Here is a 57671-nt window from a genome sequence, read left to right as displayed (position 1 = left end):
TCTGTAACAAGCCTTCGTACATGTCACCAAAGTCGTCGCGGCCTTTGCCTGTGCCGTCGTTGTCGTACCAATCCAACTTGTCCATGTTGGTGATCAATTCGGTCAATTGCGCAGGTTGTGTAATGGTTGTAGTGGCGTTCAAAAAGATGGCTTGCACGATGGCATGATGATCGCCATCTAGCTTGTTTAATAAGGTTTTGTAAAAGCTGTGTTGTTCTATGCCAATTTTGCTGGTCAGATCTTTCCAGCGGTAGCCTTCAGGCAAGAGATCTTCGTCTTGGCCGGTTTGTTCGCACATTTTTAGAAACAGCAAAGACGCCAGTTCGTTGACGTAGTTTTGGTAGGACACACCGCCGTCGCGAAGGTTGTCGCACAGCTTCCAGAGTTTGGCGACCAGCTCGTTGTTGTTCATAAAACTTCTCTATGTTGTAACACTAGTAAATAAGAGCGCTTTAGCCATGTTGGGCTAAGGCGCATCAAGGTAATAGTTGGTGCGTATGATACCGAGCTAAGCCAGCTCGTCCCAGATATACTCGTTAAATTTTTGCAGAATCTCGTCCAGTTCATTGTCGAAGGCGTCTTGCAGTTTGCGTTTGCCGCCATCGCGTTTGTAATTGCCGATTTTATAGACATCATCGTCCAATACGACCTTGTCTTTTATCGAGCTGGCGAGACGATCCAGCCATTTGATTTGCACTGGGTTCCAGTCGTTTTCGCTTTTTATGCGCTCAAGGGCATGATCGACACGCACGTCAAAGGGCAAGAGTTGTGGGTTTCTCATGCTGGCACGGCGAATGTGCCCGACCAGCTTGGCGGCAATGTCTTGGTTGGTTTTCTGTTTCCACGCGGTTTGCAAAGCGGATTCGTCAAAGTGCTTGGCATCGAACCATTCTTGCAATTCCACCAGCCCCTTGCGGGTGAGATCTCGCGGCCGATTAACCACCGCATCGAGCGCCGCCAGTTGGTTGATGTTGTCTTTTACCAGCCGATCAAAAGCATCGAGGAAGTCGTCGGGCTGGTTGTAATCGCCATACAGGGTTTCCACGCCAATCACCTTGTCTTCGATATCGGTAAAAATCGGGCGATCTCGCAAGCTGTTTATCGTGCGTTTTAAACCTTCGATTTGCTCGATCACAGTGGGTAACTTGGCAAAATACTCGGCGGATTGCTTCGCGCCTTGGCTTTTTAGGGTGTTGGCAAACTGGGCAAAATCACAGCCAACCACGTTGGTTAGGCGTTCATCCAATTGCTGCACTTGCTGTTCGACCTCGCGGCTGCGATCTTTTTGGTAATTCGCTTGGGTGATCACTCGCTGTAATTTGGACACCAGCTGTTCATGGCTGTTGTCGGCAAAAGATTTGTCGTTACTTTCGATCACTGTGTAGGCTTTTTCGTCGCGGATTTCGGCCACCAAGGTCGATAAGCTGACGTTAGGTCGCACCACAACGGCTTGCATGGTGTCGACGGATTCCAGCGTAGCAAACACGTCTACGGCATCAAAAATACGGAAACTTGTTTTGCCGACTTCGGGACACAAACGTGTGGCGCGGCCTTTCATTTGCTCGTATAAGATGCGACTGCGCACTTTGCGCAAAAACACCAGATTGCAAATGCTGCGAATGTCGATGCCCGTGGTTAATAAATCGACGGTGACGACGATGTTCGGCAGGCGTTCTTTTTCAAAGCGGGTGATCAGGCTTTGTACCTTGTTAGCGTCTTTGTCGGCGTTGCCCGTGATCTTAATAATGGCGTCGTGTTCTAAGTTGGCGTATGTCGGGTTGCCTGATTGTCGAAAGGCGTCTCGTAACGTTTCAACCACCATGTCGGCGTGTTCGTTATTGACACAAAAAATGAGGGTTTTCTGCTGGCTGTTTGGGTCAAGCCAGTTGGTCAGTTCTTGGCAAATGGCCTTGGTAAAATTCGGCGCGATGATTTGCTTGTTGAAATGATCGACCTCGAAGTTCTGCTCGTCTTCTAGTTCATCCAGTTGTAAATCGCCAGTGACAGCAAGACGTTGAACTTGCTCGCCTTTGGCAAAAGCAATGCCTTTGGTGTTGAGCTCGGTATTAATTTTAATCGGCGGCTGATAGTCGTTTAAGTAGCCATCAATCACGGCGGTGCGGTAAGAATAATTAAAAATCGGGCGGCCAAATATCTCGGTAGTATGCAAGACTGGCGTGGCGGTCAGCGCCAGTTTGAATGCATCAAATTGGTCGATCACGCGGCGATAGGCCGAGATATAATCTCGCTGATCACGAAATGCCAATTCCCCTTCGGTTTGCTCTTTGTCGAGAATATAGCCTCGGTGGGCTTCGTCTATGATAATGGCGTCGTACAAGCCAACAGGGATAAATTCGTCATTTTGCAAAACGCGCTTCACCAAGGATTGCACGGTGGCAACGTGAATTTTGGTGCTGTCTTCTGGGAAACGATCAGTCAGCCCTTTGATGTTAAAAATGCTATTAAAGGTTTGCCCTTGAATGCGGGTGTCGTCGAACGAACCAACCGCTTGATTGCCCAAGGAGCGGCGATCCACCAAGAACAACACACGTTTAAACCGCTGGGATTGGATCATGCGATACATGATGGCGATGGCGGTGCGGGTTTTGCCTGTACCCGTTGCCATGGCCAGTAAGGCACTACGATTTCCTGCGACGACGGCTTTTTCCACGGCACGCACCGCGTCTTCTTGATAGTAACGCAAGCCCAATTCGCTCATGTCGGCATGGGTGGCAAACCAGTTGTTTAATTGACCGATGTTTTGATTAAGCTTGCTTAGCAACTCGTCTGGGGTAAACCATTGAGGCAAGGCATCCGGCTGGTTGGTTGCTAATCGCGTGTCCCGATACCAAATGCCGCTTTTGCTTTTTACCGCGGCGCTGTAACCACGCCCATTAGCAGAGAAGCAAAAAGGAATATTATAGCCAGTGGCATTATATTGGTTAATTCTTAGCTCGCTGACCTGCGCCATCATCTCATCATCATTGGCAGCGCGTTTAGCCAATTCGTTTTGGTACGCCAGGACATCAAAGGTTTGGCTGTAGCGGTAGGCTTCGTTGAGTTTGCTAGCAACATCTATGTTGTAACGCTTGGCTTCCACCACACCAACGGGCGTAAGACCAATAAACAAGACGTAATCGGCAAAACCTACCTTGTTTGTTTCGTCGATTCCCGTTGGCCATTCGGCAATCGCCATGTTACGGCCGATTTGTGGACGCGTGCCATTACTGTGTTTGAGATTCTGAGTGTCCGCATCCCAACCCGCAAGGCGCAATTGCTCGTCGATCAAATAGCGGGTTTCTTGTTCATCTAAATTGAGCTTGTTTTGGCTCGCTTGAGTCTTGGCTTGGCTGTGGAAAGTTTTACGGTCTTCTTCGGTTAAACTGGTTAATTCATCGTCTTTGGCTTTCAGTTGAGCTTCTAAGGCGGCAATGCGTGCGTCGCTTTGGGCTTGGGTTTCTTGCTTGGTACTTTCAAAAACCGACAAACGGCCTTTTAGCTCGGCTAATTCGGTTTGCTGTGCTTCAATCTCAGCTTGGCTTTTATGTTCATTTTGCAAAGCGGCTTGCTCGGCTTTCATTAAGGCCTGTTTAAGTGAGCCTATTTCTTGTTGAAACGCCTGTTGAGTTGCTTGCTGATCTTGCTTACTGGGTAATTGAAATAACGGCGAGGGGAAATCTTTGTCTTGGCTAATCAAGCGGTAATACCAAACCGCTAAACGAAACGACAACCTCAGGCACATTTCGGCGTCGTTTAAATCATTATGGTATTTATGAACCGCTTGGTTGCCAATGCTACGAAGTTTATGAAACACATCCAGAATGGTTTCATCTATTTTCGTTTTACGTTGAATTTCTTCGAGCAATTTAAACTGGGTTTCTTGTGGGTCAATATTGAGCAAGGTGCCAAGATGATTCGCCACGTATTCGCCAAAAATTCGCAACTTAACGAGTGTAGTATTCGGATCATCTGGGTAATTATTCTCAGCCGCTTGAGCAATGGATAGCAAAAGGTCATTGTGACCTTTGAGAAAAGCAAAGTTGGATTGGAGTTTTGTCATGTTATTTTCGAAATCCCTTCACCGATACACACCAAAGTAGTATTAGTCTACCCCTTTTTTTCTACCAAATCTTAGAACATCCAAAGCATAACCAAGCTTAAAACACATGTATATTATTGAATTGCTTCATTTTGTAGCAAGTATATACACTCACCAAGGGTGTTGCTGAAAATACTGAGCGAGAAAGTCAATCAGCGCTCTGACTTTGGGTGACAGGTGTTTTCGTGATGAATAGAGCGCATAAATGGTTAAGTCTTTGGGTCGCCATTGCGGCAATACTTGACACAATTCGCCACGCTGTAGATAGGGATTGACCAGATAAGTTGGCTGCATGGCAATGCCCATGCCTAATAGACAAGCGTGTAACAAGGCGGAGGTTTCGTTGCAGGTTAAACGGCAATGAGTCTCAACCGACACCATGGTTTTATCCAATGACGATGTGTCTAAAGAAGCCACTTTGTCATTCAATTTATTGCTCGAAAGATGCCAAATGGTTTGTTCAAAGTTCTTGTAACCTAAACAATCATGGTGCTTTAGGTCTTCTGGCTGGAGAATGAGCGCCTTATCGGCTTGCGCAAGGTATTGCGGTGATGCAACCAAGACAGACTCACATTGAGCAATGGGTTTACCTATCAGCGAAGGGTCGGGATTTGAGGCAATGCGTAAGGTCAAATCGATACGTCGTTCTACCAAATCTGCTGTAGAATCCGCTAAATCCACATCCACTTCCACTTGCGGATGCAAAGCCATAAATTCTTTTAACGCCGGCATCAGCTGAGCATAGCCAAATGACATACTGGTCGCCACACGAATCGAGCCAGACAGTTCATCACTCTGCTCGGCAAGACTGGATAATCGCTCAGCCTGTTGATACCAAGAAGTGATCTCAGCCAAGTAAGCTTCTCCGTCGCTAGTGAGCGACACCTGTCGTGTGGTGCGATGCAGTAATCGTCGCTGCAACCAAGTCTCTATGGTATCAACGTAACGGGTCACCATGGGGCGAGACATGGCTAGGCGTTCCGCGGTTTTGGTAAAACTGCGAGTTTCCGTCACATCAATAAAAACTTTTGCCGCTAGCACTCTGTCCATTGTTTTGTCTCTGACGGTAAATTTAGGGCGATTCCATTTGAACAATATAAGAAACAACCTGGATCATTTTTGACTATTTTTCAGCACTAATCAAGAGAGTAAGCTTAGTAGAATGATTTTCTATAAGGACTCACAATGCACCGTATTCATTATTTCTTTGACCCTATGTGTGGCTGGTGCTATGCAGCTTCACCTCTATTACAAACGCTGGCTGAATCAGCGCAATTCGATATTCACTACTACCCTGGTGGTATGATTCCGAAACGTGCTATCGACCTAGGTTTTCGCCAACATATTGTGCAAGCGGATCAGCATATAGCCAGAATGGCTAAGGTAACATTTGGCCAAAAATACCAACAAAGAGTCACCTCCGGTGCCGAATTTATTCTGGATTCGTATTTACCAACGCAAGCATTTTGGGCTGGGCAAACACTGGGCTTCAAGGCACAGACTATGCTTGGACATTTACAACACGCGCACTACATTGAAGGCATGGCGCTTCATCAAGAAGACCAATTACAAGCTCTCGCACAACAATTAGGCATAGAAGAATCCGCTTGGCAAGCTGCCATGCACGAAGTAAAAGAGCATTCTCTAAAGAATATTCAGTACAACCAGAAAATGATGAATACTTGGCAAGTATCTGGGTTTCCGACTTTATTTTTACAAAACAAAGATCAACTAATTCGTCTTCAACACAGCCAATATTATGGCCAACCCGATGCCTTTTTAGAGTATGTCACAGACTTGCTTAAATAATAACAGCGGCTCAAAAAGAACGGCTTCACAAAAAAAGCCTTTCGCTAAACGAAAGGCTTTCACACTTTGTATGACAGGTAACTAGTAGAGTTACAGAGACCAAGCAAAGGTTAACGTGCCATATCGTAAGTATTTATCTAATTCTCTGTCACGAGAGTCACCATTGATGGAAAAGGGTGTATTGATAGCAAAGGCCAAAGAAGCGTCACCCCAGGAATAACTTAACCCTGTAGAGAAAATATTATTCTCATGGTCATAATCAATCGAACGGCTGTCTCTGAAAGTATTACCGTCCATGAAGATTTGATTGAAGTCATAACTGAATAATGCACCGGCAAACACAAACCAGCCGTGATCAATGGCGATTGGGTTCGAAATACGATTGCTAGACAATAAAATACTGGCAAAAGAGTTCTCCATTCGGTTGCCATAGCGCCACACTACGCCACTATTGACACCACTCCTAATGGTTCCGACGTTCACCCCGCCCCCCACTAGCAAATCCATATTGCCACTTTCCGATACCCAAGCACGCCAAGTTCGACTTCTTGAAATCATGAAAACAGGTTCGTTTTTTAACTGAGTATCCCAGCCTTTCGGGTCTTGTGCGCCAATCATTTTATGAATGGTTTTCTGCGTCTGCTTCCCTAAAGCCAAGGGGCCAACTACACCCAATGTCGTGCTGATTTTATCCGCATAATCGGCACTCACTGAGATATAGGTATTGGTATAACTCAATAATCCAGCATAGGGGAACGAACCTTCAGGCGGATTAGTCAAAGTTAAGTCACTAGGCGTCATCAAGGTTTGACTAAGGCTGTGCGCCTTGACGGTCGTTAAAGCAGGGCCGCTTGGCATGCTCCACATAAAAGGTTTTACCCATATATCTGGATTTGGCACAAAGCTTGGTGCTTCATCAATTTCGTAAGAAGACAAATAAAGACCGTTGGTGTAGCCATTGTCTTCGTTGACAAAAAAGTCATTATCTAACGTAACAGACATCCAGTCGGCTTTCGCATACCCGTTCATAGAAGTCAGCATTGTTGCCCCTATCAGTAGGCAATTCATTACGACAGGAACAGCCCTCTTCTTAGCAACATCATGTAAGGCAATATGTCTTACTGCGTTTAGTCTGGTCATTATTCATTCAAACCTGTTTGAAATTCGAGTCAATCTATATTGCCTTATAGTATAAATGAGCGTCTTCCAGACTAGAGTAAGCAAGAGGTATAAGAATAAGAAAGTAAATCGCGGTTTTGTGCATAGTATTCAAAATATTGAGAAGACGTGTAATAAAAGTGGCTTAAAAAAGTATTTTAACTATGTCTTTCCAGTAAAAAGCCGCACCTTGGAACGAGCAAGATGCGGCTTGATTAAACATCAATAATGGATAAGGATTGATTTAAAGTAATGGCTCTTTAGAAGATTAAAAAACCTAAAGAAATAATAACGCCAGAACCAATCAGTGCCATCAGACAGTAACCCATGACATCTTTCGCTCCCAACCCAGCAATCGCCAAGGCAGGCAACGCCCAAAAAGGCTGAATCATGTTAGTCCAAGCATCTCCCCATGCTATCGCCATGGCCGTTTTCGCAGCATCAACACCCAGCGCGGCACCAGCGGGCATCATAATTGGCGCTTGCACTGCCCATTGACCACCACCAGATGGCACAAAGAAATTCACAATGCCAGCACTTAAGAAAGTAAACAGAGGGAAAGTTGTCTCATTGGAGATAGACACGAATGCCTGTGAAATTACACCAGCCAGTGATACACCAGAATCTCCCGTTGCCGTCATCATCCCCATGATGCCTGCATAGAAAGGGAACTGCAGCAAAATACCAGAGCAGTTACGCGCGCCTTGAGAAATTGAATTAAGTAAACTCTTAGGTGTGCCATGCAACAAGATAGCGGAAAACAGGAAGGTGAAATTCACAATGTTCAAATTAAGCGCGAAGCCGTTCGTAACAAAGTAATAAATGATATAGGCAAAGCCCATTACACCCAGAATCCATGACAAAGTACGGCTATTTTCTAGGCGCTCTGCCGGTGTCATTTTACTTTTTTCTGTCACCTCAGCTTCTGTCTCTGCCAACAGTTCAGCATCTATGGTGATGGTGTCTTGAGGCGCGGGATGCATTAAACGGTTTAATAATGGAATAGAGACAAACATAACAGCAAGAATCGCCAAGTTCATCGTGGAAAAAATGGTTTCTGATGTTGGAATCGCTGCTGTTACGGCACCATTTGTCACCGTCTCAATATTTTTTCCACCAGCAATAGACAACGGAACAGAACCCGATAATCCACCATGCCAGAATAAGAAACCACTGTATGCCGAAGCAATCAGCAAACGATAATCAACGCCTTTCACTCGTGCAGCAATTTCACGAGCAAAAATCGCCCCAACAACCAAACCAAAACCCCAGTTCACCCAACAAGCCATTGCACTGATTACGGTGACTAAGATAATCGCCTGTCCCGGCGTTTTTGCAGCCCCAGCTAACATGGCTAATTTACGCTTAAAAGCTGGCGCACTGGCCATAGCATGACCTGTCACAACGACCATGGCCATCTGCATAGAGAAACTCAGTAAGTTCCAAAAACCGCCAGCCCAAGCATTGACCACCTGCATTGGTCCTTGTCCCGTACTTGGCATAACAAACAAGAACACCACAATCGTTAAGACTATAGCGAAAATAAAAGGGTCAGGCAGATAGCGCTGTAGAAGTGTGACAAAGAACTGACTGACTTTTTGTAGGCCTGTCTTTTTTTGTTCTAATGTATTCATCGGTATATCCTATTTTTATATTTTTTGGACAGCAAAAAAGTAAGGAAGACGACTAAACGCCTTCCTTACTGGAATTTCGCTTTAATTAGATTCCATTATTTGATGATTTTATCGTTATCGAGAGATCAACATAGCGACGCCCATACCGCCTCCGATACACAGGGTCGCCAACCCTTTATGGGCATCTCGACGAGGCATTTCATGAACCAAGCTGACCAAAACTCGACAGCCTGAAGCACCTATTGGGTGGCCAAGAGCGATAGCGCCACCATTTACATTGACTTTTTCTGGGTCTAAGCCCAATTCTTTATTGACACATAAGGCTTGTACAGCAAAGGCCTCATTGGCTTCGATTAAATCCAGATCGGCAACTTGCCAATGCGCCTTTTCAAGTACTTTTTGAGTCGCAACGATTGGACCCGTTCCCATGATTTCAGGTTCGACACCTGCACCACTGGCTGCTTCAATCACCGCCAAAATAGGCAAGCCTAAACGCTCCGCTTCTTCATCAGAGGTCACCACCACCATGGCAGCACCATCGTTCAAAGTCGATGCATTGCCCGCAGTCACAGTGCCATCTTTAACAAAGGCTGGACGAAGTTTTGCTAATGAATCTAAGCTGGTATTAGGGCGGATTTGCTCATCTGCTTCGACAATGACAGGATCACCTTTACGCTGAGGGATCGTAATAGGGAGAATTTCTTCGGCAAAACGTCCCGACGTTTGAGCTTGGGCCGCTTTTTGTTGAGAGTGCACAGCAAATGCGTCCTGCTCGTCGCGATTAATATGCCAACGATCGGCGATATTTTCGGCGGTTTGTCCCATATGATAATCGTTGAAAGCATCCCAAAGTCCATCAACTACCATGGTATCCAGCAATTCCCAAGAGCCCATTTTTTTACCATTGCGACTACTTGGCAGAACATGAGCCGCTTGACTCATGCTTTCTTGACCACCAGCGACCACCATAGCAGAGTCACCACTCAACACAGATTGCGCCGCTAACTGCACCGCTTTTAAACCTGAGCCACACACCTTATTAATGGTCATCGCGCCAACGTGTTTAGGCAGCCCAGCGTTCAACGCCGTCTGTCTGGCAGGATTTTGGCCACACCCTGCCGCCAAAACTTGGCCTAAAATGACCTCTTCTATGTGATCTTTTAAAACAGGTTGTTTGGCTAACATACCAGACAATAACTGAGTGCCTAATTGCACGGCACTCAGAGAAGACAAAGCACCGTTAAACGCACCAATTGGGGTTCTTGCAGCAGCAACGATTACAGCTTTCATAGCAGCTCCTATAATTATTATTTGTGGTTCTCTCTAGGAAAAAGTCATTTCCGGTACATCATCCGGTACGATCAATTTACCTTGAGTTTTTTCAACAATCTCTTCAACTGAAACACCTGGCGCCCTCTCTTTTAAGATAAAGGCACCGTTTTCAATTTCTAGCCAAGCCAAATCGGTCAGCACTTTCTTAATACAACCTTTTCCCGTTAATGGCAAAGAGCAATTAGAAAGCAGCTTTGAATCGCCATTTTTCGACGCATGAGTCATAGTAACAATAATATTCTCTGCACCGGCCACCAAATCCATGGCACCCCCCATACCTTTGATCAGTTTATTTGGGATCATCCAAGACGCGATGTTTCCCTGCACGTCCACTTCAAATGCACCTAATACGGTTAAATCCACATGACCACCACGGATCATGGCAAAGGACTCAGCAGAGGAAAAAATAGAAGCACCTTTCACTGTGGTGACAGTTTGTTTACCGGCATTAATCATATCGGCATCAATGGTGTCTTCCGTTGGGAACTCGCCCATACCAAGCAAACCATTTTCAGATTGCAGCATAACGCTCATATTATTTGGGACGAAGTTGGCAACCAAGGTAGGAATACCAATCCCAAGATTAACGTAAAAGCCATCTTGTAACTCTTGGGCAACACGTTGCGCCATTTGCTCTCTTGTAAGTGACATAGGAAACCTCTTCTTATTCTGTTGGCGTAACGGTTCTTTTTTCGATGCGTTTTTCAAAGGTGCCGAGCACGACACGATCGACATAAATACCAGGAGTGTGAATGTGCGCAGGATCCAATTCACCGACTTCGACAATTTCTTCGACTTCGACAACGGTGATCTTGCCAGCAGTGGCAGCCAGAGGATTAAAGTTTTGAGCGGTATGACGATAAACAACATTACCGTATCGGTCGGCTTTCCAGCCTTTTACAATCGCAAAGTCACCTGTAATGGCTTCTTCTAATAAATATTCGCGACCATGGAATTGTTTTGTTTCTTTGCCTTCGGCTACGGGTGTGCCTACACCGGTTGCTGTATAAAACGCAGGGATTCCCGCACCACCAGCACGCATTTTCTCAGCCAAAGTACCTTGAGGTGTCAGCTCTACTTCAAGCTCACCGTCTAATAGCTGTTTTTCAAACAGAGCGTTTTCGCCAACATAAGACGAAACCATTTTGCGGATTTGCTTGTCTTCGAGCAGAATGCCTAAGCCAAAACCATCGACACCACAATTGTTCGATACAACCGTTAAACCTTTACTGCCTTTTCGTTTAATCTCAGCAATTAAGTTCTCAGGAATACCGCACAGACCAAAGCCGCCTGCTAGAATGGTCATATTGTCTTGCAGACCTGCCATCGCTTCTTCATAAGAAGCCACAACTTTATCAAAACCGGCCATTAAGAATCTCCTATTTTATTATTTTTGAATTCCGTCCAGTTTGACCTAATGGAATAAATTAATTAAATTTGTTTTTTCTTTTTATTAATAAGAATATCAAATAAATAAAACCGCACATTCAGTGCCATAGCCTTCGTTCAGAGACCCAACATGAATATCAAACAAGTTCGAGCTTTTTTAGCCGTGGCACAATCGATGAGCTTTGCCAGTGCCGCGACTCAGCTACATCTATCACAACCAGCATTAAGTTTATCCATTAAAAGCTTAGAAGAGGATTTAGGTGGAAAATTACTCACTCGAACCACGCGTCATATTTCATTAACGCCAGAGGGTCAGGCGTTGCTGCCAATTGCGAGACGATTATTAGCGCAATGGGAAAATGCGGAAGATGAAATGAAGCAACGCTTCGCTTTACAGCTAGGGAAAATCACCATTGCATCCATGCCATCTTTTGCGGCCTCGTTATTACCTAAAGCTATTCAAAATTATCATGCTAGCTACCCTAATGTTCAGGTTGCCATTAATGATGTGTTATCGGATGTGGTGGTAGAAATGGTCCGTAATAACCAAGTTGAATTGGGTATCTCTTTTGAACCAAGCAACCTAGTGGATTTATCTTTCTACCCATTATACGAAGACAGATTCATCGCCATAGTTCCGCAAAACCACCCATTGGAAAAGCACGACACCATCTCTTGGCGAGCACTTTTAGAATACGACTTTATTACCCTACAGCGTCCTTCGAGTGTCAGGGCAAAAATCGAAAATTCCCTTAATAAGGTCGGCATTGAGCTCAATGTCGCATTCGATGCACATCAATTAACCACAGTCGGACGCATGGTCAGCGAAGGCATGGGAGTAGCTGTGGTGCCGGAACTGTGTCGACAACAAGCCATCGAACAAGGCTCTCTCTGTCGTAACATTACCGAGCCCAGCATCCAATGGCGAGTGGGTGTCATTTGCCAACCGAGATCAAGCCTCTCCGTTGCAGCCGCTTCCATGCTGGATACGCTTATCCATACTTATTCATAATAAACGAGAATAGATACGCATAAATTTACGGTGTAGTAAAGAAATATAGCTCACTTTGCTCGCTGAATTATTTTAGTTGTTGCAACACATTTGGTAAGGCATCGGTAAGATCCTCAGCAATTAACCCCACACCAAATTCATTTGCCACTTCGCCATGCAGCCATACTGCAGCGGCGGTAGCATAAAATGGTGTCATGCCTTGTGCGACCAAGCCGGCAATAAACCCCGCCAGCACATCCCCCGCACCACCAGTGGCCAGTTCAGCTGGTGCATTTGTGTTAATAATGGCGTGTCCATCTGGCGAAGCGATGACAGTATCCGCGCCTTTTAGCAAGACAATGGCTCCACTCTCACGCGCTGCTTGTTTGGCTCTGCTCAGTTTATCCTTTCCTGATTGCTCAGAAAGATGAGGAAACAAGCGCGCAAACTCTCCTTCATGAGGTGTCAGGATGCAAGCATCATGAATGGCCTCAAACAATGCTTTTGGCCGTTCAGAAAAGGCCGTCAATGCATCCGCATCCAACACACAAGCTCGACCACATTTAAGCGTCTCTAGCACGGCGTGTTTAACACGATGCTTGTCGTTTCCTTCTAACCCAGCACCAGGACCAATCACCACCACATTAAAACGAGAGTCGTTCAACATCTGCTGAAACGCGTGTTCTGATTGATGTGCAGCCAAAGGTTTTACCATCACTGACAACATAGCAGCCGCATAAATTGGCCAACTGCTTTCCGGTACGGCTAATGACACCAACCCAGCCCCGATTCGTTGCGCCGCTCGCGCACTTAAACGACTGGCCCCTGTCATCCATTGACCACCATAAATCAGCACATGACCACGGTGAAATTTATGACCATCTTGTTTCATTAGAGGGTAATCAGACAGCCAAAGATCTGGATGATTTTCCGCTGTCTGTATGCGTAAATCCGTCAGTACCTTAGCGGGGATACCAATCCCCCTTACCAGCAAATCACCGCAAAAAGTACGCCCAGGAAACAGCAAATGCCCGGGCTTTTTACGGAAAAAAGTCACCGTCAAATCGGCTTTAGCCACTACTCCGAGCGCTTGGCCTGTCGCGCCGTCTAGACCACTTGGGACATCAACAGCGCATACCGGCAAGCCTGACTGAGCAACGGCCTCCAACATATGCTGAACCTGACCTTCAATTGGCCGCGACAAGCCCGCGCCGAACAAGGCATCAACCACCAACTTAGCGTCATTTAACAGAGTTTGTGACAGAGGATGCCACTCACCTTTCCATGCCTTTGCGTGCGCCTGAGCTTCAGCGGACATATTGTCTAAATGCCCCATAAAGGCCAGAGTCACAGGCCAATTATGCTGGCGCAATTGCTCTGCAATCACAAAACCATCGCCACCATTATTGCCAGGACCTGCCATCACTAGAACAGGACGTTTTGTCCATTTCGCCATAATGGCTTCCGCTACGGCTTGACCAGCCGCAGCCATTAAATCAAATGCAGGAACCCCTAAATAAACGGCCTCTTGATCTGCCAAAGCCATCTGTTTAGGTGTCAGTAAGACGTGTTGATCGCATCTCATATCAATGAGCCCCTTAGAATTGGTTACTAAACCCATCCTACCCCCATTAAAATAGATAACAAATAGCGAACATCTATGTGTCACGTAAAAATAAAAAAAGCCAATCCCCCTTAATGAAAGATTGGCTGAAGGCACAACTGGATAACACTCTGTTTAACGTTGCGGCATGTCCGCAACACTGTAACCAAGACTGACAACAGCATCCTCAGGAATAGCGGGCATGGTTGCATTCCAATCCAACCATTGCTGTCTCATTTCCGCCAATTTATCTGGGTAACGTTTGCCTAGATTGGCACGCTCTCTAGCATCATTTGTAATATTAAAAAGATATTCATGCTCATCGACTTTTAAATATTTCCAATCCGCTAAACGTAATGCTCTTTGACTGCGATGCTTCATACGCCAATACAAAGGACGTTCAAAACGCTCAACCTCTCCTTTTAAAATAGGCATAAGAGAAACACCATCTACGGGATAATCAGGGTCAAATGGCCCTTCCCCTACTTCCAGTAAAGTGCGCGACCAATCCATTGTCATACAGTGCTGATCACTCACTTTTCCAGCCTCTATTTTTTTCGGCCAACGAGCAATCCAAGGCACTCGAATTCCGCCCTCGGTTAGATCCATTTTACCGCCAACCAAAGGCCAATTATCAGAGAAGCGTTCACCACCATTATCACTGGTAAAAACGATCAAAGTATCCTCGGTCAAACCATGTTCATCTAATGCCGCCATAATTTTACCTATGCCTTCATCCATGTGATGAATCATTTTTCGGTAGGTATGAATGTTGCCACCTTCAAGGTGAAATAAAGTCGACATTTTTCCAGAGAGATGTTCATCATCACGGGTTTCCCACGGCCAATGGGGCGCGGTGTAATGAATACTTAAGAAAAATGGCTGCTCTGGTGCGTCCTTTGCGCGACGATGAATAAATTCTAAAGAATGCTCAGAAATCAGATCCGTAAGGTAACCAATTTCTTTGTGTTCCTCTTCATTAATCCAAAGGTCGTGATCACCATGACCACTTTTATGGGAAAAATAATCAACACCGCCAGCCATAATGCCGAAAAATTCATCATAACCTGACGACCTTGGTCCAAAATGAGGAGGATACCCAAGATGCCACTTCCCCATTAGTCCAGTGTAGTAACCAGACTTCTTTAACTGACCCGGTAAAGTGGGAATATGGGGAGGCAACCCCAATGTATCGCTGCCAATGCTTTTACTGTTAATGGGTTCTTCTAACGCCCCACGAAGACGATACTGGTAAGCCATTGTCATTAAGGCAAATCGTGTGGGTGAGCAAACAGGAGAGTTTGCATAACCATCGACAAACATCATGCCTTCTTCAGCCAGCTTATCGATATTTGGCGACACCTTACCAAATTGAGCATCACGACCACCATAACAACCTAAATCTGCGTAACCTAAATCGTCTGCCACAATGTAAATAATATTGGTCATTACTCTACTCCTTTAAAACGCTGAATAATTTTCATGTCGTGACGCAAATGCCATAGCCAAAGTATCAAAGCAGAAACGGCGCCTATTTGATCCCAAACCACACCAGGAGCGAATAGCATCCCAGCCGCCATTAAACGACCAACCACTTCAGGCCAAGACAATTTATGTGTATGAAAACCACTTAAGGCTGTCGCCAACAACAAAATCCCTACCATTAGCTTGATCACCAACCAAAGCCAAGACAACAGTTCAAATGGCACACCAGATTGAGCAACGCTAAGTAACATGGGGTTAAAAGCAAAGGTGAACGGAATCACAAAAATCATAATGCCGACTTTCGACGCTTGCACAGAGGTGCCTATTGGGCCACCACCAGAGATACTTGCTGCGGCAAAGGCAGCGATCGCCACAGGTGGCGTAATTGCAGAGCCAACGGCAATAAAGAATACGAACATATGAGCCGTCAATGGCGCCAAACCAAGTTGCTCCATTGCTGGAATCGCGATGGTCGCTACCGTGACGTAGGCTGGCAAAGTAGGCATACCCATTCCCAAAACGATGCAACACAAGGCTGCGAGCAATAAGGAAATCAGTAAGGAATCCGAGACAATACTAGATAATAAGACGCTGAATTTAACCGGCACACCGGTGGCTGACAATGCAGAAATAACAATACTGACGGCGGCAATGGCCATTAACAACCCAGCAAACGTGCGTCCACCAACTTGTAAACTCTGTATTAGTTTTATCGGTTTAGAGCGAATCTCAGGATTAATGAGACTCAATGGAAACAGTACAGCCAACGCGGTAATCGAAGCCCCTGAAGGCGATAACCCATACAACAGCAAACAAACAATGATGGCTAATGGCACAAAGATTAGCATTAAATTTAAATAATCTTGTTTCACCGGCGCATCTACGCCTTCTACTGTCTCACTGGCTTGTATCCCCAAACGGCGAGACTCAAACACAATCATGGCAAACAAACTGGCGTAATAAGCAATAGATGGCACCAATACGGCAATAATCACCGTCATATAGTTGACGCCAACAAAGTCTGCCATGACTAACGCTGCCGCGCCCATAATCGGTGGCATAATCTGCCCTCCAGTTGAAGCAGACGCCTCTACTGCACCGGCAAAGTTTGCAGAGAAACCACGGCGTTTGATCATAGGAATGGTAATGACGCCTGTGCCGACCACGTTACCAACCGCGCTACCCGAGACCGTACCAAATAAAGCCGACGACAGTACCGCCGCATGTGCTGGCCCACCAGCCGTTCTCCTCATCCAGTGAAAGGCAATTCGAATCATAGAATCACCAGCACCGACGCCCTCTAACAAGGCCCCCAAAATGATAAAAGGAAACACCGTCGTAATCACAATGGCAAACGTGCTGCCTAATATACCGGTATCCAAACTGTACAAAAGGTTTTGAGCCAAGGTTTCATTTACATCATGACTCACCGTCTGCAATGGACCTGGCCAGTATTGACCAGTTGCCATATACAAGATCCCAACCACACCCAGTAAGGCAACCGGCACTCCCCAAATACGCCAACAAAAATACAAAGCGCCAAATGCTGCCAAGACAGAAATCCACATATCTTTGGCACCAAACAAAAACATACCGTCATCTAATTCACTGCTGACCTGATAGAAAGACCAACTGCAATACAACAATACAAATAACAACCCAACGCTGATAATGGCATTCACAACAGACGTTTCGCCTTGTAAATATCTAAGACAAATGCCCAAAGCGATGGTAATAACACATAAAGCAAAAAAGGATGCTCGGAACTCCACTAAAGGGAAAGGTCCTAAACGAAAGTCGCCGATTGCGGGCATAACATTCGCTAAGCCATAAAATGCAATCACCAAACTAAAGCCCGCCACCATCCATGAAAGCAGTTTCGAACACATTTGAGACGAGAAAAACATAGTCACTCCATAAGTGAGGCGACGCCTCACTTAATCAATCGTCATTGGAGAAAGTAGATGGTTAACCGCTTAAGGCATTAACTTTTTCGGTATTGGAATCCCAGCTTCCTGGTAGTAACGAACTGCACCAGGATGCAACGGCGCATTCACACCAACAAAAAAGTCTGTGGTAAGAATGTCATTAAACAAAGCATTTGAGTCCGCCAGAGCACCGCGATGTTCGATAAACTCTTTCGTCAATGTATAAGCGATATCGTCTGACAGGTCTTTATTCACCGCCATCATCATAATGGTTTGCCATGTTAAAACCGGCAATTCATTAACTTGGCCAGGGTAAGTATTGACTGGAATTTCCGCAGGTTGCATACCCAAGCCTTCTGGCGGCATCATTTTTTCCCCAGGAATGCCTAAAATACGAATCGGGTTGGTTAAGCTGAGTTCTGCGACTGATTGTGAACCAAGTGAAAAGGTCCCCACAAACACGTCAAATTGACCGTCTTGGAAACTTTGAACGGCAGCTCCCCAAGGCGCTTTAACTGGATCGTATTCACCAACAGGCAAACCACCCGCTGCGGCTAAACGACTTATTTGAGAATTGGCAACGCCAGCTGGAGGACCGATGAAAACACGCTTACCTTTTGCTTCGGGCCAAGATCCAATACCAGAGTCGGCACGCGTAATAGCATGATAATAACTACCTGGGATGGTAAAGAGGCCACGAACATTGTGAGACATTTGCTGCGCCTTTTCGGCCATTTTTGCATAAGGGCCAACGCCTTTTTTCATGGCGGTAAAGGCGGGAGGCGGAATGACGGCAGAATCTAAACTTCCTTTCGCCAATTTTAGCAACGATTTAGTCAGTGTTTGATTGAGAGACAGTTGAACATCAACCCCCTGCTCAGACCAATAAGGTGCCATTGCCTGGGGCAACATACCTAAAACGCTATTTGGTGTGGCAGATTCCATACCAATTTTTTCAGCGATAGCAGCACTACTGACCAAGCTACCCGCGCACATTAAGCCGACTATGTTCAATCCTTGACGCAACTGTCTTTTCAAATTCTGCATTTTGAATTCCACCTTGCTTATTATTTTTAATAGGTGTGATCAATCTAACCTGAGAATTGATATCCGTAAAATACTTATTTAAGACACTAATCAATCAAAAATGAATACATTATGAGCCTCACACATTCATTTTTGTCGATTAAGAGCTTTCTTTTATCATTTTACGAATACAAGTTGATTGTTTACTATCTTCAGCCAACTTGGGTCGGTCTTGTTTCCTCCATTTCGCCAATCAATTGGAAAACACATGTTAAAATCTCTACTTCTCACCTTGTTCCCTTTTATCTCTTGGGGCAAACAACTTACCGCCGGAGATCTCAAAAAAGACTTCATGGCAGGCATAACCGGTGCCGTGTTAGTCCTTCCACAAGGTGTGGCCTATGCCTACATTGCTGGATTACCTCCTGAGTTTGGCCTGTATACCGCCATAGTATCTGCTGCCGTTGCCTCATTATTCGGCAGTTCCTTCCATATGATATCCGGCCCAACGGCTGCCCTTTCCATCGTTGTCGCCTCTGTTGTGAACCAAATGACATACAATGGTCTCAGCGAGCAATTAACCATAGTCGTCACGTTGAGCTTTTTAGTTGGCATGATTCAATTCTCTCTTGGCACTTTGAGACTAGGGGCTTTGGTAAATTTCATTTCGCACACTGTCATCATTGGTTTTACAACAGGCGCTGCCATCCTCATCGCCACCAGCCAAATCAAACATTTATTAGGAGTATCACTGCCGTCTGATTTAAACTTTATCGCCGAAATCAATGCTTTATTTCATACCCTAAGCAACACCAATCTCTACGCTCTCGCCATCGGTGTAACAACCTTTATCTCTTCAATACTGGTGAAAGCCATTAACCGCAGACTCCCCTATTTGCTGATTGGAATGCTAACAGGAAGCCTACTGTGTCTTTTGTTAAACGCACAGCATCATAATGTTGCCATGGTAGAAAGCATGTCTGGCAGTTTACCCCCAGTGTCAATTCCAGACCTGTCTTTAACAACTATACAATCTCTGTTTTCAGGCGCTTTTGCTGTCGCACTACTGGGTCTGATCGAAGCAGTCTCAATTGCTCGTGCCATTTCGGTACGCTCTAAGCAAGTCATTGATGGCAATCAAGAGTTTATTGGCCAAGGCATGTCAAATATGATCGGAGGGTTCTTTTCCTGCTATACCAGTTCAGGTTCTTTCACTCGCTCAGGTGCCAACTACGATGCTGGAGCAGCAAGCCCTTTAGCCGCGGTATTTGCTGCCATTATTGTTGCATTGGTTATTTGCTTTATTCCATCTAGTACCGCTTATTTGCCTTTACCTGCGATGGCTGGAAGTGTCCTACTGATCGCTTGGAATTTGATCGACAGCAAACACATTATCGATACGATAAAACTGAATCATGCTGAAGCTTGTATTTTAATAGGGACATTTTTATCGACCCTATTTATCCCATTAGAATACGCCATCTACTTAGGCATCATTTTATCCCTCGGCTTTTATCTACGTAGAACCTCACGTCCACGCCTCATTAAAGTCGCTCCCTTGCAAACCGCAAAACATCGAATGATTCGCAACATTGATCGATACAATTTAAACACATGCCCACAATTCCAAATGATCCGCATCGATGGTTCATTGTATTTTGGCTCTGTTGATTATGTTCAAAAGGAAATCGCTAAGCACACACAGCAAGGCCCTAGTAACCTAATACTGGTTGCTAAAGGCATTAATTTCATGGATGCATCAGGGGTGCTTTTGCTGGAATCAGAAATAGAGCGCATCAATAAACTCGGCGGGGATTTACTTATGTGTTCCTTAAAAGGTACGGTATCCGATGAAATTGACTCGATGCCAACCTTTCAGAACCTGTTAAAGCATCATATATTCGATAATTCAAACCAAGCCATCAGCATGATGCTGGATAAGATAGACAAACAAAAATGCGCCGTTTGCGAATCGAGAATATTCAACGAGTGTCGCCAATTTCCAAATAATAAACGCAATAAGATAAACAATTGACGAATAAGAGAATGCCCTTATGGAGTCCAAACACCTTATATACTTAGCCACCATTCTTGATAAAGGCTCCATTACCGCGGCGGCAGAATACCTTAATCTTGCTCAGCCCACTCTGACCCGAGCAATGGCGACCTTAGAGATGCAAGCCGGCACCCAGCTTTTTACTCGCAGCCGCTTTGGCGTAACCAGTACCCAAGTAGGAGAATCCCTTGCTAGAGAAGGCCGAGCCATTACCCGTCGTCTAGGTGCCGCACAGGAACAAGTTTCTCGATATAAATTAGGCATTAAACAAAATTTGCGCATTGCTTCTGGCTCCCTTTTAGCAATGGGAGTATTGCCCAAAGTGATTGATCGCATGATTGAAGAACACCCAGACGTGTCTTTGACCATAACCTGCTTAAACCCCTCTGTTGCATTGGAAGGGTTACTCGATGATCAATTTGATATCGTCATTGCACCGCAATCATCAGACAGAAACACCACCAGCCTTTATAGCGAACGACTAAAAGAAGACAAAATAGGCATCTTCTGCGGCCAACAACACCCACTGGCCAATAGAAGTGATATTCAGATTGATGACTTTATGTCTCTTGACTGGTTAAGCTTAGGAATCGCTTCTTACTTTGAACAACAAACTACTGAAATGCTCTCATCCTATGGCATCCACGGCGCAAGAACCAAAGCCGTATTCCGCAATGATGCTTATATGCTCATGAAAATGTTAGCGTCTGGCCGCTATCTCGCCGCACTACCTCACTTCCCTGTTACCGTGATCAAAGAAGAATTTTCGATCTGTGAACTTAAGCTCGAACACATTCTACCTGTCTCCCGCGATTTGTACCTATGGTGTGTCAGTCCTTTACAGGAGCAATTCGCCTTTCAGTCTTTTCAAAAAATCGCCAAAGAGGTATTTGAAGAACAGAGCAATGGATGAGTAACCTTCCCCTAAAAAGCTGCCTAATTGCTTAGATAACAAAGTAGCCGATGCAAGCGAGACATTGAGCATTCAAATACCTTTCCTATACATAGTGACAAAAGAAAACGTTGATCAATTTGATACGAATGTTTGTTTGAGCAATTAAATTTTGCCTTTGCTTGACCTTGGACCTAACTCCAAGGTTTATAATTCCTTCTAACACTTCGTGACCAGACGGATCTAAACACCATGTATCGAATTGGCGAACTCGCGACACTCTACAAGATCAATAAAGACACCTTACGCTTTTATGAAAAAAGCGGATTATTGCATGCATCAGCTCGCTCAGACTCAGGCTATCGACTGTATTCGGAACAAGACAAAGACATTTTACATTTCATATTACGAGCCAAAGGAGTGGGATTTACCCTAGCTGAAACCCAAGAATTGCTGTCCATTGAAATCAACAAAGAGAGCAATTCTTGCTCAGATGTAAAGCAGCTGGTAGACGATAAATTGACTGAAATCGAAGCTAAAATAGCCGAATTAAAATGCTTTCAGAGCTCGTTAAAAAAACTCTCCGATGCCTGCTGTGGTGGCCATGAAAGTGCCGTTCATTGCACCATTCTAGAAGCATTAGAACAAGACACAAACGAAGTCCAATATGAATCTTCCGTTCATCAAGGAGATCAATGACATGTTGTTTTTATCTCACTTTTATCAATTGTTTTTAGAATCCGCTCCATGGTTCATTTTTGGCCTTGCTTTGGCTGGCATAATGAAAACCTGTATTCCAATAAATTGGATGAACCAACAGCTGGGTGGTCATGACATCAAAACCACAGTAAAAGCCGCCTTCATCGGCGCTCCCTTGCCTCTCTGTTCATGTGGTGTGATTCCAGCGGCCATGGGTTTACGCCGAGCCGGAGCCTCAAAAGCCGCCACCAGCTCTTTTCTCGTTTCAACACCGGAAACAGGCATCGATTCTATCTCCGTATCCTACGTTATGCTTGGACCTTTCATGGCCCTTGTTCGACCAATTGCAGCCATTTTCAGCGCCATTCTTGCGGGCTTATTCGTAAACTCATTAGATAATCAAAGCAAATCCTCTTATTCCGTTGACGACAAGCCAACAGACAATACGTCATCCTGTTGTGCCTCATCTAACTCAATAATGCCAAAATCCGCTCACAACACGGCGGCAAATTCGTCCAAAGACAAAAACACCTCAAACTCTTGTTGTTCAATCAACAAGAAACAGCAAAACAACGTCGCACCTAATTCCTGCTGCAGCACCCAAAAATCCAACCGTATGAACAACGCGGCCCAAAAAATACAAAAAGGATTACGCTTTTCAGCCACTAACTTGGTGGATGACATCAGTATGTGGTTAATAATCGGCATCGGTTTTGCCGCATTAGTACAAGCTTATTTACCCAGTGGCTTTTTAGCCCAATGGGGAGACGGCATTCTCGCGATGCTCATCATGGTCATCATTTCTATTCCCATGTACATTTGCGCAACAGCTTCCACACCCATTGCCGCAGGACTGCTTTTAGCCGGTGTATCACCAGGTGCCGTTTTGGTGTTTATGATGGCGGGACCGGCAACCAACATCGCCACATTAGGCGTAATCGGCAAAGAAATGGGCAAAAAGACATTACTCGGGTATTTAATTGGTGTGATTGGTGGCGCGCTAATGTGCGGTTACTTGATTAACTTTCTTGCCGCTCAATTCCATATTGAAATACAGCCGCAAATTGGTCCAGAACACGCTCTCTTGCCCTACTGGTTAGTCTTGTCATCAGCGACTTTATTGGCTTTTTTAATCGGCCTATCTTTCATTAAAAAAGCCAAGAACACCCTAAAGTAAGGTGAATAGGTGCTAGGAAGCGATACCTTTTTTAAAAAAACGGTATTTATAAAATAGAGAAAACGCCTGAAAGGCTTAGTATAGAAGGGATAGAAAGAATTTAGAAAGGTGCAGAAACAAAAAAGGCACCATAAATGGTGCCCAGCTATGGAAAACAATTAAACCAAAGCGAAGACATAGAAAAAGATAGTAAAGCCATTCATTCGTCACTTCAGGATATGGATTTTGATCAATGTGACGCTTTTTTTGAAGAGTTAGAGAGATGGAATGAGTGTTTGGAAAAACCATCAGAGTGCGTAAGGTCAAACATAAATAGCCCTAATTCTAGCTAGTGTGATGTGTAGATAATTTAATTATCGTATTTTTGCCTCATTAAAGGAATTTTAACAGATCCACGTTCTTTTCCATCAATCAGATGCGTAACTATAATATGATCTTGAGTGCCTATAGTTTTGGCAATCTTATCAGGAATGGCAATACCTAATGGCTGTAATCTACCTACTTCTGAAATAAAGGTCATATAATATTCATCCATATTATATTCGATCCAACTTACAGGTTCAGGGAATGGAGATTCATGGAAAATATAAATTTTTCCAGAGTCCCCAGTTGCGAGGGAGATCTTCATATTATTTGAAGCGGCATCCAGAATTGGTACGTCGTCAATAGGCGGTAATATGTTTTTATCGCGGGTCATGTGGTTGCTTATACTGTTGATCTTTAAGGCATTGCGACGCTGTGATTATATGAGTGTAGAGACGGTATTGGGCTTTGCTCTTTGTTTTGTTGAAATTCAGAAAGCGGTGTTTCTTGACCATTCGAGCTTAGTACTACAGCTTTGTCAGATGTAACTATATCTGGCAATATATCATGAGGATTTTGCGCATTAGTGATGATGTGGATGACGTCTTCATTTTCTATACCTGACGTAGTAACAGGTTCAACATTCAAATCCTCTACGTTCTGCTGAGAAAAATCTACGATCTTTTGTAAATTATTATTTTCAGCAAGATTCTCATAATGATCGGCGATTTGTTTGTCTAAATGCTGGATCGTTAAATACTGCATTGATATTGCTCTTGTGTCTCGACGTGTTACTTGATCACTGCTTTTAATTTCGTCTATTTTGGCGTTAGCTATATCAATTTTTTGGTTGAACTCAGCAAATATTTGTACATCTTCTGGCTGATTTTCATTAGGAATACGCGGCAATTTTTGAGCAAACTCCCTCGCATTGGAGATTTCATTTCCCAGATTAATGTGGGCTATGTCCTCAAGTGTTGACGGGGGTTCAAGTTTTTCACGCATCTCAGGGGAGATGTTATTAGTTTCACACCATTCATCAAATAGTTTTTGTACTCCTATTTCTGAAGCTGGAGTCGGATCAATGGAAATTTGAAGGATATGCGCTGAAATAATGAGGTCACTATAGCTTTGCGCGAGCTCGGGAGTAAGCATATTGTCTTGTACAAGTTCTTCAGCTTGATGTTCCATGCTGTTGGCTTCCACAGCTGCAATTCCTAAACTTAGAAGTGGAATTGCTTTGCCAATAGCTTTAAGCATTTTTGATGTGTTTCGTAAATTTAGATCTTTGCTTATTGGTTCTGTGCCATCCGTCGACGTGATGGTGACTTGTGCACTACCATCGGGATATTTTTTTATGTCTACAGTCTTACTATCTTTTGATTCCATCAAAAGTGAATCAGTATCTTCTGCGTAGATTATGCCGTCTTGTTTTGCAAATAATTCAACGTCTTTCCGTATGATTACTTGCTCTTGTAGGTCTTGATTGGTGATTTTGAGTTTTTCGTTTGTTTCTATTCTTGATTGCGTAATATTTTCTTGACGTACTTCTATACTTGTCGCTAATTCTTGCACGTCTTTTGATTGAACATTTTGTCTGATTGTTTTGTCTGTTATTGTGTCAGGATGATTTGGGTTCGGTGATCTATCAATATTGACACGTTAAAAATCATCCAAGATTTTTAACGTGTCAGAGGGAGTGGCGCTAGAGTTAGTTCTTCCTATAGAGCTGAGTAGCTTTTCTTGAAACGCTCGATGTGCTCCGACACGTGGTTCATAGATTGTCCCCAAATCACCATTTTTGGGACTCGCACTTAAATGTATGAATGTGTTCGTTCGTTCGTTTTTAATAATTAATTGCACATTTTTATGTGTGTCTTGAAACATTTCGGCTTTTGTATCGGGGTGGTTGATTGTCTCTTGGATACGTGCTGCCATCTGTCGGGGGGTATTTAAACCCATCTCAGCTTGCCCATGTTTTTTTAGAGCGTGGCCAGAGGCGACAGAGGCAATAATTTCAGATGAGCTTACTATATCACTCTCCTGTCAGCTCAGCTAAGAAGGCTTCTCGATCTTTTTCAAAGCCTTCGCTAATTTGAATGCCATAAAATTCTTTTCTAAAATCAAATTGATAAAAGTCGTTAAATATTTTTTTCATTCTATCGGTTGTGAGGCCACTGGTATCCATTTCTGTGCAGGCATAGACTGATCTATTCAATGTGAGTGCATCTTCTCTGGAGAGTACAAAATGGACTTCATTGATTTTTCTGAATTTTTCAGAGAGAGATTTAATTTCTATACTATCGCATCCATCATACGTGAGATCAGTCTTGTCGAAATTTTCTCCTGTGTATGCCAAGATAGTTTTTAAATCATTTAATTCTTCTGGTGTAACAATAAATTCAACACTATTGTCATCATATTTCTTTAGTTGAGCCATTTTTTCTCCCGAATGTATGCGTATATTACTCTTAATATAATGCACTCATGCTGATGAGCATACTCTAGCGATTAAAAATTAATTTTATATTAACATGGCTTTAGCGAACGCAATGCCTGCATTATCTTTCGGCTTCCACCATGAGAGTATCCTCATTCGGAGCAATACCAATCTTTGGCGAGCACTGAGCTTATTACGTTCCATAAAACTTATAATTTTTTTGATTAAAGGCATATTGGAGTAATTAAAATCAGACGTATAATTATTGAAGTCCAATGATAATAATAGTCTAGGGTTTTATTGATTTTATCCCTGTTGTTGCATCAATAGATTGAACGGGAATCGAACCACTATAAATCTTTATAAATCAGTGATATGGGAGTGAATTGAAGGGAAGTGCAGTAATTTGATTTTTCATAAAGTTATTTAAAATCAATAGCTTGTATCGTTGGTGCCCAGTTATGGAAACAAATCAAACCAAAATGACAACCTGACTGAGGAATGGAAAACGCTTCAAGAAGGCCATATTCATCAATATGAGGCGTTGTTTAAAGAGTTGGATAAATGGAATGAATGCTTGGAAAAATCGCCTGTATCAGGGCTCATGCCTCCTTATCCAGACAAAGAGCCTTAAGATAGTCGTCTAAGGTTTGGGGGGCGGTGACGTAGCGAAGGCGCACATAAAAAGACGGCTTTATGGTGGAAGTTACGGAAATAGAAGAACACCAATTATTCCAAATCCTAGCCCACTGGGAAGAGATGCTTAAGGACACTTCTTTGAGTAATGATGCCCATAAAGTGAAGGCCAAGACTAAACGAAAAATGGAATGGTGAATTAGGCTACAATGAACTGCTCAGGGTTGCACCATATCAAACCTGAGCAGATTGGAGTGTCGTCTTTCGGCCAGGAGCGGACATTTGATAAATCTGCTAACGACGTACCACAGTTTGTTTTAGGAAACCTTGTGGGATTTCTTTTGATGTAGAGCTGGGCATCACCTAACTCTGTAATAGGTATAACTATGGGGCTGCTACAGCCTGAAGCCAAAACTATTTCTTCCACTGATTTGTACTCTTCCTTAATGAGAAAGATACTTAAAGACTGAGTTTTTTTATCATTGGCAGCCAACTGCTTCTCCCTGATAGTTAGCGTCGCTTATTGAATTGATTGTTTGCGCCAATTATCAACGGATTGAGTTAGCCTGTCGTCAGGAACAACATCTTGCCACTCATCCCAAAAATCGACGGTTCCACTGTTTGGTTCATGAATAGGCTTATCGATACGTATCCGACTAGGAAGTAAGCTCGCATCACCAACAACAAGCGCCTCTCCAGTATCAAGGGTAGGTAAAATTTCACTAAACCCGCCCAAGCTATCCGGCAACAGTTTTTTAATTACATTCTGATCATCAACATTTGTTAAACGCATAGAAACAAAGTTACTGCACTGGCTTAAAACTGTTTTGTTTACCTCTGAGGGTCTCTGGCTAATAACAACAAGGCTTGTTCCGTATTTACGACCTTCCTTGGCTATTCTTTCAAATATATCTATAGAAATATCATCCGCAGCGTCCGCCATCGATCTTTGCGGGATATATAGATGGGCCTCATCGCACAATAATGCTATTGGATGTCTGAGCTGTGGTGGTGTCCATTGCTGAACAGAAAAGGCAAGCCTTGCAACGAGAGACACAATCAGCGGAAGTATGTCCGAAGGAACTTCGGAAAAATTGATTATCTTGATACCTTTATTATTATTTTCTCCTGCGCTCCCCATAAGTTTCGAAATTAATGTATCAAGCCAATTAAATTCTAGAGTGTTTCTTCCACCTTGAAAGAGAAAGCCCAAGCGTCTATCTGAAGTTTTATTTTCCAGACGAGCAATCATTCGAGCCAATTTACCGAAAAATTCCCCCTGCTTCTCCTTGCCTCCAGAACCTGGCACCATTTGGGTGTTTATGGTGTTTAGTTCCTCTAGAAGTGCTGACAGGTCAAACGGAACCGGACTATCAACAGTAAAGTTATTGAGTAGCTCTCCGTGACCACCATTTTCCAAATACTTTCTCTTAGCAGCATTAACCTCTCTCGAAATAATCATGGTTTGGTTCGGAGCATTTTGATCACTTCTATCTACAAACATTGAGACGAGAGCCTCATATGAGAGCAGCCAATATGGAAGGTGGATGACACCATTATCGAGTGTGTTTCCAGCTTCTATATCTCCTGGGCCTGCTATCTTAAAATGTTTTATACTTTCCGCTTGCAGCGGTTCATATTCGCCATGTAGATCAAAAATAATGGCGTTTGGGGAATCCAGCTCCGCCATTTGCTCTATAACTTTCGCCGTTGTCCATGACTTACCTGAACCAGTACTTCCACCAATGAATGCATGTCTTTGAAAAAAGCGATTTCCATTTAAGTATGCTACAGCACCTTCATCCAAAGTGTATCGACCAAGCGTTAGTGATTTACCCTCCTCTGCAGTGCTTGATAAAATTCTCATAAAGGCAGTAAGAGAGTCTTCTTCAAGAGAAAAGCAATTTGCATCGATTTCCGGGACACTTTCCAATGTGCGACGAAATACATTTTGTCTTTCTCCGTCGCGATCAAGTAGCGTTCCAATAAGGGATATACGACAAAGGTTTTGCTCGGTAGCCTGATCTTCTATATCTTCGTCAATTAGATTGGAGTCCAGTTTTTTTCTTGTTACCTTATTTATCAGACCGATCAAATGCTGGCCAGGTTTACTACTCTGTAAAACTACAAGCCTGTTGACCTGAAGCCTTTTGAGCTGCTCAAGATTAAACACATCTACAATTACAGTTGTTGTGTCTACTGTGGAGACTTTTCCTAACGCATCGGCATCTTGAAAATTAAAAATAGGCATTCTTTTATCCTTACATTATTAGCCTTAGAAATCCTTCTAAACTCCAGCGATCTTCGTCAACTATGATCGGGTCTTGAATTAAAGAGGAGTATATTCTTGATTGATTATCATTTCCTGCCCGCTCGATTGCCAAATAATTAGATATACCACCTTCCAATAAAAGTGCTTTTGCCTGAGCTGTCAAAGCGTAAGTTATAACAATTATGCAAGCTCCGTCCTTTTGACATTTCTTTAAAAGCTTGGGCTGAATATGCTCATCGTTGAAGCCAAAGCCAATACAAAGATAAGAAGATGCTTTTGAAATGGCTGTATCTGCATTTCCTATTATTGAGCGGTACGGTTCTAAATGTGTTTTGCGATACTTTTGAACACCTGGGGTTACGATTTGAGGTCTAAAATCGTCTGGCCTAAGAGAGGATTTTGTTATTGACATGGTTTCATCCTGTGGCGAGTAGAACCAATCTAATGAACCATGAACTTTCCAAATATTGACCTTCCTAGGGCATGATATGTGATTTGGCTCAGCTAACCTTCTAGTATATCCATGTGAAAAGCCAGAATAATGGTACAAATCTTCTTGGTCACATGCATATTCTGCTAAGCAGTCATAATTTGTAGTCACTACATCCAGCCCAGAAAGGCTGGTTTTAAACATATGGGACAGCATAGTTCCAAGTGGAAACATAGAGTTCTTACCAATGGACTGCCGGTATATTTCTTCGTCTCTGGAATTGATAAGATCCCAAACTGCCTGAATAATTAATTCAGTAGCTTCTTCGGATAAGTTTACCTGATGAAGGGCTGCTTCTAGGTCAGTTCCCGTATCAAGCAGCCCACAAAATTCGCTCCATGATCCGGTGTCAGCACTTGGTATTAACGCTGGATCAACATTATCTTTAATATAGACAGCAAGCTCTGCCATTCCGGGCAGCCCATACGCCATTGAAGCACCGCTACCTAGAACGATTAAAGGGGCTAGCTTATAATAGCTCTGCGCTTGCTTGTAAAAATCAAATTCAGCCACATTAGCCATCCTTTTTACCTGCTGTTTTATATGATATGTCCTTTAAGTATATTTTCTTATCAGGTCTTGTTTAATGTCTGCTTTGGGTCTTAGGCAATTTTTTCAGTTTAGTGTATTTACTAATCAACCACATAACTTATTGCACTTTTTTTTCGCTATTACAACTCTAGGGTTAAATATAGCGACCTAATTTCATCTGGAAGTATGCAAAGGTAGTCTAGTGTCTGGGCTTCAGTGGCGTGACCGAAGGCTCGCATGAGGATGGCGACAGAAGCTTGGTTTTGTATACGTTGGTGGTAGCCCCATGTTTTGCGTAGCGTGTGAGAGCCGTAATTCTCTGGTAAGCCTATATCTTTGCACCATAGCTTGACCAGTCTGTTCACAGCGGCAACGCTAAGGGCTTTGTTGCGGCGACGTTGCGATAGGAATACAGGTGCTTTCGGATCGTCTTTTCTGGGGTGACAGGCTAGCCAGTTTTGCAATGCAGTTTCGGTTACGTGGTTGATCACCGCTAATCTATATTCACTGTTTTTCGATTGTTTGAGATCAAGAATATCACCCGCTGTTAAGTGATTAACCTGCCCAACTGTGAGAGAAAGAATTTCATTAGCGCGATAGGCGGTGTTAATGCCTAAGGTAAATAAAGCCAAGTTACGAGGCTGGTCATAGAGTGAATTTTTAATCTGTTGGATAGCATCTAATGAGCGTATGGGACTAACTTTAATAGCAGCCCCTTTCGGTGGGTGATTGGTATTGCGCCGTTTTTGCATCATAGCATGGCAGTTTCTGGCGAAAATGTTAGGAATTTGTCTTTATCAACTTTTGTTTGAAAGTTGACATTCCCGCCGTATCCTCTTGTTATCAATGCGTTAGCAAAGGGCTTGCCTTGAAAAGTGTGTGTGGGATTAAAACTAAACCCCTTGCCGTTATGCAGTCAATTATACCTTTATCAACTTTTAGGTATTCAGCGTTTAACAAGAGATCTTGTAGACTTTTTTCACGTTTCTTTTTTTGATCTTGCTCTGTTTGGTTCTCTTTATTGGCGCTAAAACGTTTGATACGGCCTGTATCATTACCAACCATTTCATTGTTATAGTCTTCTTTTTCTTGTTGTTGCTGTTTTTCTTTGCGGGTGAGTTCAGCCTGTTCAAAATGTTGATCCATTAAACGCTCCCCATAACAGGAACGCAGCGCAAATCTACCGCTTTGCTGACAGAGGCTTTAACAGAGTTAAACCCTCTGTTATCCATCGTATTATTATGTGGTTGGCTGCTCATCTTTTGCCCCTACGTCCCACCGCCTCGGTTAAATTCATAATTGTATTTTACGGAGTAAGGCTTAAGAAAGGGTTAATTTCAACCTGATATGTGATGACGAATATCCATTGATTCATGCAAGATGCGCACAATCAGAATACCGGTTTGTCTCTGGCGGTAAAAGATAGTGTGATACTTATGTTCAAAACGGCGATAGCTTGTTTTTATTTCATTGCAAGCTCGGCCAATGTTAGGCGAATCCGCTAACCTGTTTATGGATTGTTCAATCCCTGCACTATAAACATCAGCCTGTTTCCGCCCCCATGTTTGGGCGGTGTAAAGATAAATATCAATCAGGTCTTGTTCAGCAAGCTTTGAATAGGTGTATTTATCAGCCATTTAGCTCAGCTTTGGCTTTGGCAATAATCTGTGCGTGTGTAAGTGTACTCTCGCCGCTATCTTCTCCAGCTTGCAGAGCTTGGCGCAAGGTCTCAAGCTTAGTGCGATATTCGGCTTCTTGCTCCTCCAAGAGACGAAGGCCTGCCCGCACTGCTTCACTAGCATTGCGATAACGCCCTGTTTCCTTTAAATCGGATAGAAAATTGGTGAAATGCTCACCCAAATCAATACTGGTCGTTGCCATAATAAAGCCCTCTCTTTAGCCTTAAAACTACTAATATTTAGTAATTTTGTCAATTTCACATATCCTAGACGACTAAGACACTCACCTTCATCCTTCTGCGCAAGGGATGTAAAAGCACTGAACGGCTTAACATTACAAGCATGATGAGCTTTTATTTAAATTCAGACGATATAAGGCAATGCGTTGAGGGTTGGGAAGATAAATACAGAGTACCGCATTAGCTATCAACTAATGAAAACTAGGAGTTTTAGGACTTTATTACTGAGATTCTTTGAGAAATTGGATTCGAAGGTAGGTATCTAATGGGCATAAAAAAAGGCACCATAAATGGTGCCCGGGACCGGAATAAACTTTCTTATAAATTTCAATAATATAAAACAAAATAGGTGTCAATTCGGTGCTATCGTTTTAATTCTATACTATTTTTATACCATTGCCTCTCTTCTGAGCTATGCTATCAACCAAGGAATGATGCTCAGGTAAATAGAATACATGCTCCCAATCTGGCGCTATTTCTTGCACTTGTACATTCTCAAAACCAGCTTCTTCAAGCATGTCAACTAATGTGAAACGAAGCGTCCTAGATATGTAACCATTCCAATAACGCCCATACTTCTCCATAGATTCTATTGCTTCATCAAATATTTCTATTTTGAGTTCTGCTCTTTTCTCTTCCGTTGACATTTCATCTAACATAGTACTACTCCTTAATCACAACTCATTTGGAATGACGCATGATTATTACACACCTTATACAATCAGTACTTACCTAGCCACTAAGAAAAAGGTTTTGGTTTAGAGTCTTATTAAGAAATAATTGCTAACCTCTCAAATTTAAAGGCCTACAGTGATTTGAAAAGCTTTTTTAAATGCCTCATAAATTGCATTTCATTTCAGTTTACTGCAATTTCATTTTTTATAGAGACACAGTGTGTATAGGCTATGACGGCATGTTATTGCACTTTTAGAATTGCAGAAATCCAAAAAAGCGTAAAGCGCGCAGGCGTGGGGAGGAGTGCTTTTTGGGGCTGGGATATGTGGCGCCATGAAGGATTTCAGGCATTAAAAAGGGCGCTATATGCGCCCTTTTGTGTTTGTTGATGTGGTTTTTATTTGAGTAGTGGTTGCAGCTTGGCCGCTTGTTCTGTGGCTTCCGCGCTTTTTTGTGTGTAGCTGGATGTGTTCATAGGCGGTGATGTGGTTGCCGCGCCACCTGGATCGCTCCACGTGTATGAGTGGTTGTGTGTTCCTGCAATTTTGGCGAGGTCTGCCACGGTGTTCATGAGGTCGTGGAGCAAACTATAAATGTTTGTTGTGTCGTCACCCGCATGGTGTTTGGTGGCAATGACTTCGGCTAGTTGCCCTGCCTTGAACTTTAGGTCTTGTTCAATCTCGGTCAGGCTATTCTTTCCTTTGGTTTCCCACTCGTTGTCCTTATTCACTTGCATGTATCCGGTTTCGGATTGTTGCCAGCGTTGATCCGTCTCGGCTATGTTTGGCAGCTTTAAACCATGTGGCAATATGGAACGAATGAATGGGTGTGCTGGTGATCCATAAGCAAAGGCCAATTCAACAATGGTTCCCTTACTTGGCTTTGACCAGAAGCCACGTTGTTCACCGCCGGCTGGAACTGGTAACAGAACGTCTTCCATTACTGGAACGTCTTTGTCTTCTTCCCCGCTCTCTTTCAGTAGTTGAACCGATACTGTGTATATTGGCTCTTCTTCCGTTGCAGTTTGTCCGGTAAGTGGCTTTTGTATGTCTGTCACTTTTGCCCACATTGGCAAGTGCCAACCACTTTTCAGTTCTGGGTATTTACGCATTAAAACACGTTCGATCACTTTTTCCATGAAGCCACCATTTTTGCGTCTATCATGCGAATGCTTTTTAATCTGGTCCCGTTCAATATGAAGTTTGGCCTTAGGCCTGGTATTGCCATTATCTCAGCACTTTGGTTTGGGCTTTGTTTGTCAAACAAGCTATTGGCAATGTTAATTGGCTGCTTTGGCCAATGGCCATCGGACCATGAGCCAACAAAAATGAGTCCATCCCTTCTCTGTTGCCAAAGATAATCTTTAATCTCAAGCATGTTGCCCAATGATTGCAGAAGGTGAAAACCATTCCCTGTATTGAAGCAATAAGGAATGGCTTTGGTTGTGTAGTCTGCTTGTGGAATTGTGAAACCAACCCCCGTGATCTTTTTCACTTCATCCAGTATTTCTTTTAGTGTTTTATTGCGAAGTGATAGTGGTACCCTCTGTTCAAGGGCGTTGGCTTTTTCACGACAAAAGATCGACCAAACACCATTGCTGATTTTGGTTGCTCGTTCAATATAGCCATAGAAATGATTGTGCTGCTGGTCGTTATTCACTTTAAATGAAAATAGTACGATGCCACTTGGTGAATCGGTTGCGTTTATTGTGAAGGTAGCACGACCAGGTATGCCAGAATCTAATACGATATCATGAGCTATTAGTCCTGAAGCTTCACCATTGATTTTGAGAGTGTACTCATACTTCATCTGTTGCCGAGTCCTCGCCGGCTAACTGTTCGTCTAGGTATGCAAAAACATTTTCTATCCAAGTGGGTTGTGATGTTGTGGCACTGGCTTCTTCTGAAATTACCTTTTCATCTGCAGGTACCGCTTTTGGCTCATTCTCTTTGATTTTTAGCGATTCCACTTTTTCGGAAATGGATTGATGCTCAATCAGCACAAAGGACACTAACCAGGCTTGAGCATCATCAAGCTCTCTTGCTGTTAATTTGTCTGAGAACTTAACTTGTCTGATAGCAAACGCTTTAGCGGTCTGATTATCTATGTTGTAGATTTTTCTGGTGCCTGTGTCGTTGTCTTTATCCATGCTGAGTAACTTAATAGTTTTTAGGTCGTCGGCATCGGAATACTTGATATTAAGCGATACTCGCAAACGGCATGCTTTCTCGCCTTCTTCGGCTGTCGCTGTAGAAGAGCTTTTTCCAGATAAATCGGATTCAGGCAGACTGAACTCACAATCTACCTTAATTCCATAACCTTTAATTTGGGTACCATTTAAGGAAAGGATGATCATTCACTCTAGCCTTCAAAACTCGGCCAGTATTGATCGTCTGATACATCGATTTCAGTAAGATCATCACGGTCTAACAATGCGATTAATGCTTCACGATTTGCTGAAATCCATGCAGCGCATGCGGCTGTGTCTTCTTCACCATAGATACCAAGTGAAGCATTAATTTGACCGACTTGGTTCCAATGTTCATTAATGCGTCGTGTACATTCCGTGTTTGCTAGTGATATTTGATCATCGACCGTTTTTGACGAATTCAGATGAGAGATTAACTCCATTTCAGATAGCTCAACCAAACCTGACTTAACACATTTAGAAGACATTACTTGCTCTAACTCTACTAATTCAGGCTTAGAATTCAGCAACAACTCCGCTGCCGCTACTCGCTCTAACTTTTCCAAATAATCAGCATCACTAGATTCATTTAATGCTGCTTTAGCCAATTTCAACTTTTTTGACTCATCACTTTGCGCAATAGTCAATTCTAATGAAGCTATAGCATCCTCTCTTTCCCCTACTGTCAGAACACCTTTTTCATATGAATATATATCTCCATTCGCACTTTTAAAAAATCTATACTCCATTACGAAATCTCCGAAATTGATTTATATGCCGTCTTTATTCGAAAGAAATAACCAACAGGAATAACAATTAGTGTATTTAGTTCTGAGTTCTGACTACGCCTAGCCACTGCATGCCAACTTTCTGAATCGTCTGGATCTTCTGTGATCTCAACAGCATCATTTACTGCTGTACTAATAGTTTCAAAATATATCCAAAAACCTTTCATTTTTTTACCTAGATTTTGATATATAGTATTTAAACTATAGCTAACTGATTTAAGATCTTGCTCTACGCCTAGCTCAGATTTAACCCCAGCATCAAACAATGATTTTGGAGTAACATACAAATTAGAATTCGAACCACTCGAAACATCATCATGCTCCGCTTTACCCTTTGTCGTCATCACCTCTACAAAGTTAGACCACACATTAGAAGTAACAAACCTTATAAACCGACGATTAAGTTGATGATAATCTAACTCAATGCTCCCCCCAGTCGATGTATACATTTTCACACTAACCACACCAATACCAGAAGCCGGCGCATTAAGAGAACCCTGATCGAATCTTAATATTTGACCATTCGCCAAATCACCGACTAACAACGTGTCAAAATCTTCAATCTTTGGCAAACTGGAACCAGATGTTCCGTATCCATATAGCTCCATTTTCGCTTTCGCGTCTTCTGCAGCATCCAAAAGCGCTTTGTTGGCTTGCTCTTCTGCATACACTTTATATTGATGGTGAGGGTCGTCTTTCGCTTCATGCTGAGCAACATTTTCATAGATAATACGGTTGTCAGTCACTCGACCATTAGAATCTAGTGTTGCCAGTTTTACTAAGTGATGACCATAGTTATTTGCATCGACATAGTCATCGAACGGTCCTGTATCAATCACAAACTCAGTCACAGCGGTCATGTCTGAAATGTCACCCTGCAGACTCACGTTTAACCAAATTTCATTCGGGAAAGTCGTAGTTGTGATTTCTTGTGCTTCTGCGTTTTTGATGCGAATACCGCCCACGTAGCCGACACCAGAAACCACGTTATATGTTCCTGCCGATCCGGTTACTTTCCAGCCGTCGCCCAAAAAGCCTTCATGGCCATATATGTCCAGATTGGAGAGGCGTTCGCGTTCGTCGATGCCGCTTAATCTGGTACTAAAATCTATTTGCCAAGTTTCGGCAGGCACATTCACTAAGGTGGTATGCTGAATCCCCGTGTAGTAAATCAAAAAGTTACGTGTAAATGTGTTACCTGCTTTTGCACCATCATTTTTCGTTTTTGTGGTTAAAGGGATATAAGTGACCGCTATTAAAACGCCATCATCATCAACTAACCCCACCCAGTTAAACTCATAGCTCCCAATGTTTGATCCCATTACGAGTGAATAAACCACCTGATTCGGATTTACATAACCCGACTTTGTCACTGGTAACTGATCAACCACATAGCTATTTGGTATTGTCTCTATTCGCGTGGCAGGTTCGGAACCAAGATTCGGAACGTTCGCAAGTACAAAGCTAGTAATGTTTAGCTGTTCTTTATCGCCCTGTTTCTTGGCAATGTGGTTCTGTCCATCAATCGTAATAAATGCCATAACAACTCTCTCTTTTTAATCAGATACTAGCCACATCAAGGTTCCATGAGTGACCAATATCAATATCCTTCAAAATCACTTGTGCTCCCCACGGCTCAACAACTTGCTTAGCCACATCAAGGTGCCATGAATACCCCACCTCAATAACACTGACGCCAAGCTCAACCGGTGTTAGCACTGTCAACTCATATCGGCGGCATGTACGCCCATACTGTTGAATGATGTAGCTCAGCAAATCGATATTACTTGCTATCTGTGAATCACTTAGACGAAGAGAAATAACATCCCAACTTTCGGCATCTTCTCTTTCTTTCATCTCTAAAAAACCGATTCCCAAACGCTCAAAAATGGCGATAAAACCCGCTTTTGAGCCTGCGTCCATAGCGTTTTGTTCCGCAAATTTCACTCGCTTTCTAAATAGCTCTTCAGGCTCATTCGAAAAACGCTTTACGTCTTTTTGGAAAGCCAAATACTTCAGTAATGCTGAATGGCACGTTTCCGCATCCATTTGATCGAGCGGTACCTGTAGCCACTTTTCAACTTTGCCCCACCATGCATCAAACGCCGCTTTCAGTGCTTTTGCTTTTTCGCCTTGTCGCATCCAAACCGGTAACGAATACTTTTCCATGCTCAGCCCTCGACCACACTTAGCGAACTTAAACGAGGAATGGCCAGCTCAGACACAATACTGGTAAGACTAAATTCCACATCTTCTAAGCCCTCTACTAAATCAAAAAGCTCCCCACCCAAATTGGTAAATGAGAAGCGAGAAAAGGGCTCTGTTTTCGTCATCTGATAGGCAGCATTCCCACGAAAAGCCGCGTAAATCGCGTTGTAAATCACCGTTTTTTTGGCTTCTTTTTCTTCATCTAATAACGTGTCCGAAAAATACACTGTGGCCGTTAAATCATGCTCAGTTTCAGGCATGGCATACGCGATTAAATCATCACCATGGCCGTGGTAGCCTTCCGTAGAAATCTGACGGTTAATGGTTTCAAGGTAGCTTTGCGCTGGCGCATTTAACTCAAACAATATGTAAGCATTGGCGGTACCTGGTCCTCGTGGTGCGTCGTGCTGAAACCAGATATTTTGCTCACTAACTCCTACCCAAGATGAAATCAAATACTTATAAACGCCGTCCGTGTGGTAATGACTTAGCGTATTGAATGCGTTACGAATACGGGGCCGATAATCTTCAATGTCTTCCAAATCCGCCCCGACTTTATCAATCCAATTATCAGGGTTGTTAACACTGATTCCGTCCAAATCACAATTTGAAAAATAACCTGGCTCTAGGTTATATGCCGTTGCTGCCGTTTCCGATGTAACGGACACAATCAAACCCGCTTCACCGTCTTCAAATACGGCATCTACATCGGTCATCACCCTGTAAATGGTGTTATTGATTAAATCGGTATAAATCACGGTACCAGCCGGAACATTGAAAGCTCCCGCCGTATTACTTCGCGTAAATACGACGCGGCCTTTCAAAAACTGGGCTTGCTTACGTGGGCAGTTATAACTATCTCCCCATAGCTCAATAAAGGATTCACCCACTGTTTTTAAGAAAAACTGCGGCATGACATTTCTAATCAGTAATTGCACAAGCGACTGCACAGGCTTTGTGGCTATCGCAGAAATAAGCCGCCAAAATGGTGAATAATCAGAGTTGTTAGCAATGGTCGATCCCGACTCAGAAAGAACCGTTCGAAACTCTGCCGTTATGGCCTGTTCCGTTGTGGGTACTCCGTTATCAACCAATACCTGCTCAAAGTCAGTTGTCATACCGTCACCGTAATGCGCTCACCGAAGACGGTTTGCGCTTCACACATTAACGAATCACCATTTAATGCAACACTGGCTGTACCTGGGTAAACGCGCTCATCATTTTCCATTTGGATTTCAATGTCTGTGCATAGCGCGGAAATGGTAGTTGGGTTGCGTTCACCAATCAGTTTGAATGCATAGGCTTTTTCACGGATCATGTGGCGCAAGTCTTGTGCGACACAATCCCCACCCGACACCAAAAGCGGCTCGCCAATAGCGGACAAATCCAAATCATCATCTTTGATTAATAAATCAATGCTCGCCATTAGCCCGCTTCCATTTCCAATTGATACATAAGCTCGTCACCACGCACACCTTGGCCATGGTTGTTTACTTCTATCTTGTCTACTTGAACCGACTTCTTAGAACCACCAAACATATTGCTAATGGATTGAAACAACCCGCCAGATTCCCCACTGCTTTGGCTAGAACCTGTCCCTGGCAGAGACACCATGCTGTTTACTGTTTCAGAGTGACTAACGGCTTTCGACACCACTTCTTGTGAGGTACTGTTTTCAACATCAATACCCGGTATCCAACTTAGCTTTTGTTTCAGCCAATCCACCTTGTCACCAAGAAATGCGAACGGATCAAGGGTGTTTAACCAGTTTTTGAAATTGACCCACCACTGCTTAATGGATTCGAACAAATCAATCCGTAAGTCCCATTCAGGCATGAACGACACGGAACCAAGCCAGACTTGAAAATCTCCCCACCACTGTTGAATGGGCTCAAATATCGTAGTATTGGCCAATGCCGACATACCAGAAAAGAAACGCTTAACCGTTGCAGTCACGTCATCCCAATAAACAACCAAAGCAACTAGCGCGGCAATCAATGCGACAACACCCACCACGACCCAAGTTAATGGATTCGCCAATAAAGCCGCCGTAAACGCCCAAATAGCTGGCAAGCTTGTTAGTATTCCCGTCTTCATAGCCATAAAAACACCGGCCAACGCAGGACCATAAAGCACATATGCTAATAAGGCTGTTCTTGCTAACCACAGTGAGGCAGTCCATACCTTCATCACTAATTGCGCCCCCCAAACAATGGGCTTAACGATGATAAAGCGCATCGTCAGCCCTACCATGGCATATCGGGCCAAACCAATTGCAATACTCATCAAGCCAGCGATGGCCACAAAGCCAATGAATGCTGTCGCCGCCAAACCAATGACTTTAGTTAGATGTGGGTATTTGTCTGTCCATTCCACAATCACCAAAGTGGCGCTTGTAATGGAATCAATAAATGGATTAATAGCCGGTAATGCTTTTTGCCAAACCGCGATAGATACACCTCGAATACCCGCTGCCACCTGTGCAAACGGATCACGCATGGCCTTAGCCATATCAATGGCTTTTTGCATGCTGGTTATGTTGCCTAGCTTGTCTATATCGCTGCTAAGCTTGCCAATGTCATTCGACATTAACTTAATGAATGACACCGCCTGATCGGACCCAAACGCGCTACTAAGTACATCTTGCACTTCTAATGCATTGAGCCCTTTGGTTTTGGTGTTAATCATTTCAAGGATTTCAACAATCGGAAGTAGCTGACCGCTTTCGTCAGTAAAACTCAAACCCAACTTACCCTGAGCATTGGCCAGCCCTTCCAAGAAAGCGCCGTATTTTGTACCGGACTCTGAACCACTCATGGTGGCTTGCAACGTCCCTAATACCGCCATTTGCTCATGAAGTTTTACCCCCATAGTGGCGGCATCCGCTCCAATGGATTCGAACGCGGCCGACATTTCTGGCCCCGTTGTTTTAAACATCTGCACCGCTTTCGCAGTTTGTCCCGCCAACATTTCTACCCAAGTGCCCTTGCCCATTTCATTGGCTTGGCGCTTAAAAATGCCATACATAGAACCGAAGTAACTGGTAATGTCGGTTACATTTGCCTTTGTGGCTTTTGCCAACGTACCGGCAGCCGTAGTGAACCGCGGCAAATCGTTATCCACTAAACCATCAATGGCCGATTGAATATCGTATGCAGAACGCACATAACCGGCTGCTTGGTCACCAAACTCAATCGAATATTTGAGCCCCGCTTGATTAAGCCGAGCCAGTGTTTGATCTGCCACTTCCAACGAGCGCACTTCATTCAGCGCGTTGTTCATGTCATTTGCCGGGTTGACCGTGGAAGCAAAAGAGGTTGATGCTGCAATTAACGCAGTTACCCCCGCTGCAGTATTCATAAAGGCTTTGCGGGAGTTATCCGTTACATTTTTAATGGTGCGCTGAATGCCTTTCATGGGCGCAGTAATGCGATCCAATAAACCGATTGTCAGCATCAACCTGTCTAACCCTCGCGCCATTTTTCACCTACCCTGAAAAAGCCTTATTAATGCCATTTGTTATGGCTGCCGTGTTTCTTTCCAATTCACGCCCTTCTAACCACAATGCTCGACCTAAGTTTTCAAACGAGTCATCAGCATGTGGTAGATGGCGCATTCTGAGTGTTACGAGTTGCTCAAATCCGTTTCTTTCGATGAATTTGCAGAACTCGCTCGCATCTTTACCACTTTTGGTAAATCGCTGGTAAAGTCTTCGGTAATGACTCCCACGGCTTCCATGACCAAAGTAGACTTTGGATTGTTGTTGCCATCGACCAGCATGCTTTTTAGAGTCGCGTGCTGCTCTTGCTTAACCGTGTTGGACAATAAGTTATAAGCTCCCATTGTCACCTTGCCGCCCGCCATCGAATCTACAAACTTGTTGTACTCTCGGTTGGTCACCGTGAATTCAAAGTTCTCTGTTCCAATCGTTACCGCGATCACTTGTGCTTCAGACATACCTTCCCCCTATTTTTTAGCGTCATAGACCTGCTTAAAAAGGTCTTCAATTTTCCGTTCAAGCCTTCCGGCCAGATCATTAATCTCATTTTTATGAGCGTACTTTTCCGCTGCATCTATCTTGTGCTGCATCAGGCCGCGTTCATTTGCTGAAATTCGATTGAATAAAAATGCCAAGAAGCCGCCCAAGCCACCGACAACAGCCGACAAAATAAACATAACGATGGTCAGTTCTGCTTGTGACAGCTCCATAAACACCTACCCTTTTTTGACTTCAAAAAACTTAGTCATCAGCGGCATCACATTTTTAATCGCACGCTCACCAAACAAAAAGCCAAGCACTAACACGTTAATTACCATCAGCGCGCTTTCTTGCTTTTGCGACAATGTTGTCCACTCTGCAAACCACATAAAGTCCATGTATAAGGTGGCAAAGCCCCATACAGGACGCTGCAAGCCACGCAAGAAAATCATTACCGGACCGAAAAATGGAATGGCTTTTAAATCGCTCGCCGTACCTTCTAGCTCTGCAATTCGTTGAGTTAAATTTTTCTCGGCTTCACTTGTTGCGTCATCAACTTGCCTTTGTGCTTGCAATTGAAAATCACGAAGCTTTGCTTCCAACTCCGCTTTTTTATCTGGCGATAAATCCGGCGGAAAGTAGTCTTTTACCAACCCTGCAATCGATGACACAATTCCGCTTTCACCTGTAAATAAGCTTTTCAAACCGCCTAAAATACTCATCAATCCAGACTCCGTTTTTTCACCTCTGCCCACCACGCTTTCACATCGAAATTAGGACAGGTTTTGTGTGTGTTTAAATCGCAATGACCAACGATCTGCGCCTCTGGGTATTCAGCATGTAAGGCCAAAAACAAACCTTCTAGTGAGCGCATTTGCTCGTCGTTAAATTTGTCTCTACCCACCAAGCAAACACCCAATGATTCATGGTTGTATGGATCAGCATGAGCGCCCTGCCAATACACTGGGCGACCCGCTTCGATGTCACCATCTAGCTTGATGACTGCGTGATAACCAATCCCATCCCAGCCGCATTCCAAGTGCCAACGGTGAATGTCTTCTGCCGTTGTCTCTCGGCCATTTGGCGTATCAGAACAGTGGACAACCAGATACTTAATCTTCATCTACAGCCCCAACGTCTCGATGAAGTTTTGATCCGCATAAGGCACACCGTTGATTTCAACAAAGCGCGAATCGGTTACCGTGTACGGAATGGTATGCTCCAGTTTGTCGCCGCCATCACCGCTGGCATCTAACAACTTGCTAATGCTCAACTTGCAACCGTAAGCTGCTGTCTTTAAGGATTGATCAACCGTTTTACCAAGCCCGATGATGTCAAATGTACCTAGTTGCTGGACCGACCCAACCTTGCGAGCTTCTTCAATCACACGGTTAAAGTTTTCAGTATCCAGCGTGATTTCACCGCTGGCCGACAATGTGCCGTTTACATGGCCATGCGGCACGCCCCGGGTCGTCACGGCTTTGACACCGTCTTCAATGTTGAGCGTAAACTGCTTCACATTGATCAATGACGTACCCAATGACACGTTTACATCCATTCCAGAAATATGATGTGGCATTTCTACACCTCATTGCTTAGTTCTAATGCCACTGTCGCAGCAATGGCTTTAGGGCTGTTATATGGTCGAATCAACAGCCCCACCTCTACGTTTGTTCTGCTTTTCCAAGTGATGGCGACATCACCGTCTTGCGGTGGTTTTACGTCACCTGGTACCGTATTTTTCCCGACAAAACTGGATTTACTTCGATTAATCAGTGGACGCATAAAATAGGCTTCATGAGCCGCAACCGACGTGGGTGTATTGTTCAACCCTCGATCCGCAATCTTCTTAATACCTAAAATGCGTACTTCTCGCTTACACACATTCACTACACGACAATTTTCAATCACTGCAAAATCACTGGCTTCAGGTGCCAGCGTCATACCATCGCTGCAATAGATACCGTCATAATCGGCATACACTTGTGGCACAGTTCCGCGGGCATCGTTCAGTGCTTTTGCATGACTCATATTGAAAGTAATACCGTCTTTATCCACTGGTAACGTGGATAAACCCACAATGGCACCGCTGACCACACGCATTGGCGAATCCGCAATGGATTGATCTTCATGACACAAGCGGCCACAGTAAGTACCCAACCAGCCTGAAAACACTTCTGGTATCAAAGACAAAGAAGGCGCTGCTACGCCGTCTTGCAATTCGTCAAAGCTGGCAATGAAATCTGCCCATGTTGTTGAGGCATCCATAACCGATGTCACAGCAAACCAATGAAGATATCGGCCATACTGATTTTCAGCGTTCACCACTGCCACATTCATGGCGTCTAACTCTTCTTGTGTCGTCACTGGGTCTGTCACCACAACCGCTTCACACACCAAGTTATTAGCCATTGCGGAATCGAACGAGGTTTGCCATTCACCAGCGGTACCCACTGGCATAGCAATGGCCGTCCAGTTTGTGCCGGCATTCTGTCTTGCTTTTTGAATGGTCGTTTTGAGCTTGCTGGCATTCACGCCTAACACTTCGTCCAAGTCTGTTGTTTGGTCGATGTACTGAACCGTCCCCGCGTTTTTCCCGGCCAACCCGATGAATAAAAATTGGTTCTCAGCGCTAGTAAAATCGCCGTTTCCATTGTCCTGACTGCTAACGCTAACGCTGCCTAATGCCATGTTATTTGCCTCTGCTTAGTTCTGCTTTCATGACGTCATGCGCCATTTGTTTTACCCATTGCGTGTCGTTGGAAAAGAACTCGCGGGACGGCAATACTGTTTGCCAGCTTTTTACTCCGCCTTTTCTTCCACCCTTGCCATGCTTCAGTTCGTTTAAAAGTCCGAGCGCTTGCCACTTCGTTAGATTCTCAACGATGTATCGACGGCTAATTTTCTTTCGTTTGCCATCCTTATCTCGCTCTCGCCAACGGTACCCAAACCGCATAATGGCATTTGCTTGCGCCATACTTGCTGGCTCAGTTCGCCAATCCGCTTTTTGTTGTTCGCTCATCTTTCTGGCATTAAAGGTTCGTGTAATGCCTTCTTGGTGCTCATTGGCTACTCGGCCCATTTGCGCATTTTTAAACCCAACGGTGATGGCGTTGCCTTTCGTTCTTTGACGAATATTCGCGCCCTTTACCAAGCCACTTAACATCAACCCTTTGCGTGTTCTGGGTTTACGCCTTTGCTTAAACCTTTTGCCTTGCGTGCTACTTTGATTTTTTACGTTCTTTCTGGACTGCTTTTTTACTTCACGTCCCATTTGATCAAGAGCTCGCTTTTTTCTGTGTCTTGGTAATCTCAACATCTGCAATTCTGCATTAATGGCATGTTCGCCGCGCCAGAATGCTTGTAGGCCGCTGCTATTCATTAACGCCCATCAAATCAAACGACTCAGCCACATCATGAGCAGAATGGACTAGCGCCCATTTCTGGCCGTTGTATTCAATGTTTCCCTGATAACTGGGTGAGATGTACACGTCTTCTTCAAACATCAACGTAATCTCAACGTCTGCTGTACTGTTATCCAACACATCGAACACCACTTTTGGTTCTGGCTCTTTCATGGCATTGCGGTCATCGTTATCCGCTAACCAGGTAATCAAGCGAGCATGCAAAACCTCAATCGGATATTTTGTGTAGGCAAAACGCTCAATCGAAAACACCGCTCTGTATTCCATGGTGTAAAGCAACACGCTGTTACCATCAAAGCGACCACGCGTGATTTGCTCTAACTCTTCCACCCATGCATCAAATTGCTCCTTACGGAAACAATGGGTTGATTCTAAAAACTCGCGTAACGCGGCCATTTTTTTCATAATATTGATGCCCTAAAACCATCGGCATACTTGCGGCGTTTCGGCACAGCACCATGCGCTTCCGCAATCAGTAGAAGACGCTTAGCAATCCAATCTATGTTGCGTTGGGCATCTCCTTTCCATTCCGTCACAATGATCTCGTTACGCTCGCCTTGTATTTCTGCTGCCGCTTTTCGTCCAACAGTTTCAAAGTATTTAATCAATGCTGAACGTGCCCACCCCATAACAGCCGCTTTGTACGCTGGCACCAATTCGGCATTCACTTCAGCTAAACTCTCCGCGTCTTTCACGCTTTGCAAAATCAGCACAAAGTCCAATAACTCTTCATTCACATGTCGAATGGCATTATTCAGCTCAAATACCATTGGGGCTTCGTCGTACTCATCTGGTAAGCGATAGGTTTCAATAAATACGCGCACACTAATATCTGGAAAGAACCCATTTGGGTTTTCGATTTCGGTATCTGTTGCGCTGCTATCTGCTTTACCGTTTAAACTCACGCTCAAGCTCCAGTTTGTTTAAAACACCAACCATCCGGTTTTGGTAATGGACTGACTAGCAGCCAAACCGCCACCGCTGTTGATGGTTGGTGGGGGAGTCGTTATAGTTTTAACTTTGCCTGTAACTCACGAATGCGCTTTTTGGCACCCGCCTGTGGGTTAATGTCCATTGCGGTTTCATAAGCATTAAGCGCCGGTTCATATTCTGCTAAGGCGTCTAAATGCTTGCCGTAGATGACATACATCTTCCCTTTGACGACTTTGTTCAGTTCCCACTTCTCGGCTTCCATGGCTTCAATTAATTGCTCAAGGTATGGCCCCGATGACTTGTGAGCATCTAACTGAGCTTTGGCCCAGTCATACACCTGATCACAAACAAAGGTGGCAATGTTCGAATTGAAACGACCAGGCATTAGCTGAATTTTTTGTGAGACCAAATGAAGTGCCAGTGGCATAGCGCGGCCAATGTCTTTCAGGTCAAACAGCCAGATCATTACCCACACCGCGACAATGTTTGGATAACGAGCACCGGATGAAACAAAGCCGTTCACAAAATCTTCCAAGCGTTTAATTGCTTCCGCTTTGTATGGTGCTCGCTCTTCAATGTCTTCCACACTGGTTACTTCATCCATCAAACCAACCAACATTTGCTTGTGGGTTTCCAGTTCAGGGTTCCCCACAAAGTCCGATTCATCATCCAGTTTTTCTTTAATCGCTTGGATTTCGGACTCAGCATCGTCAACACGGTTTTCAAGGTCGCTGACATCGTCTTTTAAGTTTTTTAGATCAGCTTCTGAACCATCACTACCCGTCGAATCGGCTGGTGTATCGACCACTTTTACTTCAGCTTTCTTTTGCAACTGTTTGCGTAACTTCGACACAGTTTTTGGCTTAGCATTACCGCCTTTGGCCTCACTTTTATGCGCGCCCTTTTGCTTGTTCAGGTTCGCCAATCGATCCATCTGGCGTTTTTTAATCAAGTTCATGCTGGTTTCCATTTGTATGGGTTTAATCAATGGCACTTGAACAAAGCCAAATGCCATTTGTTAAACCAAAACGTGTTATTCCGCTTCTGCTTCTGCTTCTTCGTATTGGGTAACATTAGTAATGATGCCAATGGCTTCAGGCTCTTCAACGATGTAATCCACGTTTTCAGAGTTGTAATCTTCCACTCGGCTACGCGTTGGGTTGTCTTTGATATGACGACGCAACGACCCTTCTTGCAGGTAAATGGAAAGGTTTTCTGGGTAAGTCACAATCACGGTACCGGAAGGGAAAAACGGTGGTGTAACGGCTTTTAGTCCAGCAAATACCGCCATCACTTTGTTGTCGTTTACTAGAACTTTTTCTGAGGCTTGATCACCATTCGCGGCCAAACTGTTCAAGCGATAATCCGCCATCAAATCAGAGGACACAAAAGCCATTAATTGGGAATCATCACGCAAGTGTTCTGGAATCATCTGCTTAGCCGATTCCACAACCACATCTAAGTTGCGCATGTCCGCATCCATATGCCCAAAGGTCAAACCGTCTTCATCAATTTGCTCTGCCGCTTCATCACGCACTTTTTGAATCCAACCTTTGTTGACGTCTTCGCCATTCGGGTTCTTTTCTGGATCGGTTTCAGCCGCAATGGACGTACCATGCCAACCAATTCGGATACGATCATCCGTCATGGCCTTGCGATAAATACTGGAATACAACTCTGCGTATTGTTGCGGTGTACGGTTGCGCCATTTATCGAGCTTGCTGTACGTGATATGTACATCCACTTCGGTAAACTGACATTCATAGCCGGACTTACTTTCACTGACGACGCTGGACGTTTTACGGTCATTGCTATCCGTATTGGTTCGTTTGGTTAGCAATCCCGAAACCGCCAACCCCACTTTTTCACCTTTGATTTGCGCTACCGTTTCAACGTTGATCAACTTTAAGAACCACGCGCCATGCTCGGCCGCTTTTTCATAAAGACGCTGTTGAACAGACGGTTCTACTTCAAACTCTTCGCCAACGGCCGCGTTAACCGCTGCGTACACCTGATTCAGATACGCCTTTAAGCGGGTTTTACCTTGTGGAGATAGCAATGTTTTAGCCATTTTCGTTTCCTATTTAAGATTCTCTTTTAGCGGCTCCCCAGACGCTTACCCAATGATTGACCGCTTAAACGATCTCAAATGTGGTTTCTGTTTCCCCCGTACCTTTTGGCGGAGCTTCGGTTTTGTCTTTCATCGCTTTGGCAAAGTCGTCTTGCAGTGCTGCGAAACTTTCTGTTAGGTTTTTTAGCGTTTCGGCTTGCTCTGAAAAGGCTTTCTTTTCGTCTTCAAGCGCCGTGATTTTGTCTTTTAGCGCTTTGATTTCTGCCGCGAATTCGTTTGGCACGTCGTCATCCGCTGGCTCATCTTTTGGCGTGAGTGCGTCAAGCTGGTTTTTAAACTCAGCCAACTCGGTTTGCAGCTTTTCGAAAGCGGCTTTTTCTGCTTCTGTCATGGGTTCATCTTCCTGTGCTGGGGATAGTTTGAATAAACGCTGAAGAAGGTTTGGACGCTTTTTGACCTCCGCTTCCAACTCTTCGTCTGAGGGTTGGTTATCAAAGCTCAGCGTTTGGCTTTCTTCATTTAAAAAAATTTGTGAGTGTTCGCCATTTTGGCTAAAGGAAAGTTGCTCTGTACCAAGGCTGGCTGGCTCGTCAGTAATGGCGAGATGCATGAGATAAGCTTTGCCTGTGTCTGCAAAGTCTTCTATCACTCGAATAGAGCTAAATAGCTTTTGCTTTGCTTGATTCAGCGCCAATAGCATCTTGTTTGGTTGTAGCTGGGCAAAAAGACACAAACGGCCTTTTGCATCTTTCTCAGCTTTAAGCGCTACCACTTGGCCATAATTGCCATACCAACTGTAGTGATCTTGAAAAATGTTGGCGGTGTATTCGTCCGTGTCATAAGTTTCGGCCATGTCTTTAATCCACTGCTCTTTGATCTCGCGACCATCCACAGTGGGACCAGACGTTGCCACTTTGAACCACTTAGAAGACTTTGCCATTTTTCGCCCTTTTCCCGTTCCTATCACTCAGTTAAAACACTCTGTGATTGCAACGATAAGCAGCCAGACACGACCAATCCAGCGGCTAAAATCCGAAAAATTGCGATAACGCCATTATCACAATGGCTTGTATTTATTAGCGTTATTGCTGGCTTTCATGGCAGCTAATATGGCGCCATGGCACACTCTCAAGACGTTATTGAATATGCAAGACTGCTGTATATCCGCGCTCATAAACCCGCGGAGATTTCGGCTCGCCTTAATGTTTCAGAAAGAACCGTTTATGGCTGGATTGAGAAATTTAACTGGAAAGAACTGCTCGCCTTCGACACGGCAGAAATCGAAATTACACGCCGCATTAGCACGTTAACTAATCGAGAAAATAAGACCAAAGAAGAAATCCAAGAGTTAAATGCGCTGTGTCGCACCTTTGGTACCTTGCGACAAGACCTAGCAAAAGCCGAAAAGATCATGGCCGAAGCCAAGGCCATTGCCGATGGTAAGCCCGATGCGGTAGCCGGCGCAGAACGCCGCAATAATCGACGCGGGAAAAAGAAAGCCTCGCCCAAGAATGACATTAGCAATATAGACCTGTCTAAATTCGATACATGGGCGGCTGAAAACCTATTTGAATATCAAAAACTATGGCGAGCAGTTGCGCATGATCCTGACTTACGTCGTAACCGCTTCATTCTGAAATCACGCCAAATCGGCGCAACTTACTACTTTGCATGGGAAGCCTTTGAGGACGCATGCAAGAACGGTGAAAACCAAGTCTTTTTATCCGCTTCAAAAGACCAGGCACGAATTTTCAAAGCGTATATTCAAGCCTTTGCACGCAACACTTTTGAGATTGAGCTAAAAGGCCAAGATTCCATCGAGCTAACCAAAGACGGTAAGACGTGGGCCACACTGTATTTCTTATCAACCAATTCCAGCACAGCACAGGGCTACCACGGCCATTTGTATGTGGACGAAGTGTTTTGGATTCACGGCTACGCCAAGTTGCAAAAGCTGGCGTCCGGTATGGCTGCCCATAAGAAATGGCGACGTACTTACTTCTCTACGCCGTCTAGCTTGCAGCACCCCGCTTATGAACACTGGAGCGGTGAGAAATTCAACAAAAACCGCTCACGCAAAGTTGAGATAGACCTAACAGACGCCACTTTAAAACAAGGCTCTCTTGGCGGCGACAAAATATGGCGTCATCTTGTGACCGTGGAAGATGCGGAGCGTATGGGCTGTGATCTATTCGATATTGACGAACTGAAAGCGGAATACAGCAAAGCGGACTACGAAAACCTATTTGGTTGTAAGTTCGTGGACGACAACGAAAGCGTGTTTCCATTCAGCACATTACAGAAATGCATGGTCGATGCATTCAGCAAATGGAAAGACGTGGATTTTGATGGCGACAATCCTGTATTCCTTCGCCCTGTTGCCATTGGCTATGACCCCAGCCGAGTCCGAGACAATGCCGCTTTGGTGGTACTGGAAATTCCACGCACACTGGCCGAGAAATGGCGCGTCATTGAAACGCATCAATTCAAAGGCATTACCTCAGAATACCAAGCCGCCCGTATTGCCGAGATATACGAACGCTTCAATGTGGTTTGGTGTGGTATCGATGTGACCGGCATAGGTCACGACACCTTCCAATGCTGCTTGGATTTAAAGCTTAAGCATGTCGTCCCTATTTTCTATTCGGTGTCCGAAAAAACCGACCTGGTCACAAGGGGTAAACGACTCATTGACGGTGGACGTTTTGAATACGACATGGGCAACAAAGAGCTTTCTCAGTCACTCATGATGATTCACCAAATCACCACACCAAATGGCTCCATCACATACGGTGCCGCACGCAACAGCAGTACAGGCCATGCCGACTTAGCGTGGGCCGTGTTCCACGCCATGCAAGCCGAAAGACAGTTTGTTAAATCGAAAAAGCCCGGAAAGAAAATCAGTAAAGCGCGGGTTGCAATTGGATGAAGGACAATATGATGAACACAACAAAACCACGCCAACGAGTAGACCGTCTGTATACCAGCGTTATGAACGGTGGACTCATGCCCCAAAAGAAAAAGAGCAAAACTCGCGCTTTTAGCTTTGGGGACCCAGAACCGGTGTTAGGCAACCAAATAGGTGATTATCTCGGCGTGTTTGCCGATATGAATGGCTATTGGTACCTGCCACCGGTGAGCCTAGCGGGACTCGCCAAAACCCTGTATGCCAATGGTACCCACGCCAGCGTGTTGGAGTTTAAACAAAACCAACTCTTGGCCAGCGTGCAAGATAACCCAATGATTACTCGAGCAGAATTTAGGGGAGCCTTTAAAGACTTTGAAGTGTTCGACAATGCCTATTTCCTAGCGATTCGAAATTGGCTAGGCGGCATTAATCGTTACGTTCGCCTCCCGGCCATTAATGTTCGAGTCGGCACCGACGACAACTATTTTTTGCTGCAATCCGATGGCAGCTTTCTTGAGTACCCCGCCAGCGACATAATTCATCTAAACGGCGGTGACATTCGCCAAGCCATCTATGGTGTGCCAACCTACTTTGCAGGCATACACAGTATTTTACTTGGTGAAGCCGCTACCCTTTTCCGCCGTAAGTATTACCTGAATGGCGCGCATTCGGGCTATATACTGGTTACGTTTGATTTGGACGATGACAAAGCCGACGACATAGAACAAGCCATTGTCCAATCTAAAGGACCCGGCAACCATCGTTCACTCTTCCTCAACATGGAATCCACCATTTCGGGCAAACCTGGCTACACCAAAGACCGTGTTCAGCTGCTCCCCGTTGGGGATTTTGGCAACCGGGATGAATACGACAAGATCAAAGAAGTCACCCAGCAAGACATTCTTAACATGCACCGTGTACCCGCAGGGCTTGCCAGCATTATGGCAAACAATGCCGCAGGCCATGGTGATTTAAAGAACGTGCGTGAGGTGTATTACGATTGTGAAACCATTCCCAAGCAAGCGATTTGGCAAGAGCTGAATGAACGCCTACTCACCCGAGGGCGAGTAGTGTTCAAAGAACCGAGATGGTTACATATTAAGGAAATCTAACATGCCAAATTTTTTCCCAGTAACCCTCTCTACGTACGGAAATAATCTAAAAGCTTCTTCAGTTGCATTGATTAACATTTCCCTATACAACTTAACAACCGGATCAGTGCAGTCATACGGATCAAGGAAGCTCTCTAGCTCCCTTTCCGCAAGCTTTTTCCTAGCTTTTTGCAGCTTAACCTCCGCCATTACGAAATTGTATTTATCTTGGTCAGAGAGACTAGGGTTATTCATCACAGCTATAACTTTTACTAAGCTATTAAGGTTAACTTTTCGGTATATCATTATGATCTCCTATTTCAATCATATTGGTTTAAAAATGAACCCTCTAAATAAAAGGGCTTATTTCTATTTATGCCAATCGATCATTTTTGATTTCAGAGCTATCAGTAAGCTATTAAGTGATAGTGATTCACATGGATGGATGAAGGAGTTTTGTTATGGGGCTTAATTTCAGCAAAGGAGCATTTAATGCATTTGCCGCAGGTAGCCCATTTGAAAGCGTGACCATGAGCAAGGCCACCGCGACCAATCGCCAGTGCGGAACCTTACGCACGCGGCTTGATAAATACTTACCCGTGGAAGGGGAAACGGTTATTGACCCTACGCTACCCGATGCCACGAAAGTCACCAACTGCCAAAACGCCCTGCTCAATTACGGTACGGGAGCCAACACGCTAAACGCCCATGTACAAACACGGTTGGATTCTTTACTGGACGACTTACAAGTGGCCAGTGCGGTGAAGTCTGTAGACAGTTATTTGAATGATGTGCCAGACAGTTGTGCCAACATCAACACCATCATGGGTACCGCCGCAGGCGCAACAGATGACTTGCTCGCGACATCGAGCGACATTTTGAATGAACTGGACCAAGGGATAACAGATTTTGATTCGGGCACTATGGATAAAGCCGACTTTGAAGACTTGTTGGATAGAGTCACCGCCGAACTAGGCAGTAACTTAACCACCATGCTGGGTATGATCAGTAATGAAGTGACCATGGTACAAAGTATGTACGACACACACAGGCAAATGGCGCAGTCATTTAAGCTGGCTGGTTTGATTGATGACCCGTGTGTGAGGCCGTTTTTAGTGAGATTGGCAGGGCCAGAGTTGAGTCAGGTGCTAGTGAGTGATTTTGGGGTTGGGGATGTTGAACAAATCGATGTTTAAGACTACCCTTCCATACAGATAAAGATAGAAAGAGTTAGACAAAGATAGACAAAGATATATCAAACGAATCAAAGCCATTAGGTTATTCAATTAGAAAGCATACCTACGTTAGTAATATACTATGTATTAAATTTGATAAATCCCGATTCGGGAAGTGAGTTTCAAATGGCTACTACATCATTCGACAAAAGCTTTGTCATACAGGATAGAGAATCTTCAAAACGCTTTATGAAGGCTGTTGCACAGCCACGCTTAGTGGATGTTGAAGACAAAGACCTAAAAGCAGAAAGCAAAAAAGGATTACAGCTATTAGCACGACGCTTCAATCTCTCTCAGAAATCCTAGCCGATCCTGACACAGGGCAAGAAATTGCACTTGCCCTTTTTGCTGATTTTACTTGCCCACCAAATGACGACGTCCAAGACTTTTTATTAAACAAAGCCATTCGCTTCGAACAAGAAGGCACAGGCAACACACACCTTATTTTAGATGACAACGGCTTTTTACTGGCCTACTTTACCGTCACTTTCAAAGACATCAAGATACATCCAGACACATCTAAAAGCAGAGCAAAAAAGCTCAAAGCCAAAAACAATACTGTCAGCACCTATCTAATAGGCCAAATCGGTAAAAACAAGTCCATAGCAGATAACCCAATTGATTTAGAGAAAATTCTAGCTGATGTCTTTGTTGTTATTAAACAGGCTCAAGCTTTAGTGGGTGGTAGAACCATCATCCTAGAGTGTGAAAATAACGAAAAGTTAATTCGCCTTTATGAAAGCCAAGGCTTCGATAGGCTAGATATTGCTCAAGATCCTGAAGACAGAAACCCTCTCGTTACTATGTTTATATCGATCAAATAGTGCTGTTAAATTCCAATTTTGTAACGTGTCACGCTTGCATCATTGATCCAAGTAGAAGCACTAATAAATGACCCGTGTGTAAGACCCTTTTTGGTGAGATTGGCAGGGCCAGAGTTGAGTCAGGTGCTAGTGAGTGATTTTGGGGTTGGAGATGTTTGATAATTTCAAATTGATCGAGATTTGTGAGCTTTTTCCGTGCAATAAAAATCATCACATTGTGACCATAAAAAATTGTGAAAAAAAACCTTTTCTGCGGTTGCTAAACTGCTGTTCAAAGAATGATCAAGCAAGAAAGGTTAGTAACCACTTAGTTATGGTAACTTTCTGGTTTTTGCGTTTTTTTCAAGCCTTGATTTTGAATCCATTGAGCATCAAAATAATTCTTGTAAGCCTTGATATACGTGGTTTACAAATAAAAAAGGCCTCAATTTAGAGGCCTTCGATGCAAGAAAGACAATGGAATACTCCAAGATCTAACTGCGCTTAGGAACCGTTAGGATAGGGTCTTATAGTAACGCCTTCAAGCTTTCTTGTGTAAATTTTGAAATTTAATACAGGAAACACGACTATGAACAATCTGTTTATTTCTTATGACTTGAATTCACCAGGTCAAGACTATACAAAAACTCATGAAGCTATAAAGTCTCTAGGAGACTGGGCAAAAGTCCAAAAATCTCTTTGGTACTTGAAATCACAATATTCAGAATTACAAGTTAAAAACACGCTATGGGCAGCTATGGATCGAAACGATTCTTTAATCGTTGTTAACGCAACGACTAACTGTGCTGCTTGGGAAGGCTTAGCACATCCTGATGTATCGCAGTTCATTATTGACGAGTGGAGCAAATAGAAACTACTAATAAAAAGGGGCCACTTTGGCCCCTTTAATATGTGAAAATTTACTTCCAATACTTTTAAGCTTCCAACTCTTCTCTTGGTACCAACCCAAGAGCTTTTAAACGGATTCGCATTGCTTTGCGTCTCGTTGGATGTGTCGAACGGTTTCTATGTTGACTAGGGATTTGTTGTGTATGGGTATCATGTGTATGCCCATTTCGTCCACATAAAGTAGGCAACGTGTGCCAATGGGCAAGCCTGAGATGATGTTGTTTAGGTTAGTTGTTGTAGGCTGTTGGTTTGTTATCTGATCAAAGGCGCCCTAGTAAATGAGCCAAGGAAAAAGAGTTAATAGTATAGATATTGATTAAGCATATTTAAAAGGTAATTGCATGGCTAGAACGACATCGTGGGAAGATTTTTTTAAGGAAAACCCTTCAATGGAACATTTAGATCCAATGAACGCTCTCGACTTTAACTTATTAGATGTTAATCAAGAAGACCTTCAGGTTCTCAAGAGCGTCTTTTCAAATGTTTGTATTGATTTAACGCTTTACATGCAACTGTTTGGAGAGGATGAAAGCTGTAATGAACTAAATGAATTTAATAGTTTTGTCTTCCCGTTAATTCAAAAGGCATATTTAGAGAGAATTTGTATCAAAGTTGCAACGCTTATGGACCCAGCAGCGAGTAATTGGGGGAAACAAAAAAACTTGTCACTTTGCCAATTCATTGCACAAACTGAATCAGAATTATTAAAGGGTAAGTTTGAAACGCTAAAAAAGTTTTACATTGACTCTGGCATTAAAGATTGGCGCAACAAGGTACTTGCGCATTCAGACTTATTAACAGTTTCAGATAAAGAACCTCTTAAAGTGAGCTTTACGCTTGATCAAGTAAATGACTTTATTGAAGGTATTCAAAGCTTTATTGATATGATGAGCGATCCACGATTAGCCACAGATATTTCAGTGGTTTTACCTTATGACCGAAGTGGGGTTGCATTTGTAGCTAAAATCAAACAATGTAATATGAGAAATAAAACTAAATAGAAGCTTTAAATGTTGCACCCGCTTACCTCAATCAAAACGCCCCATCACTGAGGCGTTTTTCTTTAGAAATGATGATGCACCCCAGTTCTTTTTTTAAACTTCGAGCACAGTGTTTTATGACTTTCTTTCGAATAGTATGTTTCGGTAAACTCGGAATGACATATTTTTCAAGAAAAATTATATTTTATTTGCTTTCTTTTCTTTTAGAAAAAATCTGTTGAAGAAACATAGCTATAATAGCCACAACCAATGTCCATAAAAGTGTCTTATCTGATGAAAATCCAGAGTAAATTTTATCTTCAGCACGTATAACTTTATTATCAATTTTATCAAGATCGCTTAAGATACGATCATATTTTACATTTATTTCTCTTATCGTAGCTAATGTTTCAGGGTCATCTCTAAGTATCGACATAACTTCTTTATTTTTTTCCTCAAGTACCAGAAAACTCATTTCTAAAGTTTTTATGCTCCCTGAAACATCAAGGCTCTTAGCTCCTGATTCTTCACTAATCACTGATTTTATATCTGCTATCTCTCTTTCTAGGCTTTTAATACTTTCATCATGAATAGATATATTATCCTTTTGAACTAATATAGCTCCCCATTGCTTATTATTAATATTTGTCAACAAAAAAACTGTAACAACAACAGAAAATGCAATGGTCATAATTTTTTCAAGAAGCTTATCTATGTAATTCCACATTTAATAAAAACCTGTCTAATAATAGTTAAGAGTATCTCTGATACTTTAGCATTTTCCTTCAAAACTTCATCATATTTATACTTTAAGCTTTAATTTTAAAGTACCTTTTATGATGATCTCTTCTCTCAACTCTAAATGTCGATTTTGTAAAATTGTGACGTGTCACGCTCTTAAAAATAGCCTATATTCAACTGACTGCTAGATTAAGGAGGATATATGGAACACTCAGATATGCGTCGGATGATGCAAGAAGCGCTTGAACTAAAAACCGGTGAAGTATTTGAAATCATCTATCATGGAGGAAGCTCACCAGGTAGCCGTCGAACTATCATGCCGTTAAAAGTAGATAAATATACTGTTTACGCTAAGTGCTTTGCATCAGACGAAGAAAAGACCTTCCGCTTTGATAATATGGAACTCGCAGAAAACAGCGATGCTCCAGCATGGCAACCATTCGACCATCAAAAGGCCGACACATTGCCCAACGAGAAAAAAACAGGGTTTCTCGCTTCAGCAAAAGAAGAATACAAGAAGACCAAGGAACCCATGAGTAAAAAATCTATCTTTTTTATGGCGCTATTCTTTGGCCTCATTGCTGGATATTTCTTTGGTTACATTGGTTTTATCATCGTTTTTTGTCTGTTTGTTTATGTTGGCATTGACAATAATAGTAAGCTAAAAAAGAAAAGTGTAGCCCCACAAACTCAAGTCCAAACCACTGTCTTTGCACCAACTAGCACCAGTGGAAACACTCTTTCCATTGATAGTCAATCTACTAGAAGCACAGATACAAACAACCTATCAAGTAAGACAAATTTTACTTCGGTTCCCACTCCCACCACAAAAACAGAAGCACGCCAGATGGTTAAGGAACTCGAAACTG

The 57671-nt window shown here is 43.6% G+C and carries 61 protein-coding genes (2 of these 61 only partly in view); 14 read left to right on the top strand and 47 right to left on the bottom strand.

The window, feature by feature from the left end; genetic code table 11:
* The 3 genes from DFP76_RS09625 to DFP76_RS09615 form a co-directional block, all read right to left on the bottom strand.
* Window positions 1–412, bottom strand: partial view of an N-6 DNA methylase gene (locus DFP76_RS09625; RefSeq protein WP_113874425.1) — the 5' portion only. It extends 1235 nt beyond the left edge of the window; only the first 412 of its 1647 coding nucleotides appear in the window; its start codon is at window positions 410–412; its stop codon lies beyond the left edge, outside the window.
* 96 nt (window positions 413–508) lie between these two features.
* Entirely contained in the window at window positions 509–4060 is a 3552-nt protein-coding gene (hsdR, locus tag DFP76_RS09620) for a type I restriction-modification system endonuclease (protein WP_113874424.1), read from the bottom strand.
* A gap of 150 nt (window positions 4061–4210) precedes the next feature.
* Window positions 4211–5149: a LysR family transcriptional regulator gene (locus DFP76_RS09615; RefSeq protein WP_113874423.1), complete on the bottom strand. Its 939-nt coding sequence runs from the start codon at window positions 5147–5149 to the stop codon at window positions 4211–4213.
* Between the two features lie 135 nt (window positions 5150–5284).
* On the opposite strand from DFP76_RS09615, the gene DFP76_RS09610 reads away from it, so the two are divergent.
* Window positions 5285–5908 carry a DsbA family protein gene (locus tag DFP76_RS09610; protein ID WP_113874422.1) on the top strand — a complete coding sequence of 208 codons (624 nt, stop codon included), beginning with the start codon at window positions 5285–5287 and terminating at the stop codon, window positions 5906–5908.
* 90 nt (window positions 5909–5998) lie between these two features.
* Here the strand turns inward: DFP76_RS09610 and DFP76_RS09605 are convergent, their stop codons facing one another.
* The 5 genes from DFP76_RS09605 to DFP76_RS09585 all read right to left on the bottom strand — a co-directional run bounded on the left by DFP76_RS09605 (window position 5999) and on the right by DFP76_RS09585 (window position 11401).
* Complete coding sequence (locus DFP76_RS09605; protein WP_245931910.1) at window positions 5999–6949, bottom strand: lipid A deacylase LpxR family protein; 951 nt, start codon at window positions 6947–6949, stop codon at window positions 5999–6001.
* Between the two features lie 377 nt (window positions 6950–7326).
* The gene (locus DFP76_RS09600; RefSeq protein ID WP_113874420.1) at window positions 7327–8700 is read right to left on the bottom strand and encodes a short-chain fatty acid transporter; all 1374 of its coding nucleotides are present in this window, start codon (window positions 8698–8700) and stop codon (window positions 7327–7329) included.
* Window positions 8701–8814: 114 nt separating this feature from the next.
* A complete protein-coding gene (locus DFP76_RS09595; RefSeq protein WP_113874419.1) occupies window positions 8815–9990 on the bottom strand; it encodes an acetyl-CoA C-acetyltransferase in 1176 nt (391 codons plus the stop codon).
* 33 nt (window positions 9991–10023) lie between these two features.
* On the bottom strand, window positions 10024–10683 hold the full coding sequence (locus DFP76_RS09590) for a 3-oxoacid CoA-transferase subunit B (protein WP_113874418.1): 660 nt from the start codon (window positions 10681–10683) through the stop codon (window positions 10024–10026).
* Between the two features lie 13 nt (window positions 10684–10696).
* Window positions 10697–11401, bottom strand: coding sequence for a CoA transferase subunit A (locus tag DFP76_RS09585; protein WP_113874417.1), 705 nt, complete (start codon window positions 11399–11401; stop codon window positions 10697–10699).
* Window positions 11402–11551: 150 nt separating this feature from the next.
* Here DFP76_RS09585 and DFP76_RS09580 point away from each other — a divergent pair, with 150 nt between their 5' ends.
* Window positions 11552–12433 carry a LysR family transcriptional regulator gene (locus DFP76_RS09580; protein ID WP_113874416.1) on the top strand — a complete coding sequence of 294 codons (882 nt, stop codon included), beginning with the start codon at window positions 11552–11554 and terminating at the stop codon, window positions 12431–12433.
* Window positions 12434–12500: 67 nt separating this feature from the next.
* Here DFP76_RS09580 and DFP76_RS09575 read toward each other — a convergent pair whose 3' ends face one another.
* The 4 genes from DFP76_RS09575 to DFP76_RS09560 form a co-directional block, all read right to left on the bottom strand.
* Window positions 12501–13997, bottom strand: coding sequence for an NAD(P)H-hydrate dehydratase (locus tag DFP76_RS09575; protein ID WP_113874505.1), 1497 nt, complete (start codon window positions 13995–13997; stop codon window positions 12501–12503).
* A gap of 153 nt (window positions 13998–14150) precedes the next feature.
* Entirely contained in the window at window positions 14151–15464 is a 1314-nt protein-coding gene (locus DFP76_RS09570; RefSeq protein WP_113874415.1) for a sulfatase family protein, read from the bottom strand.
* Window positions 15464–17407, bottom strand: a complete 1944-nt coding sequence (locus DFP76_RS09565; protein ID WP_113874414.1) for a TRAP transporter permease — start codon at window positions 17405–17407, stop codon at window positions 15464–15466. Before DFP76_RS09565 ends, DFP76_RS09570 begins: the two co-directional genes overlap by 1 nt.
* Window positions 17408–17476: 69 nt before the next feature.
* Window positions 17477–18475 (bottom strand): TAXI family TRAP transporter solute-binding subunit, encoded by a 999-nt coding sequence (locus DFP76_RS09560; protein ID WP_113874413.1) that lies wholly within the window; start codon window positions 18473–18475, stop codon window positions 17477–17479.
* A gap of 247 nt (window positions 18476–18722) precedes the next feature.
* Here DFP76_RS09560 and DFP76_RS09555 point away from each other — a divergent pair, with 247 nt between their 5' ends.
* The 4 genes from DFP76_RS09555 (at window position 18723) to DFP76_RS09540 (ending at window position 23278) form a co-directional block, all read left to right on the top strand.
* Window positions 18723–20489: a SulP family inorganic anion transporter gene (locus DFP76_RS09555; protein ID WP_113874412.1), complete on the top strand. Its 1767-nt coding sequence runs from the start codon at window positions 18723–18725 to the stop codon at window positions 20487–20489.
* A 19-nt stretch (window positions 20490–20508) separates the two neighbouring features.
* Window positions 20509–21423: a LysR family transcriptional regulator gene (locus tag DFP76_RS09550; protein ID WP_113874411.1), complete on the top strand. Its 915-nt coding sequence runs from the start codon at window positions 20509–20511 to the stop codon at window positions 21421–21423.
* Between the two features lie 231 nt (window positions 21424–21654).
* Window positions 21655–22101, top strand: coding sequence for a Zn(2+)-responsive transcriptional regulator (gene zntR / locus DFP76_RS09545; RefSeq protein ID WP_013795526.1), 447 nt, complete (start codon window positions 21655–21657; stop codon window positions 22099–22101).
* Window position 22102: 1 nt separating this feature from the next.
* Window positions 22103–23278: an SO_0444 family Cu/Zn efflux transporter gene (locus DFP76_RS09540; protein ID WP_113874410.1), complete on the top strand. Its 1176-nt coding sequence runs from the start codon at window positions 22103–22105 to the stop codon at window positions 23276–23278.
* Between the two features lie 349 nt (window positions 23279–23627).
* On the opposite strand, the gene DFP76_RS09530 is transcribed toward DFP76_RS09540, so the two are convergent.
* From DFP76_RS09530 to DFP76_RS09365, 33 genes are all read right to left on the bottom strand, one after another.
* On the bottom strand, window positions 23628–23975 hold the full coding sequence (locus DFP76_RS09530) for a hypothetical protein (RefSeq protein ID WP_113874408.1): 348 nt from the start codon (window positions 23973–23975) through the stop codon (window positions 23628–23630).
* A gap of 23 nt (window positions 23976–23998) precedes the next feature.
* A complete protein-coding gene (locus DFP76_RS09525; protein ID WP_113874407.1) occupies window positions 23999–25156 on the bottom strand; it encodes a hypothetical protein in 1158 nt (385 codons plus the stop codon).
* 460 nt (window positions 25157–25616) lie between these two features.
* Window positions 25617–26021: a hypothetical protein gene (locus tag DFP76_RS09515; RefSeq protein WP_113874405.1), complete on the bottom strand. Its 405-nt coding sequence runs from the start codon at window positions 26019–26021 to the stop codon at window positions 25617–25619.
* Window positions 26022–26856: 835 nt separating this feature from the next.
* Entirely contained in the window at window positions 26857–27150 is a 294-nt protein-coding gene (locus tag DFP76_RS09505; protein ID WP_113874403.1) for a hypothetical protein, read from the bottom strand.
* 27 nt (window positions 27151–27177) lie between these two features.
* Window positions 27178–28908 carry an ATP-binding protein gene (locus tag DFP76_RS09500; protein ID WP_113874402.1) on the bottom strand — a complete coding sequence of 577 codons (1731 nt, stop codon included), beginning with the start codon at window positions 28906–28908 and terminating at the stop codon, window positions 27178–27180.
* A 10-nt stretch (window positions 28909–28918) separates the two neighbouring features.
* A complete protein-coding gene (locus DFP76_RS09495; protein ID WP_113874504.1) occupies window positions 28919–29932 on the bottom strand; it encodes an SIR2 family protein in 1014 nt (337 codons plus the stop codon).
* 158 nt (window positions 29933–30090) lie between these two features.
* Window positions 30091–30705, bottom strand: a complete 615-nt coding sequence (locus tag DFP76_RS09490; RefSeq protein WP_181799822.1) for a tyrosine-type recombinase/integrase — start codon at window positions 30703–30705, stop codon at window positions 30091–30093.
* Window positions 30706–30793: 88 nt separating this feature from the next.
* Window positions 30794–31096 carry a hypothetical protein gene (locus DFP76_RS09485; RefSeq protein ID WP_113874401.1) on the bottom strand — a complete coding sequence of 101 codons (303 nt, stop codon included), beginning with the start codon at window positions 31094–31096 and terminating at the stop codon, window positions 30794–30796.
* A gap of 191 nt (window positions 31097–31287) precedes the next feature.
* A complete protein-coding gene (locus DFP76_RS09480) occupies window positions 31288–31587 on the bottom strand; it encodes a type II toxin-antitoxin system RelE/ParE family toxin (protein WP_113874400.1) in 300 nt (99 codons plus the stop codon).
* Window positions 31580–31831, bottom strand: coding sequence for a type II toxin-antitoxin system ParD family antitoxin (locus DFP76_RS09475; RefSeq protein WP_245931909.1), 252 nt, complete (start codon window positions 31829–31831; stop codon window positions 31580–31582). Before DFP76_RS09475 ends, DFP76_RS09480 begins: the two co-directional genes overlap by 8 nt.
* Before the next feature lie 414 nt (window positions 31832–32245).
* The gene (locus DFP76_RS09470; protein ID WP_113874398.1) at window positions 32246–32527 is read right to left on the bottom strand and encodes a hypothetical protein; all 282 of its coding nucleotides are present in this window, start codon (window positions 32525–32527) and stop codon (window positions 32246–32248) included.
* Window positions 32528–32940: 413 nt separating this feature from the next.
* Complete coding sequence (locus tag DFP76_RS09465) at window positions 32941–33681, bottom strand: hypothetical protein (RefSeq protein ID WP_113874397.1); 741 nt, start codon at window positions 33679–33681, stop codon at window positions 32941–32943.
* The gene (locus tag DFP76_RS09460; RefSeq protein WP_113874396.1) at window positions 33669–34352 is read right to left on the bottom strand and encodes a hypothetical protein; all 684 of its coding nucleotides are present in this window, start codon (window positions 34350–34352) and stop codon (window positions 33669–33671) included. The genes DFP76_RS09465 and DFP76_RS09460 overlap by 13 nt, the downstream gene beginning before the upstream one ends.
* Complete coding sequence (locus DFP76_RS09455; RefSeq protein ID WP_113874395.1) at window positions 34342–34899, bottom strand: baseplate complex protein; 558 nt, start codon at window positions 34897–34899, stop codon at window positions 34342–34344. The genes DFP76_RS09460 and DFP76_RS09455 overlap by 11 nt, the downstream gene beginning before the upstream one ends.
* Window positions 34900–34904: 5 nt before the next feature.
* Entirely contained in the window at window positions 34905–35345 is a 441-nt protein-coding gene (locus DFP76_RS09450; RefSeq protein WP_181799821.1) for a hypothetical protein, read from the bottom strand.
* 134 nt (window positions 35346–35479) lie between these two features.
* The gene (locus DFP76_RS09445; RefSeq protein WP_113874393.1) at window positions 35480–37060 is read right to left on the bottom strand and encodes a phage tail-collar fiber domain-containing protein; all 1581 of its coding nucleotides are present in this window, start codon (window positions 37058–37060) and stop codon (window positions 35480–35482) included.
* A gap of 19 nt (window positions 37061–37079) precedes the next feature.
* On the bottom strand, window positions 37080–37688 hold the full coding sequence (locus tag DFP76_RS09440; protein WP_113874392.1) for a phage tail protein: 609 nt from the start codon (window positions 37686–37688) through the stop codon (window positions 37080–37082).
* A 2-nt stretch (window positions 37689–37690) separates the two neighbouring features.
* Window positions 37691–38845: a baseplate J/gp47 family protein gene (locus DFP76_RS09435; RefSeq protein ID WP_113874391.1), complete on the bottom strand. Its 1155-nt coding sequence runs from the start codon at window positions 38843–38845 to the stop codon at window positions 37691–37693.
* Window positions 38842–39153, bottom strand: coding sequence for a DUF2590 family protein (locus DFP76_RS09430; protein WP_113874390.1), 312 nt, complete (start codon window positions 39151–39153; stop codon window positions 38842–38844). Before DFP76_RS09430 ends, DFP76_RS09435 begins: the two co-directional genes overlap by 4 nt.
* A complete protein-coding gene (locus tag DFP76_RS09425; protein WP_113874389.1) occupies window positions 39153–41207 on the bottom strand; it encodes a phage tail tape measure protein in 2055 nt (684 codons plus the stop codon). The genes DFP76_RS09430 and DFP76_RS09425 overlap by 1 nt, the downstream gene beginning before the upstream one ends.
* Before the next feature lie 7 nt (window positions 41208–41214).
* Entirely contained in the window at window positions 41215–41343 is a 129-nt protein-coding gene (locus DFP76_RS18390) for a DUF6890 family protein (protein WP_394178493.1), read from the bottom strand.
* A gap of 8 nt (window positions 41344–41351) precedes the next feature.
* Window positions 41352–41684, bottom strand: a complete 333-nt coding sequence (locus tag DFP76_RS09420; protein WP_113874388.1) for a putative phage tail assembly chaperone — start codon at window positions 41682–41684, stop codon at window positions 41352–41354.
* Window positions 41685–41693: 9 nt separating this feature from the next.
* The gene (locus DFP76_RS09415; protein ID WP_113874387.1) at window positions 41694–41936 is read right to left on the bottom strand and encodes a hypothetical protein; all 243 of its coding nucleotides are present in this window, start codon (window positions 41934–41936) and stop codon (window positions 41694–41696) included.
* 6 nt (window positions 41937–41942) lie between these two features.
* Window positions 41943–42428, bottom strand: a complete 486-nt coding sequence (locus DFP76_RS18110) for a hypothetical protein (protein ID WP_181799820.1) — start codon at window positions 42426–42428, stop codon at window positions 41943–41945.
* The gene (locus tag DFP76_RS09405; RefSeq protein ID WP_113874386.1) at window positions 42428–42829 is read right to left on the bottom strand and encodes an N-acetylmuramoyl-L-alanine amidase; all 402 of its coding nucleotides are present in this window, start codon (window positions 42827–42829) and stop codon (window positions 42428–42430) included. The genes DFP76_RS18110 and DFP76_RS09405 overlap by 1 nt, the downstream gene beginning before the upstream one ends.
* On the bottom strand, window positions 42830–43285 hold the full coding sequence (locus DFP76_RS09400) for a phage protein (RefSeq protein ID WP_113874385.1): 456 nt from the start codon (window positions 43283–43285) through the stop codon (window positions 42830–42832).
* Window positions 43286–43287: 2 nt separating this feature from the next.
* Window positions 43288–44397, bottom strand: coding sequence for a DUF2586 domain-containing protein (locus DFP76_RS09395; protein WP_113874384.1), 1110 nt, complete (start codon window positions 44395–44397; stop codon window positions 43288–43290).
* A gap of 1 nt (window position 44398) precedes the next feature.
* Window positions 44399–45088 (bottom strand): hypothetical protein, encoded by a 690-nt coding sequence (locus DFP76_RS09390; protein ID WP_113874383.1) that lies wholly within the window; start codon window positions 45086–45088, stop codon window positions 44399–44401.
* A complete protein-coding gene (locus DFP76_RS09385; RefSeq protein WP_113874382.1) occupies window positions 45081–45536 on the bottom strand; it encodes a phage tail protein in 456 nt (151 codons plus the stop codon). Before DFP76_RS09385 ends, DFP76_RS09390 begins: the two co-directional genes overlap by 8 nt.
* Window positions 45533–46036, bottom strand: a complete 504-nt coding sequence (locus DFP76_RS09380) for a head completion/stabilization protein (RefSeq protein ID WP_181799819.1) — start codon at window positions 46034–46036, stop codon at window positions 45533–45535. The genes DFP76_RS09385 and DFP76_RS09380 overlap by 4 nt, the downstream gene beginning before the upstream one ends.
* A 101-nt stretch (window positions 46037–46137) precedes the next feature.
* Window positions 46138–47079: a phage terminase small subunit gene (gene gpM, locus DFP76_RS09375; protein ID WP_113874380.1), complete on the bottom strand. Its 942-nt coding sequence runs from the start codon at window positions 47077–47079 to the stop codon at window positions 46138–46140.
* Window positions 47080–47097: 18 nt separating this feature from the next.
* Window positions 47098–48135, bottom strand: coding sequence for a phage major capsid protein, P2 family (locus DFP76_RS09370; RefSeq protein ID WP_113874379.1), 1038 nt, complete (start codon window positions 48133–48135; stop codon window positions 47098–47100).
* Between the two features lie 64 nt (window positions 48136–48199).
* Window positions 48200–49075 carry a GPO family capsid scaffolding protein gene (locus tag DFP76_RS09365; RefSeq protein WP_113874378.1) on the bottom strand — a complete coding sequence of 292 codons (876 nt, stop codon included), beginning with the start codon at window positions 49073–49075 and terminating at the stop codon, window positions 48200–48202.
* A 177-nt stretch (window positions 49076–49252) separates the two neighbouring features.
* On the opposite strand from DFP76_RS09365, the gene DFP76_RS09360 reads away from it, so the two are divergent.
* Window positions 49253–51064 (top strand): terminase large subunit domain-containing protein, encoded by a 1812-nt coding sequence (locus DFP76_RS09360; RefSeq protein ID WP_113874377.1) that lies wholly within the window; start codon window positions 49253–49255, stop codon window positions 51062–51064.
* A gap of 8 nt (window positions 51065–51072) precedes the next feature.
* Window positions 51073–52155, top strand: coding sequence for a phage portal protein (locus DFP76_RS09355; protein WP_181799818.1), 1083 nt, complete (start codon window positions 51073–51075; stop codon window positions 52153–52155).
* Here DFP76_RS09355 and DFP76_RS09350 read toward each other — a convergent pair.
* Window positions 52135–52440 (bottom strand): hypothetical protein, encoded by a 306-nt coding sequence (locus DFP76_RS09350; protein ID WP_113874375.1) that lies wholly within the window; start codon window positions 52438–52440, stop codon window positions 52135–52137. The two genes, DFP76_RS09355 and DFP76_RS09350, sit on opposite strands and share 21 nt — an antisense overlap.
* Window positions 52441–52595: 155 nt before the next feature.
* Between DFP76_RS09350 and DFP76_RS09345 the strand changes: the two genes are divergently transcribed.
* The 5 genes from DFP76_RS09345 to DFP76_RS09320 all read left to right on the top strand — a co-directional run bounded on the left by DFP76_RS09345 (window position 52596) and on the right by DFP76_RS09320 (window position 56082).
* Window positions 52596–53330, top strand: a complete 735-nt coding sequence (locus DFP76_RS09345; protein WP_113874374.1) for a DUF7217 family protein — start codon at window positions 52596–52598, stop codon at window positions 53328–53330.
* A 165-nt stretch (window positions 53331–53495) separates the two neighbouring features.
* Entirely contained in the window at window positions 53496–53675 is a 180-nt protein-coding gene (locus tag DFP76_RS09340; RefSeq protein WP_113874373.1) for a hypothetical protein, read from the top strand.
* Between the two features lie 560 nt (window positions 53676–54235).
* Window positions 54236–54352, top strand: a complete 117-nt coding sequence (locus DFP76_RS18425; RefSeq protein WP_484177320.1) for a DUF7217 family protein — start codon at window positions 54236–54238, stop codon at window positions 54350–54352.
* Between the two features lie 409 nt (window positions 54353–54761).
* Window positions 54762–55043 carry a hypothetical protein gene (locus DFP76_RS09325; protein ID WP_113874370.1) on the top strand — a complete coding sequence of 94 codons (282 nt, stop codon included), beginning with the start codon at window positions 54762–54764 and terminating at the stop codon, window positions 55041–55043.
* Window positions 55044–55422: 379 nt separating this feature from the next.
* A complete protein-coding gene (locus DFP76_RS09320) occupies window positions 55423–56082 on the top strand; it encodes an AbiU2 domain-containing protein (RefSeq protein ID WP_147084190.1) in 660 nt (219 codons plus the stop codon).
* A gap of 184 nt (window positions 56083–56266) precedes the next feature.
* On the opposite strand, the gene DFP76_RS09315 is transcribed toward DFP76_RS09320, so the two are convergent.
* The gene (locus tag DFP76_RS09315) at window positions 56267–56788 is read right to left on the bottom strand and encodes a hypothetical protein (RefSeq protein ID WP_113874368.1); all 522 of its coding nucleotides are present in this window, start codon (window positions 56786–56788) and stop codon (window positions 56267–56269) included.
* A 216-nt stretch (window positions 56789–57004) separates the two neighbouring features.
* Between DFP76_RS09315 and DFP76_RS09310 the strand changes: the two genes are divergently transcribed.
* A protein-coding gene (locus tag DFP76_RS09310; protein WP_113874367.1) for a hypothetical protein crosses the window boundary here: on the top strand, window positions 57005–57671 show its 5' portion. 650 nt of this gene lie beyond the right edge of the window; the window shows 667 of its 1317 coding nt (coding positions 1–667); it begins with the start codon at window positions 57005–57007; its stop codon lies off the right edge, out of view.

Source organism: Marinomonas aquiplantarum, from assembly GCF_003314975.1.
Lineage (GTDB): Bacteria > Pseudomonadota > Gammaproteobacteria > Pseudomonadales > Marinomonadaceae > Marinomonas > Marinomonas aquiplantarum.
The sequence above is the reverse complement of the archived record's forward strand: the minus strand, read 5'-3'. Positions and strand labels throughout refer to the sequence as shown.

Excerpts from the sequence above, each read along its gene's own strand:
- hsdR (WP_113874424.1), bottom strand. The coding sequence starts at position 4,060 with ATGACAAAACTCCAATCCAACTTTGCTTTTCTCAAAGGTCACAATGAC.
- DFP76_RS09615 (WP_113874423.1), bottom strand. The coding sequence starts at position 5,149 with ATGGACAGAGTGCTAGCGGCAAAAGTTTTTATTGATGTGACGGAAACT.
- DFP76_RS09610 (WP_113874422.1), top strand. The coding sequence starts at position 5,285 with ATGCACCGTATTCATTATTTCTTTGACCCTATGTGTGGCTGGTGCTAT.
- DFP76_RS09605 (WP_245931910.1), bottom strand. The coding sequence starts at position 6,949 with ATGCTGACTTCTATGAACGGGTATGCGAAAGCCGACTGGATGTCTGTT.
- DFP76_RS09600 (WP_113874420.1), bottom strand. The coding sequence starts at position 8,700 with ATGAATACATTAGAACAAAAAAAGACAGGCCTACAAAAAGTCAGTCAG.
- DFP76_RS09595 (WP_113874419.1), bottom strand. The coding sequence starts at position 9,990 with ATGAAAGCTGTAATCGTTGCTGCTGCAAGAACCCCAATTGGTGCGTTT.
- DFP76_RS09590 (WP_113874418.1), bottom strand. The coding sequence starts at position 10,683 with ATGTCACTTACAAGAGAGCAAATGGCGCAACGTGTTGCCCAAGAGTTA.
- DFP76_RS09585 (WP_113874417.1), bottom strand. The coding sequence starts at position 11,401 with ATGGCCGGTTTTGATAAAGTTGTGGCTTCTTATGAAGAAGCGATGGCA.
- DFP76_RS09580 (WP_113874416.1), top strand. The coding sequence starts at position 11,552 with ATGAATATCAAACAAGTTCGAGCTTTTTTAGCCGTGGCACAATCGATG.
- DFP76_RS09575 (WP_113874505.1), bottom strand. The coding sequence starts at position 13,997 with ATGAGATGCGATCAACACGTCTTACTGACACCTAAACAGATGGCTTTG.
- DFP76_RS09570 (WP_113874415.1), bottom strand. The coding sequence starts at position 15,464 with ATGACCAATATTATTTACATTGTGGCAGACGATTTAGGTTACGCAGAT.
- DFP76_RS09565 (WP_113874414.1), bottom strand. The coding sequence starts at position 17,407 with ATGTTTTTCTCGTCTCAAATGTGTTCGAAACTGCTTTCATGGATGGTG.
- DFP76_RS09560 (WP_113874413.1), bottom strand. The coding sequence starts at position 18,475 with ATGCAGAATTTGAAAAGACAGTTGCGTCAAGGATTGAACATAGTCGGC.
- DFP76_RS09555 (WP_113874412.1), top strand. The coding sequence starts at position 18,723 with ATGTTAAAATCTCTACTTCTCACCTTGTTCCCTTTTATCTCTTGGGGC.
- DFP76_RS09550 (WP_113874411.1), top strand. The coding sequence starts at position 20,509 with ATGGAGTCCAAACACCTTATATACTTAGCCACCATTCTTGATAAAGGC.
- zntR (WP_013795526.1), top strand. The coding sequence starts at position 21,655 with ATGTATCGAATTGGCGAACTCGCGACACTCTACAAGATCAATAAAGAC.
- DFP76_RS09540 (WP_113874410.1), top strand. The coding sequence starts at position 22,103 with ATGTTGTTTTTATCTCACTTTTATCAATTGTTTTTAGAATCCGCTCCA.
- DFP76_RS09530 (WP_113874408.1), bottom strand. The coding sequence starts at position 23,975 with ATGACCCGCGATAAAAACATATTACCGCCTATTGACGACGTACCAATT.
- DFP76_RS09515 (WP_113874405.1), bottom strand. The coding sequence starts at position 26,021 with ATGGCTCAACTAAAGAAATATGATGACAATAGTGTTGAATTTATTGTT.
- DFP76_RS09500 (WP_113874402.1), bottom strand. The coding sequence starts at position 28,908 with ATGCCTATTTTTAATTTTCAAGATGCCGATGCGTTAGGAAAAGTCTCC.
- DFP76_RS09490 (WP_181799822.1), bottom strand. The coding sequence starts at position 30,705 with ATGATGCAAAAACGGCGCAATACCAATCACCCACCGAAAGGGGCTGCT.
- DFP76_RS09485 (WP_113874401.1), bottom strand. The coding sequence starts at position 31,096 with ATGGATCAACATTTTGAACAGGCTGAACTCACCCGCAAAGAAAAACAG.
- DFP76_RS09480 (WP_113874400.1), bottom strand. The coding sequence starts at position 31,587 with ATGGCTGATAAATACACCTATTCAAAGCTTGCTGAACAAGACCTGATT.
- DFP76_RS09475 (WP_245931909.1), bottom strand. The coding sequence starts at position 31,831 with ATGGCAACGACCAGTATTGATTTGGGTGAGCATTTCACCAATTTTCTA.
- DFP76_RS09470 (WP_113874398.1), bottom strand. The coding sequence starts at position 32,527 with ATGTTAGATGAAATGTCAACGGAAGAGAAAAGAGCAGAACTCAAAATA.
- DFP76_RS09465 (WP_113874397.1), bottom strand. The coding sequence starts at position 33,681 with ATGGAAAAAGTGATCGAACGTGTTTTAATGCGTAAATACCCAGAACTG.
- DFP76_RS09460 (WP_113874396.1), bottom strand. The coding sequence starts at position 34,352 with ATGAAGTATGAGTACACTCTCAAAATCAATGGTGAAGCTTCAGGACTA.
- DFP76_RS09455 (WP_113874395.1), bottom strand. The coding sequence starts at position 34,899 with ATGATCATCCTTTCCTTAAATGGTACCCAAATTAAAGGTTATGGAATT.
- DFP76_RS09445 (WP_113874393.1), bottom strand. The coding sequence starts at position 37,060 with ATGGCATTTATTACGATTGATGGACAGAACCACATTGCCAAGAAACAG.
- DFP76_RS09440 (WP_113874392.1), bottom strand. The coding sequence starts at position 37,688 with ATGGAAAAGTATTCGTTACCGGTTTGGATGCGACAAGGCGAAAAAGCA.
- DFP76_RS09435 (WP_113874391.1), bottom strand. The coding sequence starts at position 38,845 with ATGACAACTGACTTTGAGCAGGTATTGGTTGATAACGGAGTACCCACA.
- DFP76_RS09430 (WP_113874390.1), bottom strand. The coding sequence starts at position 39,153 with ATGGCGAGCATTGATTTATTAATCAAAGATGATGATTTGGATTTGTCC.
- DFP76_RS09425 (WP_113874389.1), bottom strand. The coding sequence starts at position 41,207 with ATGGCGCGAGGGTTAGACAGGTTGATGCTGACAATCGGTTTATTGGAT.
- DFP76_RS18390 (WP_394178493.1), bottom strand. The coding sequence starts at position 41,343 with ATGCGCCATCTACCACATGCTGATGACTCGTTTGAAAACTTAGGTCGA.
- DFP76_RS09420 (WP_113874388.1), bottom strand. The coding sequence starts at position 41,684 with ATGTCTGAAGCACAAGTGATCGCGGTAACGATTGGAACAGAGAACTTT.
- DFP76_RS09415 (WP_113874387.1), bottom strand. The coding sequence starts at position 41,936 with ATGGAGCTGTCACAAGCAGAACTGACCATCGTTATGTTTATTTTGTCG.
- DFP76_RS18110 (WP_181799820.1), bottom strand. The coding sequence starts at position 42,428 with ATGAGTATTTTAGGCGGTTTGAAAAGCTTATTTACAGGTGAAAGCGGA.
- DFP76_RS09405 (WP_113874386.1), bottom strand. The coding sequence starts at position 42,829 with ATGAAGATTAAGTATCTGGTTGTCCACTGTTCTGATACGCCAAATGGC.
- DFP76_RS09400 (WP_113874385.1), bottom strand. The coding sequence starts at position 43,285 with ATGCCACATCATATTTCTGGAATGGATGTAAACGTGTCATTGGGTACG.
- DFP76_RS09395 (WP_113874384.1), bottom strand. The coding sequence starts at position 44,397 with ATGGCATTAGGCAGCGTTAGCGTTAGCAGTCAGGACAATGGAAACGGC.
- DFP76_RS09390 (WP_113874383.1), bottom strand. The coding sequence starts at position 45,088 with ATGAATAGCAGCGGCCTACAAGCATTCTGGCGCGGCGAACATGCCATT.
- DFP76_RS09385 (WP_113874382.1), bottom strand. The coding sequence starts at position 45,536 with ATGAAAAAAATGGCCGCGTTACGCGAGTTTTTAGAATCAACCCATTGT.
- gpM (WP_113874380.1), bottom strand. The coding sequence starts at position 47,079 with ATGGCATTTGGCTTTGTTCAAGTGCCATTGATTAAACCCATACAAATG.
- DFP76_RS09370 (WP_113874379.1), bottom strand. The coding sequence starts at position 48,135 with ATGGCTAAAACATTGCTATCTCCACAAGGTAAAACCCGCTTAAAGGCG.
- DFP76_RS09365 (WP_113874378.1), bottom strand. The coding sequence starts at position 49,075 with ATGGCAAAGTCTTCTAAGTGGTTCAAAGTGGCAACGTCTGGTCCCACT.
- DFP76_RS09360 (WP_113874377.1), top strand. The coding sequence starts at position 49,253 with ATGGCACACTCTCAAGACGTTATTGAATATGCAAGACTGCTGTATATC.
- DFP76_RS09355 (WP_181799818.1), top strand. The coding sequence starts at position 51,073 with ATGATGAACACAACAAAACCACGCCAACGAGTAGACCGTCTGTATACC.
- DFP76_RS09350 (WP_113874375.1), bottom strand. The coding sequence starts at position 52,440 with ATGATATACCGAAAAGTTAACCTTAATAGCTTAGTAAAAGTTATAGCT.
- DFP76_RS09345 (WP_113874374.1), top strand. The coding sequence starts at position 52,596 with ATGGGGCTTAATTTCAGCAAAGGAGCATTTAATGCATTTGCCGCAGGT.
- DFP76_RS09340 (WP_113874373.1), top strand. The coding sequence starts at position 53,496 with ATGGCTACTACATCATTCGACAAAAGCTTTGTCATACAGGATAGAGAA.
- DFP76_RS09325 (WP_113874370.1), top strand. The coding sequence starts at position 54,762 with ATGAACAATCTGTTTATTTCTTATGACTTGAATTCACCAGGTCAAGAC.
- DFP76_RS09320 (WP_147084190.1), top strand. The coding sequence starts at position 55,423 with ATGGCTAGAACGACATCGTGGGAAGATTTTTTTAAGGAAAACCCTTCA.
- DFP76_RS09315 (WP_113874368.1), bottom strand. The coding sequence starts at position 56,788 with ATGTGGAATTACATAGATAAGCTTCTTGAAAAAATTATGACCATTGCA.